Raw genomic sequence first — 57671 nt, 5'->3', positions numbered from 1 at the left:
GCTGCACCATGTGTTGTCGCGCGAGCAGCGCATTGCGCCGCTCATGACGGGACGCATCGACGCCGAGAAGCTGCAGCAATTGCTGGGCACCGCCATCCACGCGGAGGACGTGGACGAATGGTTCCTCTGCGGACCGTTCGAGCTGGTCCAGCTGTGCCGGGATACCCTCGCCGCCCGCGGCGTGGCGCCCGAGCACGTACGGTTCGAGCTCTTCACCACCGGCCGTCCGGACCGCCCCGAGGGCAACGCCGGCCGGCCCGTTGTGGAGGACGAGTCGAAGGACACGTTCAAGATCACCTTCAAGCTGGATGGATTGACCGGCGACGTCGCTAGCCCCACCCACGCACGGGAATCGATCCTCAACGCGGCATTGCGGGTCCGCCCGGACGTTCCGTTCGCGTGCGCCGGTGGCGTCTGCGGCACTTGCCGCGCCAAACTGGTCACGGGGACGGTCAGCATGGACGAGAACTACGCCTTGGAGCAGGATGAACTGGACAAGGGCTACGTGCTCACATGCCAGGCCCACCCCACCAGTGAATCCGTCACGGTCGATTTCGACGTCTAAGGAATAAACGAATGATTGAGCTCTCCATCGCCAACGGCATCGCCGAAATCGTCCTCAACGCCCCGGAAAAGCTGAACTCGCTTGACGAGGCGGCGCTCGCGGAACTGGATAAAGCGTACGACGACGCCGCTGCCGCCGCCTCCCGCGGGTTGGTGCGGGCGCTGCTCCTCCGCGGAGAGGGCCGCGCCTTTTGCGCGGGACGCGACATTGCCGGCGTGACCCCGGAGAGCGACGACGCGAAGGCTTACTTGAGCGGGCTCGTGGAGCCGCTGCTCAAGAAGATGGCAGCCTTCCCCGCCCCGACGTTCGCAGCAGCGCACGGCGCGTGCCTCGGCGTCGGGCTCGGTCTGTTGCTCGCGACGGACGTGGTGTACGTGGCGGAGAGCGCGAAGTTCGGTTCGCCGTTCGCCAAGCTGGGGGCGACCTTGGACTCGGGCGGCCACTGGTACTTCACGGAGCGCCTCGGCATGCACCGGACCCTTGACCTCATCTACACGGCCGACCTGATCAGCGGTGCCGAGGCGGTGGCCCAGGGAATGTTCAGCAGGGTCATGCTCGATGAGGACCTGCTGCCTGCTACCCGCACCATCGTGGAGCGGGTGGCGGAGGGTGCCACCGGTGCGTTCGCCGCGAGCAAGGAGCTCGTGGCCCATATCCGCGATCAACGACTTGGCTTGTGGGACGCGATGTCCGAAGAGAACGACGAACAAGCCCGGCTCTGCAAGACCGAGGACTACGCCGAAGGTTTCCGGGCATTCCAGGAGAAGCGGGCACCCGTCTTCAAGGGGTAGGGAGATAGCGTCGTCGGGTCGGCGGTGCCGCCGGGCATTAGCGGAATTACGTCAAACAATTGGGTCTTTTTGATTGGCGTGTGCGGGCTTATCTTGGGACCTACAGAGCGGCCAGCCCGGTCGATGAAGTGACCCGGGCGCTGAAGTGATGAGGATCCGAAGATGACAACGCATGTCGCCGACTGCAGCGTGACCAGCTGTTCCTTTAATGACCACACCAACTGCAATGCCGCAGCCATCACCGTGGGCGGTGCCGAAGACCATGCCAGCTGCGCAACCTTCATCGACACCGGCAGTCATGGCGGGCTACCCAAGGTCCTGGCCGACGTCGGAGCCTGCCAGCGCGCAGAGTGCATCCACAACGACCACCTGATGTGTCAGGCCCCCGAAGTCCATGTCGGCCCCGGCAAGGATAACGCCGACTGCCTCACGTACTCGCACCGGTAATCAACGCACCGGCTATCGGTCGGCCATTGGTTCATTCACTGTTCATTTTTGGGTGGGGGGGCTGCTTGGGTGAGGCCGAGGCGGGGGTAGAGCACGCGTAATCCTTCACGGAGGCCTCCGTTGAGGGCCCCGATCGCGTGGCCGGCGTTGGGTATCTCAACGTAGGTCGCGGTCATGCCGGCTGATTTGGCGGCGTCGTTAACTTTCCTTGCCGCGTCGACGTAGACCGGGTCGTCGTTGGCGACGGTGAAGACTGCGACAGTGTCTGTGTAGCGGTGTCCGTGGAGGATGTTGATGGGTTTTTGCGCGTCGTAGGCTGACTGGTTTCCTCCGAAAAGATTGCGGAGGGTGGTGTCGGGGTGTTCGGCGCCGGGGTATTCTTCGCCGGAAATGTCCAAGACGTTTCCCCAGAGCTGCGGGTATTTGGACGCGAAGGAAATCGCGCACTGGCCTCCGTGGGAGTACCCGGCGATCGTTCGGTAGCGGCGGTCATTGATCACCTTGAGGTGGCTGTTCGCCCAGGCGAGGACGTCCTTGCTGATGAACGTTTCGACGTTTCCGTAGACCGGGGTGTCCAGGCAGAGGCTGTCGATTAGGGGGTCTCCGAGCTGGTCCGCGACGATGACGATCGGGGCCAGGCCCCGGTGGCGGGCGGCGTACTTGTCCAACACCGCCGCAGCGAATTGTGGGTCCGGGTTCCCGGGTTGCCCCATCATGAGAACAACCAGGGGCAGGGCAGGCGGTTCCGGAACCAGAGCGGCTGGAGGAAGGTAGATCCCGGCGGGGCGTGAGGGAAATCCCGAGGCCGGATTGGGGATCTCCTGGGTTCCGATGGTCCCGGTTGCGGGCATCCCGGGCGGCGGCGTCCAGTAGGCGCCGACGTCGGTGGGACCGGTACTGTGCGGGTGCGGTGTCTCCGGGGCAGGGGGCCGGGGTTGGAGTTTCATCGGTTTGATCAGCGAAATTCCGGCCAATGATGCCACGGTGGGGTGGAACCCGTAGAGGGCGTTAACACCCAGGCCGGCCGCCAGCAGGAAGACCAGGGACGCGCCTATGGCGGCAACTTTTCGCCAGAGCCCGGAGTTCCAGCAGTTAGCTCCGGCCAGGCCGACAGCCGCGGACAGGGCCAGGACCCAGGCCCTGGTCTGCCACACCAAGGGTGTGCCAAATGTGTTGAACACATCCTCCACCAGCCATAAGCCGAGAGCCCCGCAGAGGACCCCGGCGGCGGCCGCGCCGGGCGCGACGACGGCCCAGTGGCGTACGCGGCGCCAGCAAAGGAAGAACAGCCCGGTGCACGCAAGCATGAAAACAAAGACAAGGACCGGGCCGTCGACGATCCTCAAGGCCAATACAAACTCCGGCATGCCCGGGCACTTCCCTTCCGTCACCGCTATTTAAAACATGCAACTTAGATTTCGCGGCCGGTTCGTTTCAAATGCCGTGCGATACGGCGACGCTCAGGTCCCCGGCGTCTGTCGTGTGGACGATGCCGTCGACACGGTAGACCTCCCTGAGCATGTTTCGCGTGATGACCTCGGCAGGTGCGCCAGCTGAGCGGACGACTCCTCGGTCGAGGACAACCACTTGATCGGCGATGCGTGCGGCGAGGCCGAGGTCGTGGATGACGGTGAGCACAGCTACGGCTTGGTCGCAGGCTATTTCGCGTACGATGCGGAGGACTTCGAGCTGGTTGCGCAGATCGAGACTGCTGGTCGGCTCATCGAGCAGCAGCACGTCGGGTCTGCGGATGACTGCTTGGGCGAGGGCGACCATCTGGCGTTGCCCTCCGGAGAGGTCGGACAATCGTCTGGTTGCGAGGTTCTCGAGGCCGAGGCGCGCGAGCACCATGGCGATATCCAGGTCGTCCTGGGTGCGGTGCGGCCCGCCGCCGAGTCGGTGTGCGAGTTCGACGGCACCGAACACGGTGATCGAGCTGCGTGGCGGAGGGTCTTGGGGCAGGTAGAGAATCCGATCCCTGAGACTTCTGTGAGAGCTGACGTCCTCGGAGAACCGTACATGACCGGTCGTCTTGTGGAAGCCGGCGATGCAGCGCAGCAGGGTTGACTTTCCGGCGGCGTTTGGGCCGATGACGGCGGTGATTTTCCCGCTTTGGAGGGGCGGCAGGGTGATATCGCGCAAAACCGGTTCGCGGCGGTAGTTGAAGGAGAGCTTTTCGACGTGCAGGGTGGCTATGCCCATAGTGTTCGCCGCCTGGAAAGGATGAGGCTGAGGAATACCGGGACGCCAATGATCGAGGTGATGATGCCGACGGGCAGGATCACGCCGGGAATGATGAGCTTGGCCACGAGCGAAGAGCCGCACAGCACGATCGAGCCGGTGAGGACCGATGTGGCGAGGAAGTAGCGGTGGCTTTCGCCCACGAGCATGCGGGCTACATGCGGGCCGACCATCCCGATGAAAGCGATGCTCCCGGCGATCGATACTGCGGTCGCGGCGACGACGGAGAGTCCGGCGAGGACGAAGATCCGCAGCCGCACCACGGGGACGCCGAGCGCCCGGGCGCGTTCGTCTCCAAGGCGCATGGCTGTCAGCTGGGGAGATAGCCGCATGAGGGCGGGGATGGCGATCATGATAACGGCCGCCAGGAGCCCTACTTGGGGCCAGCGGGCCCGGCCGAGGCTGCCGAGGGTCCAGAAGACCACCTGTTGGAGCTGGGCTTCGGAGGCGATGTATTGCATGAGTGCCAGCAAGGAGCTGAAGAGGAACACCATCGCGATGCCGAGTAGAACGATGGTCTCGGTCTGCGCGCCGCGGGCGGCGTTGACTGCGATGATCACGGCGCTGCTGCCGATGGCGAACACCCATGCCGTTCCGGCGGTGCCCAACAGCTCTCCGAACGGGAGTGCCGAGAAACCGAGGACCAAGCTGAGGGCTGCACCAAAACTCGCGGCCGCGGAGACGCCTAGCGTGTATGGCTCGGCCAGCGGGTTGTTGAGGACGGTCTGCATCTGGGCCCCGGCCAAAGACAACGCGGCCCCGACGAGGACCGCGGTGGCGGTCATCGGCATTCTGAGTTCCCAGACGATCTTGACATCGACCGACGGGGAGGACCCGGGCGCGAAGAGCGTCCGGATTGTTTCCCCGAGCTCCAGTCCGCGACTGCCGATCGCGATGTCGGCGGCAATCATGGCGATCGTGAGAACACTTAGTGCGGCCACGGTCAGGCGCTTGCGGAGAAGTGTTTGACGGTGTGCGCGGACCGCGCCTGAGGCGCGGTCCCGCATCGTCGTGTCCGGGTCAGCCAGTTCGTTCACCAATACGGACTCGGTTACCTGGTGGGTCATCAGGAATTTGTCCAGAAGGTCCCGTTGTACGGCACCGGCAGGAAGCTGCTGTGCAGTTCCTTGATCATCGCTGTGGGATCGACATCGGCGAACAGGTCCGGATGCATCCACTTCGCGAACCACGCGATCGCGAGGTAGTTGTAGGGCGAGTCATAGAAGTGGTGCCACACCGCGTACGCACGGTGGTTTTGAACGGCGGAGATGCTGTCGAAACCGGTCTGCTTGCCGACGATCGCGCTCAGCTGGTCTTTGGCGTGTTCCGGAGACTCCTGGTAACCGAAGGGGATGAAGCTGCCTGGCTTGGCGGGTGTTCCGGGGGCCCAGTTGGCGCCGGTGGCGATGATGACCTGCGGGTTCTTCTTGATGACCGCCTCGGGGGACAGCATTCCTTGCTTGGTTGTAAGGATGTCATCGGCGATGTTCGTCCCGCCGGCGAAGGTCACCAGCTGGCCCAGATTGGACTTGGCGAAGCTTGAGCAGCAATCGAAGTAGCCCGGTGCTCGCCACAGCAGCGTCGGCGTCGCGGGTTGCCCGGACTTTTTGAGTCGCTCACTGACCATGTCCACCACGGACTGGTATTTCTTGGTGAACGCCTCGGCTTCGGCGGTATGCCCGAGGACCTTGCCCATGAGCTGGACGCTCGGGAGGGTGTTCTTGAGCGGATCGACGAAGTAGTCGACCACAACGGTTGGGATCCCGGCTCCCTCGAGAGTCTTGATGACTCCGGCGTCAACGGCAATCTGATAATTCGCTGCGCTGATCACGAAGATATCCGGATTCAGCTTGATCGCGGTTTCAGCCGAGAACGACCCGTCATACACTTGGCCAGTCCTGGGGATCTTGTCTATGTCTGGGAATTGCTTGCGGTACTGCGCAAGCGTGTCAGGGTCGTTCTGCTCGAGGTCTTTGGGCATGCCGACGATACCCGCCAAGGGGTCCTTCTTGTTCAGCAGAGCGGTCGTATAGAGCATGCGGCCACCGTCGAGAAGGACACGCTTGGCAGGCGCGGGAACCGTGACCGTCCGACCGAGGACATCGGTGACCTGTTGCTGCGTGGGCGAACTGCTCGCGGTGGGAGCGCTCCCGCTCTGCCCGGAAGAACAGGCCGTCAAGCTCAGGAGTGCGCCGGCGACAAGCGCTGCCAGCGCCTTCGTCCACACGCGTCGTTTGGGTGTCATATTTAGGTTAGCCTTTCCTTAGCTCCGGGTAGGCTATGAAATACGCAAGCTTTTTGTCAACTAATTCATTAATTCCCCGGCATCAGCGAAAAAGATCAGGTTTGCACAAGTCACTTAGGTAAGGCTAACCTCATCAAGCCGCCGGGCTTCTGTTTACTTCCCCGGTCAAGGCACCCCCCTACGATCCGGAGATTGCTCATGCACATCTTGACCCGCAGTGATCTGGCCGATTTGCACGTCTCACCGCAGGACGTTATCGGCGCTGTTGAAGACGCGTACATCGCCTATGCCGAAGGCCGTTCGCGATGCCCCACGAAGCTCATGCTTCCCCTGCCCGAGGAGAGCCGCGACTCGGTGTCTTATTCGATGCTCGGTTACGACGGGAATCTGGAACAGCTCGGCTTCAAGACCTCGTACCGGCAGGGCTCGACGACCAACGAGAAGTACTACACGACGATCAGCCTGTACGACGACGACACCGGTCTGCCGTTCGCTCTCATGGACTGCCAGCGTGTGGGGGCGTCGCGCACCCCGGCAACGACGGCTCTTATTGCTCGGGCCTGTGCCAAGCCCGGTGCCACATCGGCCCTCATGATCGGCACAGGCGTCCAAGGGGTCAACACGCTGCCCTATCTGCTCACAGCGTTGCCCGAGCTCGAACATCTGCGGCTCTTCGGCACGCATCCGGACGGTATCGCGTTGTCCCTCAAGACCTTCGCTGAGCAGTTCCCGGACCGGGAAATCGAGCTCGTCGAGGACGTCCCCTCAGCGGTCGCGTCCTCCGACATCGTCGTGGCCGCCTCCGGGCGTGCCGCGCACCCGCAGGTCCAAACAAGCTGGCTTGAACCCGGCGGCCTGCTCATCTCGGTCGCGAGCAAGGGCGTCGCGTCCGGCGCCCTCCAAGATGCCGATTACACCCTCGCGACGAACACCGGCCAGCTTGGCGTGACCGGGACCCGGCTCGCGGGCAACAGCGGCAAGGCCCACGTCGACGCCGAACTGCCCGACATCCTGGCCGGGAAGGCCCCAGGCCGCCGTTCCGAAACCGATCGCGTCTTCGCCTTCTCAAGCGGCATGATCATCACAGACATCCCCGTTGCACACACGCTCGCAACCCGGGCGATCGCGGCAGGCCGCGGCCAGGAGGTCAACCTGTGGCGCTGACACAGACCGCGTGCGCGGTTGCGCTGCCTGCGATCCAGTCGAGCTGGGCGCTGGAAGCCCAGGCCGACCCGTTCCTGCTGAAGGACCTCGCGCGGTCCGTGAACGGCCCGTTCCACGTCATCAGTCCCGCGAGTTTCGGCGAAAACCTCGAGGCCTTCCAAGCTGCCCTGCGCGGCGCGGGAGTGGCCGGGCAGACCTACTTTGGCAAAAAGGCCAACAAGGCCGGCGCATGGCTGCCCGAGTGCGTCAAGCACGGGGCCGGGGTCGACGTCGCAAGCTCGCCCGAGCTTGTGAACGCCCTCGCGCACGGTGTACGCGGCGAAGACATTGTGGTGACCGGAGCCGCGAAGGCACACGAGCTGCTGTGGCTCGCCGCCCGGCAACGGTGCATCATCGCCGTCGACAACCTCGATGAACTCGACCGGCTTATCGCCCTCGGCATCCCCGCGCGCATCATGCTGCGCGTCCTGCCCGAAGCGAACCCGGCCAGTCGCTTCGGACTCGATCCGGACCAGCTCCGTCAAGCTCTGGCACGCTGCGTCGAGATGGTCGATACCGTCACGATGTGCGGCTTCTCGTTCCATCTCGACGGGTACCAGGTCGAGCCTCGCGTCGAACTGGCGGCCCGGCTCATCGATGCGTGCCTCGAGGCCCGTGCCCAAGGTCTCGCCGCGACCGCCGTCTCGATCGGCGGCGGCTTCGCCTGCAGCTACTTCGAGGCGGAGGTATGGCAGCAGTTCCAGGACGAGTACACGGACGATTGGTTCCATGCCGGCAAGCAGTTCGCGAAGTTCTACCCCTACCACCAAGGACCCGCCGGAGCCGACATGCTCGCCGCGATCCTCGATCGAGTCGGTTCGCGGTTCGCCGAGACCGGCACTCAGCTGTACCTCGAGCCGGGCCGCGCACTGCTCGACCAGACGGGATTCTCCGTGTTCCCCGTTCACGGGTACAAGGAGCGCGGTGACCATGGAGTGGTCACCGTCGGTGGACTCAGTATGAGTATTTCCGAGCAATGGAAGAACAGCGAGTTCCTGCCCGAGCCGATCCTCTGGCAAGCCGGTTCGACGGACGACGAGTGTCCTGTTGTGGCGTTTGTCGGCGGCGCGAGCTGCATGGAATACGACGTGCTCACCTGGCGTAAGATTTCGTTCCCTCGCACGCCTGTGTACGGAGACCTGCTCATCTATCCGAACACCGCCGGCTACCAAATGGACAAGAACGAGAGCGAATTCCACCAGCTCCCTCTCCCACCCAAGATCATTCTCGAGCGCGCGGACGGCCGTTACCTCTCGCGTACCGACACCCCCTGACACCGACAAAGGAACCCTCACATGGTGGCCACCCTCAGCCGCACCTACCCCCACATATCCCAGTACGCCTCGGACCTCATCGGCAACACCCCTCTGCTCGAGTTCACCCGAACCGGCTCGGGCACGCGACTTCTGCTCAAACTCGAGCAGTTCAATCCCACGGGCTCCGGCAAAGTGCGCATGGCACGACAGATGGTCCTCGACGCCGAGCAATCCGGGAAGCTCAAACCCGGCGGGCACATCGTTGAACCGACATCAGGCAATACGGGTCTCGGCTTGGCACTGGTGGCCCTCGAACGTGGGTACCGCTTCACGGCCGTTGTGGACGGCCACGCGAGCAAGGACAAACTGCGCGCGATGGCGGCCATGGGCGCTGAGCTCGTGTTCGTCGATTCCAAGAACACCACGGGGCCCAGCACGGTGGAGCGCCGTCGCGTCGCCGACGAGATCGCGACCCGTACAGGAGCGTTCCGCCCGGACCAGCACAATAACCTCGGAAACAGCGGGGGCTACACCGGGCTCGCCGGCGAGCTGCTCGACGCCCTGCCTCAAATCGACTACCTCATCGGCGCCGTCGGCACCGGCGGGTCCATGTGTGGCACCGCCAGGGAGCTCCGGCGACGAGGAGCCGCGTTCACAACGATCGGCGTCGAACCCGTCGGATCGATCATCTTCGGCGGCCCAGGAGGCAAATACTGGCAAAGCGGTGCAGGAGCCCCTGAAGGCTTCACCATCGGCTCGAACGTCGACTACTCCATGATCGACGAAGGCGTCAAAGTCAAAGACATCGACGCCTTCACCGCCGCACGAGTCGTCGCAAGGCGCACCGGGCTGCTCGTGGGCGGCTCGGCAGGCTCGTGCGTGAGCGTCGCACTCAAGCGGCTCGCTCTCTTCCCTGCGGGGAGCACCGTCGTCGTCCTCGTCTGCGACTCCGGCGAGAAATACCTCGACACGATCTACAACGACGACTGGCTCTACGATCGGGACCTCCTCTCGGACTTCGCCCACCGGAGGTACTACCGTCTGCTCAACGCCTACTCAGACTCCGTCAGTATCGCCGAAAACGACCGCAGCCTCGGGATGAGCGCCTGATGGCCAGCCTGCTTCACGACTCCCGCACGCGCCTGCGCAACTACCGGGCCGTCGTGGCCCTCTCGATGCCAATCGCCGGTATCCAGCTCGCACAGGTCGCCCTGACCACGGTCGATCTGGCCATGATGGGCCTCATCGGCGTTGTCGCCGTCGCCGCCGGCGGTCTGGCAATACTGCTCTACAATCAATTCCGCACGATGTGCGTGGGCATGGTTACCGGCGTCGGCAACCAGATCGCCGGCGCGCTCGGGCGCAGCGAGAAACGCACAGGAGGCCACGACCTCGACGACCTGGCCCGCGGTGAAATCAGGGACCTCGTGCGATCCGCGTTCCTCGTCGCTACCATCGTTGGGATCGCCGCGGCCGCGGTCCTTATCGGGCTCAGCTTCGTGATGCAGTACTTCGGCCTCGGCGATGACGTCCTCGCCCTCGCGCGGCCCATGATGATCGCTCTCGCGCCCGGGCTCCTTCCAATGCTCTGGCTGAACGTGCTCCGGCAGTTCGCCGTCGGAATGCACCGGCCGGGATCGCTGCTTAAGGTGACGATCGTCTCGATCGGCGTGAACGCCTTCCTCAATGCGGTGTTCATCTACGGCTGGTTCGGCGTCCCCGCTCTCGGAGTCACAGGCGTTGGCCTGTCAACCACATGTGTACAAGTGTTTACCCTCGCCGTTTTCTACTCGCGCGTTCGTCGAGACACTCGACTCAGCGGCTTGCTCGTTCTCGACTGGTGGAATTGCGACCGTCAGAGCGTCGCCCGAATCGCCAAGATGGGCACGCCGATCGCCCTCACCTACGGTAACGAAGCCGCGGTCACTTCCATCGCGACCGTCATGATGGGCGGGTTCGGACCCGTCATGCTTGCGGCCAGCAACGTCGTGAACCAGCTCGCCTACATCGTCTACCAGCTCAATATCGGGCTCTCTCAAGGATCGTCCGTGCTGGTGAGCAAATCCATCGGTCGCGGAGACATAGCCGAGGCCGGCCAGATCGGTCACCGTGCCCTCACGGTCAGCGCGGCGGCCATGACTTTCTTCGGGTTGTTGTACATCGCGGCGCCGGGCCTTGTTCTGGCTCCGTTCCTTCATGCAAGCGATGGCGCCGAGGTTGTGGCCACCGCGACGGGTCTCCTCTGGTTCGCGGTCGCCCACCAATACTTCAAGGGAGGCCAGAACGTCTGCGTGGGCCTCCTTCGGGGCCTCGGCAACACGGGCTCAAGCCTCAAGGCCACCCTGATCGGCTACTGGGCCATCGGGGTACCCGTCATGGTCTTCGCCGCCCACGTGCTGCATTGGCAGGGATACGGAGTGTGGCTCGGGCTCTGCGTGGGATTCGGCGCCACAGCCATCCTCCTGTTCAGGCGATTCGAAGTGGATCTCATCGACAGGAGGTCCAGGTAAACCAGCGGAGAGGTTCTTGGTCATGCAGGCCGCACGACGAAATGCCTCTTCGCTGCTGAAGGACGGGTAACGGGTAGAACGTAGGATGAGGCTTGGAGTTGACCAGGTTTCATCGTGGCCGACGCCATGCCCCGGGCGCACTTAGTCGCCGCGGGGGTTCACCGTTTACAGGAAGTGGGAGTCACAGTGTCCGAGATTTCATTCTCTGGCTCACCTGTACCGCTGGTTGCTGGACGATACCGGATTATTGCCCTGATCGGGCAGGGCGCCACAGCTGTGGTTTACCGTGCGCGCGATGAACAACTTGGCCGTGATGTTGCGCTGAAGCTTTTTCCCGCCCAGCCCCATGAAGCAGTCGACGGTCAGGGCCGGGTCGAGTCGGAAATGCAGCTCCTGGCCACTTTCAACCACCCCGCCTTGGTAACGCTGTACGACGCCGGAACCGATACGACGGTCCCGGACACGCCCCGGACCTTCCTGTCTATGGAACTCATCGACGGGCCAGACCTGCACACCAGGCTTGGCCGCGGTCCCCTGCCCGCCATTGATGTTGCCAGGATCGGGGCGGAGCTTGCGTCAGCTCTGGCCTACCTTCATGGACGAAGGGTAATCCATCGGGACATCAAACCGGCCAACGTCCTTTTGTCCGAGCCCCAGCCAGGCAGCTTTCCTCGCACCAAACTCGCGGATTTCGGGATCGCTCGCCTGCTCGAAGGGCCCCGGCTTACCGCGGCCGGCACCACCGTGGGAACTGCCCCGTATCTCAGTCCGGAACAAGTCACAGGGGCCCTCCTTGGAGTGGAAAGCGATATTTACTCCCTCGGACTGGTCCTGCTTGAGTGCCTTACTGGGACCGTCGAGTACCCTGGGAGCAACGTCGAGTCAGCCATCGCACGGCTGCACCGTTCACCACGGATACCGGACAGCCTTGGCCCGCAGTGGAGCGCCATCCTCGCCGCCATGACAGCAACCGAACCCTCTGACCGCCCCCCGGCGAGCGAGGTCGAAACAGCACTCACCGCCGTCGCCGGCACCGGCGTGCCCGGTGCGCTGCCGCGTATCACTACGGCGATGACGCAGAGAATTCCCGACATGCCGAACTATCTGCCCCGCGCCGGAACCCAACCCGCAGGCACCCGCGTCCTGATCCCCAAGCTCCCGGTCGACAGCGACGAGTACCGCACAGGAACGCCGGCGCCAAGCCCCGCCGCCAAGGGACAATGGCACCGGAAACTGCTTGGCCTGCAGCCTGGGGCCGCGTTGTTCACCGGTGCCGGCCTCGTAGTGGCCATCCTCGTGGTTTTGGTCGTCGTCGTTCTCCATACTCAGGCACCCGCGCCGCCGGTGCCGCAACCGCTGCCAAGTATTTCCGGTGACCTGGGCCAACACATCGAGCAACTGAAGCGAAACATCACACCATGACGAAGAAACAGGCAAGATTCCTCACCAGCGCGACCGCGGCCCTGCTAATCGCCGGGATCCTCACAGGATGCGCGAACACCCCTACCGATCTGCACCCCAGTGCGGCCGCGAAGCTCCAAACCCGCCTCCAGTCACTCGCACGGGCCGCCGCCGACAACAACCTGCCCGCAACAAAGACTGAACTCGACCTGTTCGCCAATGACGTATCCACCGCGGCAGCCAATGGCGAAATCTCACCGACGCGACGCCAGGACATCCAAAAGACCATCGATCTCATCCGCGCGGACCTAGGCGCGATGACCGCGACACCCACACCCACTCCATCACGAACCATCCAGACGCCGTCCCCGCCAGCACCCCAACCGCCAGGCAAAGACAAAGGAAAAAACGAAGACGACTGAAAAACGGTGCCGCAGGGGCATAACCGAAATGACACCGTTTCGAAGATCAGGGGTTAAGGCCCGTGGTAGGTCGAATTTCCCGAACCGGAATTGAAACCGGTTCCACTCCGGGGTCGGACTGGCTTGCTCTGAAACGCTCGCCACTTGGTGTGTTGTCACGAGTTCTTGGACCTATGTGATCGGTGGCTACATATTCCCTGAACTTCGCGCTTACGAACCGGCCCACATACCGTGAGAGGCGGTGGGAGGGAAGCTCGACAAACTTTGAGAACATCCAGGCAACCGCAACCGATACCGGTACCGCGAACAACAGTGCCCGCATCCAGTGATCGCTACCCAGCAAACGGCTGAAGAGCTCAATAATCGGAACGTGAACCAGATAGAGGCTGAACGAGATCTTCCCCAGCCACTGGACGAATCCCAATTCGAGGAAACGGGCCACTGTTCTCGAATATATTGCGCACAGGACAATGAGCACGGCACCCAAAATGCCCACACCCTTGCCAATCGCCAGTGCCAGCGGATCCGTGTTCCCGCCTAAGAGCAATGGCCAGTACGCGCACAGCAAAAGGACCGCGGCAATGAAGCAGCCGAGCCATCCCGCCCGAGTCCAGGCCGAGGCACCCCGTGACCGATAACGTCTGGTCCTGGCGATCACGGGAAAGACGAGAACAGCCCCCGCGAGGAAAGCGGAGAGAAAAATCATGAAGCTGATGTCATTCATTACGCCAACGACCGCGAGAATTACGCACAAACAGATTGTGGCGACGATCCAGCGTCTCATCACGACGGCGATTCCCACGAAGACGGGCAGCAAGAACGAGAAGATGAACTCCCACTGGATAGACCACAACGGGTTGTTTATCCTCGTGGGTCCGCGGACGGCGTCAAAACCACGGACGACTTCCTGCCATTCAAGCAAGGGCACGTCGGATTCTGCGACCCATTTGCTGACGGAGACGGCCGGGTCTGGCGTGACCAATGTTACGCAGAGACCGGCCAGCAGCAGGGACGCGGCCACAGGTATCCAAAGACGAAGGGTCCTCGTGATGTAGTAGGCCGTCCAGTCGAAGGATTTGGCGCGCAAAACGGGTAGGGACACGACAAGGCCGCTCAAGACAAAGAACACCAGGACTGCTTCGCTGCCGGCAGTGAAAATCTTCAAAGGGGTGGCGTTCAACCACCACAGAAGAGTCCCTTGAGCGGGGATCTTGCCTGCCAAGTAGAGGTTGGCATACTCAGGCACGGTTAGGGCGCAATGGTGGATCAGGACAATTACGGCGGCCAGGCCTCGACAACCGTCCAAGGATCGAAGCCGAAGTGGCCGCTGTCTCGAAGCCGGATTAGTCACAAAAGCACCTATTGTTGAGTTCTGGTTGCCGGGGCGTCGGACTCAGCCAATTGGGATGTTTTTCCGATCGCGAAGAAGCATAGCAAGAATAGGCGGCCAACCATGCTTGCCGGACGCCCGGGCCGTTGCTGACCTCGCCACCCCGGCCCGTCTACGCCAGGCGGTGCCCCTATTCGGCCGGGTTGGACGCGGGGGAGTGCTGTTGATTCTTTGTCCGGCGCAGCCGGTACTCACGTCCGGTGATCCACACGATGAAGATGTCGAACGCCGTCAGGAGGACGAGTCCCCACGAGAAGGCGACCACGATCCGATACACCTGGTAGACGATGAACACCAGTAGGAATGCGATCATCCACGGGTAGGCCCAGAGTTGGTCCTTCAGGACGGCCCAGACCAGGACGATTTTGATGAGTCCGTGGAGCAGCAAGTAGATCGCACCGAACAGGGTCCCCGAACCTGAGAGGTTGGAGCTCATGTGCACCAAACTGTTCGCCAGGAAATCGTTCGGATCACGGGCGAGCTCGTGCTGGGTAAGTAACCGGACCAGATCACCGATTTGTTCGGGCTTGATCAGCAAAAGCAGTATGCCGCCGATCAGTTCCAGGACACCGTCCAGGCCCTTCAGGATGAGGCTCACGCGAAATGTCCGGTCGAGCGTGGATGTTTGAGCCGGTTTCGTTCCCATCACACTTCCCTTCAGTTCCTCAAGATACATTCTGTCTTATGTGGAAACTGCGAACGGACGGGCCGAGCGCCGCCAATCCGGCCTGGCTGGCGGCTCCCGGCCGTACCCCGGCGTTATCTGCATCCATGCTTATATTTTTTCATTGCGGCAAAATGAGGTATACATATATAAAGCAAGGTGCCGTTCGTTAGCTGAGGCTCCTTCGCGGAAACATGCCAGCGACCCCCAACGTCGAGAGACGCCCCGGGTCAGGACAGGCCGCTCCGGCATAAGGGGCGGTCCCGATTGGCTCCTGGACACAGTCCGGGTTCACGCCGCGAAGTGCCAAAGGTCTTACGAGGAGGGGCATTGCGGGCCTTTATGCCCGCCCTCCCCGCGGCGCGTCCAACGGCAGCGGGAGGTGACGGTTCCATCATGAACGATGGTGATAATCCCTGTTTCCCGTCCCGTTTTCCGGATCCTGTTCCAGCCTCCTGAGGCCCTGCGCTGATTGCTTCGGTAACAGCCGTGCGTGATCCACTCGGGACTGAACCAGCCGGCACTCGCCGTGCCCCCACGCAAACCCTTATGCAATGACGCCCGCCGCGCCTTCGGTCCGGTGAGGCTTGTCCACGACTTTTTGTGCCCGTTCCGGGCAGAAAGCCGGTACATCATGACCGAGACCAAGACCATGCCAGCTCCCACCGCAGCCCTGGACACCGCCCACATCGGTGACATCGAGGGTGCTTTCGGCACCATCCGTCTCAACGACGAAAAGCAGCGCTCCGGCATCAAAGCGCGCCTGAAGACCTTGCTGGCGATCATCGGACCCGGGCTGATCGTTATGGTCGGCGACAACGACGCCGGCGCGTTCGGCACCTACTCCGAAGCCGGGCAGAACTACGGAACCTCACTGCTATGGACTTTGCTGCTGCTGGTCCCGGTGCTGTACGTAAACCAGGAAATGGTGCTGCGCCTGGGGGTAGTCACCGGCGTGGGACATGCCCGGCTCATCCTCGAGCGGTTCGGCAAGTTCTGGGGCGCGTTCAGCGTCATCGACCTCTTCATCCTCAACGCCTTGACCATCGTCACCGAATTCATCGGGATCAGCCTGGGCCTGGACTACCTGGGCATCCCCAAGATCCCCGGAATTCTCCTGGCCACAGTGGTGATCGTGGCCGCCGCGAGCACTGGTTCCTTCAAGCGTTTCGAGCGTGTCTGCTTGGCGCTCGTGGCCGGGTCGCTGCTGCTGGTGCCGATCATCTTCATGGTCCACCCCGACCTCGGACAAGTCGCCCACGACTTCGTCGTGCCTGGCATGCCCCAGGGCGCGGACCTGTCCACCGTGACGCTGCTGGTCATCGGGATCGTGGGAACCACCGTAGCTCCGTGGCAGCTGTTCTTCCAGCAGTCCTACATCATCGACAAGCGCATCACTCCCCGGTTCCTGAAGTACGAGAAGGCCGATCTCTGGCTGGGAATCGTTATTGTCGTCGTGGGCGCCGCAGCGATCATTTCCTTCACCGCGGCGACCTTTGCCGGCACCCCGGAGTTCGGCAACTTCACGGACGCGGGCGGAGTCGCCGTCGGCCTCGAACAGCACGTCGGAAAGGTTGCCGGCGTCTTGTTCGCGCTGGCACTGATCGATGCCTCGATCATCGGGGCAGCCGCCGTCGGGCTTTCCACCTCCTACGCTCTCGGTGATGTTTTTGGGCTCAAGCACTCCCTGCACCGCAAAGTGTCCGACGCCAAGGGTTTCTACGCGGTGTTCGCCGGTGTCCTGCTCCTCTCGGCCATTGTGGTCCTGATCCCGGGCAGCCCTTTGGGTCTGCTCACGGTGGGCGTCCAGGTGCTGGCCGGGGTGCTTCTTCCCTCGGCCACCGTGTTCCTGCTGCTGCTCTGCAATGACAAGCAGGTGCTGGGTCCGTGGGTGAACGGGCGGTTCATGAACTTCTTCACCTCGGCCGTGATCGCTGTCCTGGTGCTCCTTTCGCTGGTTCTGACCGCCGGGGTGTTGTTCCCTGACATGGGCTCGGGCGCCATCCTGGGGATCCTGATCGGAGGTGGCGCCGTCGCGGCCATCGCGGGAGTGGTGTTCCTTGTCTACCGCCGGATTTATCCCGCTGCGCCGAGCCCCGACGCCGTCGACCGGTCACAGCAGTCCACGTGGCGGATGCCCCCGCTTGCCCTGCTCACCGCGCCGAAACTGTCCACTGGGCGCCGGATCGGACTGACCGTCCTGCGCACGTACCTGCTGATCGCGATGGTCCTGGTCATCGTCCGGGTGGTTCAGCTCGCGCTCGGGGCCTGATCGATTCCCGCGTCAAGCAGGCCATTATCCGGATGGCCGATTACAATCTGCATACCGGCTGGTCGCGCCGCGGAACCAGCCACCACGCCAACAAAGGCGGGGACAGGAGAATTTCATGAATGTTGGGCACCATACACGCTCAGCGTGTCCCCGCCACATGCGCCACCCCCGGCGCAAGTCGGTCATCCTGATTTCGGCCACGGCGGTTGTTGCCGCCGTGGCCCTGGCCGTCGCCGTCGCGATCACCTACGTGGGCGCGACGGCGGTTGTGGCCAACAACAACGTCCACCGCTCGGATGTCCTTAAGGATTTGAAGACGGCGCCCCAGGCGGTGCCGAAACTGACCCAGGACACGAACATCCTGATCATGGGCCTCGATACGAGGGTGGACGAGAAGGGCAAGCCTCTTCCTCCAGAGATGTATGACGCCTTGCATGCGGGCGATGAGAACATCGGCGGCTACAACTCGAACGTCCTGATGCTCATCCACATCCCCGCCGACGGCTCCAAAGCGACCGGAATCTCGATTCCCCGCGATGACTACGTCCAGGTGGACGGCATACCGGGAAGCGGACCGTTCAAGGCCAAAATCAAAGAGGCGTACGGCTATGGTTTTGCGGCGGAGAAGACGGCCTTGACCGAGTCGGGAAAGCCCGACGACGACACCACCTACCAGGCGGCCCGTGACGCCGGGCGCAAGGCCGAAATAGCCACCGTGTCCAAGTTCCTGGGCAGTGTGCACATCGATCACTTCATCGAAGTCACCATGGCTGCCTTTTATCAGACGGCCCAAGCCATCGCACCCATCACCGTGTGCATCAACCGGGCAACACAGGACACCTTCTCCGGTGCCGACTTCAAGGCGGGCATGCAGCAGATCGATGCCAGGCAGGCCATGGCCTTCGTGCGGCAGCGCCGGGACACCTCCGACCCGACCTACCTCTTTTCTGACCTGGACCGCGAACGCCGCCAGCAGGCCTTCATCGCCTCCGTTTCCCACCAGCTCAAGGACGCCGGAACCTTCACCGACCTCGGGAAAATGCAGGGTGTGCTCGATGCGGTGAGCAAGAACATCGTGGTGGATTCGGAGTTGAACCTGATCCAGCTTGCCCAGCAGGCTACGTCCCTGACGGGGGGAAACATCTCCTTCTCAACCCTGCCGATCACAGGCTTCGGCTGGTCCCCGGATGGCGCCTCAATCAACACCGTGGACGTCAAACAGGTCCAGGCCACTGTGAAGGAACTCCTCACCCCGGTCCCGCCGGCTCCCGCGCCGACGACGACGGCGGCCCCCACCACGGCGGCCGCCTCGCCTGCTGCGCCCGCACCCCAAGCGCCACCCGCCTCGGAAGCCCCAGCCCCGCAAGCCCCGGCCACCCCGTCAGCTCCCGCGAGCAACGTCTACGCGGATTCCACCGGAGCCCTCCAGGGCGGTGCCATACCCTGCGTCAAATAGCGCGATGGGCTGAACCGGTCATCTAACTACGGACCCCTGCGCCCTGCACGGCAAGGTTGCCGGCATCGACCGGACCGGCTTCAGCTACGGGTTCCTTTCCGTTGAAAGCACGAAGCATGGCTTCGCGGTCGAATTGCCCTTCCCATTTGGCCACGACGAAGGTGGCAACGCAGTTGCCCAGCAGGTTCACGACGACGCGCATGGAGTCCATGAGGCGGTCGGCTCCCAGGAGGAGTGCGACGCCGGCCACCGGGAAGATCCCCAAGGCGCCGGCCGTCGCGGACAGTGCGAGGAAGGCCGAGCCGGGGACGCCTGCCATGCCCTTTGAGGTGAGCATCAGGATGCCCAGGGCGGCCAGCTGCTGCCCGAGATCCAAGTGGTGGCCGAAGGCCTGTGCAAGGAACAAGAGCGAAATCGACAAGTAGATTGCCGCACCGTCCAGGTTGAAGGAGTAGCCGGTGGGGACCACCAGGCCGGCGGTGGAGCGGGAGCAGCCGGCGTCGGTCAGCTTGGTCATGATCCGCGGCATGACCGACTCAGTGGACGCGGTGCCCAGAGCGAGGAGGAACTCCTCGCGGGTGCACTTGATGAACTGCCATAGCACCGAAGGCGCCGATCGGGGCCAGGCGCATGACCCAGCCCATGATCTTGAAGAAGACCTCCAAAATTGTCTCCAGGACATTCATGACGGGGGCACACCGGTCCTTGCCGGTCACCACTATTGCGGCGCCGAAGAAGACAGAGAAGAACAGGACCTGGAGGAGGTTTTTGCTGGCGAAGGCACCGATCACGCTCGTCGGGATGATGCCCAGGATGAATTGCCCGGCGTCGCTGGGCGGAGCGGTGCCCGTCTTTGCTTTCAGGGCGTCCTGGCTCAGGGTGTTCGGATCTATGTTCAGCCCGGCGCCCGGTTGTTTCAAGCCGTGGTCCTGCGGATCGCCTCTCCGATAGGCTCGGCGGATGAGCGAAAATACGCCGAGACTCGCCGGTTATCTGGACAAGCAGCAGCCCGGACTCTATGAAGCACTGTCCAGCTACGCGGCGCAGGTCACCGCGGAAGCGGACCGGACCGGAATCCCGCGCCGCACCCTGGAGTTGTTGAACTACCGGGCGTCCCAGATCAACGGCTGCGCCTTCTGCCTGGATCTGCATCACCGCCGTGCCATCGGGTACGGCGAGACTGAGCAGCGGCTATCGCTGCTGGCCGTGCATGGCGAGGTAGCGCTCTTCGACGAGGCCGAGCAGGTGGCGCTTGAGCTGGCTGAACAGATCACGCGAATGAGCACTGCCCGTCCCACGCCGGAGCTGTTCTCCCGCGCGCGGAAGGTTTACACCGAGGAGCAGATCAGCGTGCTGTGCATGGCGTGCATCGGCATCAACGCCTTCAACCGCCTGTCCATCCTGAGCGAGCACCCGGTGCGCAAGGTTCGAACCTAGGACGCCAAGGACAGCCGGGCGTGACGGAGGATCCTTAGGATCGCCGGAGCCAGCTCGTCTTCCATGCGAAGGTACGCCTCGGCGCCTTGCTTGTAAGGGTCTGCGACGTCGTTGTCGGAGGCTTGCGCAGCAAGAACGAGATGGCGCACGGACGACGCCCGCGCCGGCAGTTCCCGCCATAGTTGAGCGAAGTCGGTGTCCGACGGCGATGCGTTGCCACGTGCTTCCAGGGCGGTCACCATTCGAGCGAACTCCCGGATGGTAAAGGTCCGCTTGAGCATGGAGGGGTCGAGCTGCAGGACTTCACCACGGTGGTTTGACGCCATGGTCAGGACGAGATCCGATTCCCGCAGGATGTTCTGGTTGAGCTGTCGAGAGGAAAAGTCATCGGGTGTGCCGCCATACCTGCGGATGATATCCGCGGATAATGGCTGGATGGGGTTGCCCACCATGGCCCTTGTGCCTGCGCTACGGACTTCGAATCCGCCGGGGAGAACTTGGTCCAAGCCTGCTTGAAGCAACCGTTCCGCGACGGGGGAGCGGCAGATATTACCGGTGCAAACGGTCAGTATCCGGACCGGGTGGAGCAAAGTCAAAAGTATAGCTCTTTCACTAGCTGTCAGAGAGTCAAAATCACGACTGTCGCGTCAAGGCAAAAGCAGCCATGCTAAGGGATGCCAGTCCCAGAAGGATCAGCAAGACGATCGACCAGCCGTGCTTCGAGAAGGTCGGAATTCGCGCAATCGCGGGCAATTCTGCCCTGAAGCTCAGCCTCTTCGGTGTCCGCCAATGTCTCCCCATGGTAATAAAGTACCGTACGGATAAACAAAGAGGGGTTGTTTCCGGATCACCGGAAACAACCCCTCTTTGTTTAGCGTTTAGGCTGCGGCGACGGTTTCGCTCTTTGCACGACGCCGAACCACCGCTACGGAGACCGTACCTGTTACGAGGGCGCCCGCGCCGACCAAGCCCCACAGAAGCAGGCTGGAGTCGGCGCCGGTGTTTGCAAGTGGCGTGCCGCCCGTGGTGGACAGACCTGCAGTGCTTGCCGCTACAACAACCACGGTCGCTGTCACAGTGTGGCCGGACGTTGCACCAACGGCGGTCAGGACGTAGGTCCCAGCAGAGTTCAGCTGAACGGTGACAGAAAATGCGCCTGCACTGTTTGCAACAGCAGTCAGGCTAAGCGGTGCAAGCGGAAGTGCTCCGGGAACTGCCATGGTGACTGAACCTGCAGAGCCAGGTGCTGCTGCACCCTGCGCCGTGGTGGTCTGGGTCACCGAGATGTTGACGGTTTCACCGGGCGCGAACCCGGTGCCGGAAAAGGTGACATAACCGCCAACACCGACAGTTGCGCTTGAAACGGTGCCCTGCTGGGCCGGTGCCGGGTAATTATCGGCCATTGCTGGAGCCGAAGCGGCAAGTGCGATGGTGCCCGCAATGGCGAGCACCGAAAGAGTTTTCCTCAATTTGTCCCCCTGAGACCTTGGTTCGTACGTGAGATCGGGTACGTAATTCCTTGTGATGGCGCGATTCCACTCACCACGAACCCGTGAACTGAAATCGAAGACCTAGCCCAGAAGGAACTTACCACCCTAAGTCTGCTTACTGCAAATAACTACAGGGTCGTTACTAAATATTTACCGTCCGTTTATCCGGCAGAACCGCAGTTTGCGATCTCCATGGGGAGAAGCACGTTGTCCAGAGATTCGATTGTTGGGGTTACCACCACTTCTGGCTGGCGGTGTTGTTCGATCTTTCCGAAGGTAAATTCGACTGTGCTGCTCTGTCCGGGTGCAAGGCGCACCGTGAGGCTCCCAACCGGTCTGTCGTCGTGCCGCTGTGCGCCGAATGAGACTTCCTTCCCATCTTGTCTGGCTGTTTCGACACCAGACCCGGCCGGTCCGTAGACGATTACGTTGCTCTGGGCGATTCCTGCTGGCACCCCGTACACCCCGCCGCCGGTCACTGTGGCGGGTAACGAGGTCGCCGCATCCAAAGGGGCTGTGTTGGTGGTGGTGACTCTGATGGTGACCTGGGAATGCTCGTCTTTGCTGCAGTTCTCTACGAGTTGGACCGTGCGCTTGACGTAGTAGTCCATTTTCGCGCCCGTCCCGTCATTGAAGTAGACGCCGAATGACGCTCCCATGGTCCTTGGGCCTGAAATCGCCCCTCCCACGCTTGTGGTTCGTAGCACCTCCTGCTCTTCTTTGTGGTCGCTCCAAACATAGAGCCGGTGTTCGTCAGAGCTCCTCATTAGAGCCTGAATGAGCTTGTCCCCGGGGGCCTTGCCTGACGCCAAGGACTGAAAGATCTTTTGAGCTGCAGATTCAAAGTAAGCGTCTTGGATTTCTGTACCCTCAAGTCGCGTGTACACATCAGACAGAAGCGTCCGAACGACGTTGCTGGCATCAAGCGCCGGCGGCAGACCGGCAGCGGAGAGCTTCGGATCGCCAGCCATCGAGATCGGCCCTGACGCCTCAAGTATGTGAGCCAGCACTGTCGGATCCAGAGCGATGACCCCGTCGATTACTGTGTTGTGGCGAACTTCCCACATTTCCTTCGCGGATCGCGCAGCGGTTGGAAAATCAGGTGTGAGGTTCACATCGCTGATGAAAGTTCCCAACCTGTCGGTGTATATAGCACGTTGAGCAGGATCCACATCGACTTGCGGTGTGAAGGCGCCAAGCGACTTTCCGCTCGATTGCGCTGCTAGTTGAACGGTGCCGTTATCGAAGCGCAACACCGCAAGTGCGCCGGGAAGTCCGCCAGTTGCGCGGACCTCGGCACTATTTTGGATTAGTACTAGGTAGTTTCTCGCCGCCTTTGCCCCCAACATCGTAGGGAGGACTTTCGACGTGTCCGCCGCTATATTCAATGGTGATCGGAAACCATCCAAGACTCTTTGTGCGCTGGTGATCGGGGCGGAAATTTCCGGCAATAGGCTAGTGCGGTCTAGCTCAGAAATCCGAGTGTAAGCGCGTTGGATCGCGTTGGCCGAAGACACGATATCTGAAGACGAATCTCTCAGCCGCGCGACGTTGATCTTGCCATCAACTGGTGTCAAGTTCCCGCTGGCCCAAGAATCTGCCAGGCGGAGGATCGGTTCGCCGGCGCCAGCCAGCACGTCATTTCCTACCAGAACAAGCTCAGTGGCCGCAGTGAAATTCGGGCCGATAAGTGGAAGACCACTTGCGGCCCTCCACAGGGGATCGTTCGCAGCCAGCCGAGCAGCCCCAAAGTGGGTCTCCAGGGCGGTCAACGTTTCGCGTGCTGACTTTTGGTCTTTCGTGAGCAACTGGTTCTTAAGCGCCGGTAACAGTTGTTCGGCTGAGGCGAGCTCCGTCTTTATCTCGTATGCCCTGTGCGTTAGCCAGACGCCGGCAAATATCAAGGCAGCCAAGGTAGCAACAATGGTCCACGTCAGGAGGGGAGCTCTGCGGCGCCCACGATCGCGACCACGCTTCAGCTGTGGCTTCTTGCTTGACTCCGGCTGGGTTGGATTGGTGCAAGATGTATAAATTTCGCGGACCTCCGGTAGTGCGGGATCAGACATGACGTGCCTCGATGCGTGAATGTCCAAGTGAATCCACGGTGCGTAGTAGTACTAGAAGTAGGGGACACCGGCCGTCGTGTTGCATCCCAGCGAAGGCCTTGCGCTCCGCCGGCGTCGACCAATCAGAGTCATGGGGGCCGATTCGACAGCGCGTTGGAGACGTAGTAGAAGCCTCTGGGAAGGTCTTTGAGAGCTTCTCGGGAACTGCGCCGCGATCGCTCGAGCGGCTTGTCGGTCCCACCATCGGACTCCCTCTGGACTCGATTGACGAACCTAGCTCTCAGTATCGTACCCTTTATCCTTGAAACCACGGTTGATCAGCCAAGGGACCCTGCCAGGTAAAGAAGGATTCGACTGCGGCGGTTGTCCACGGGGCGCCAATCTGCCCTCCGCCACCGTCATCCGATGGCGGCTCGGGGCTTGGACGAGGTTCCGGCTCGCGAATGGCGCTCCGCGATCAGTAAGGAAAATGCAGCGAGCGACGTCACACCGTCAGGTGGTGGGCCGGCGGCCCGGCCTTCTTGGACTTGCCGCGTTTCTTTCCAAAGACTGACCACCAGGCGTGGTCCTCGGACCCGCCACGCGGTCCGCTTAGAATCTGCTCACCCGAGATGCCGGCTTCTTTGACCAGGAACCGGTACCAGAATTCTGGGTCATCCCAGTGGGCATCGAACAAGCTCTGGCCCGGTATGCCTGCTCATACTTGGCATCGTTGCCGGGGTGGCTGGCCAGGGTTAGCAAGGTTGGCGGCCGATCTTCAGCTCCGGGAACGTCGCCACAACGGGGATACCGTCAGCGGCAAGCTCTCTGACGAATGGGAACCTCAATTTCCCGGCAGAGCAGCTTGTGGGCCAGCTGGGCGATGTTCGGGCCGCCCGGCCCGCGAGAACTCGGTTTCGGTCCAAGTAGGCGAGATCTAGGTCGTCTCCGCGGTAGAACGCGGGGAACCACACACACTATCTCTCAGAAGGGGGAGAACCCTCTGGGGACTGCCCCCGGTTTTGTTGACTCCTTTATCAAGCGAGCTTGTGCTCATGGAAGGATGTTGACCATGCCCACACCGTATGGGGCGGAGTTCCGCCAGGATGTTATTGATGTGGCCCACAAGGGCGAGGCGCCGCTGGCGCAGATCGCGAAAGATTTCGGGCTCTCGGTCACGACGCTTAAGCGGTGGGTTGCGGTCCCCGAACGCAAGGAGTCAGGGCGGGCATGGACCGTGGGAGCAGAGTCGGCTGAGATGCCGGAACTGAAGAGGCTGAACCGCTTGTTGGAGCAGGACCATGATGGTTTGGAGTTGGCGGAAGATGGAGCGGCAGACGTAGCGTTTGAGCTTGCGGCGGATCTCGCGGTTTGATTTTCCTGTAGCCGGGCTGCGCGTGACGTAGTCCTTCGTGGCGATGTCGAAGCTCGTGCGGGTTGGACTATGACGTCCAAGGCGCGGTTGACTTGGCGGTCGCCGGTTCGGTTGAGCCGGTGTCTGGTGGTGTTGCCGGAGGATGCAGGGCGGGGCGCAACACCACCGAGGGCGGCGAAGGCTGCCTCTGAGCGGATCCGGCCGTGGTGGGAGTACGCGCAGATGATGATGGCCGCGGTCACCGGGCCGACTCCGGGAGTCGTTTGCAGTCCGGGAGCCAGTTCGTCGGTGGGTTGGGCCAAGCCCTTGTGGTTTTCGGCGAGCTGGCCCGCGAAGTCTTTGAAGGCACGTGCCTGTCAAGACACCGCACAAGCGGGTCGGATATACCCTGAGTCACGCACCGTCCTTCGGGACCAGCCGGCCAGCCAGGCTCGGGCCGGCTACTGACCATTACAGATCTCCCGCTGGTCACGGGATCTTGCCGCCGACGGTGTTCCCGTGGCAGTGACCTGCAGGGTGGTGGGATTCAGCACGCAAGACTATTACCGGTGGAAGACCAACTCGGTGACGGAACGGGATCGGCTCGATGCGCACCTGGTCAACGCCGCACTTGACATCCCCGCAGACGACCCAGCGTTCGGATACCGGTTCATCGCCGACGACCTCCCCGAGAAGGGCATCGTGGCTGGCGAGAACAGGGTCCAGCGCTTATGCAGGGACCACGGGCATCTGCTCGGTGTTCTCCAAGAAATTGGGCCTGGACCGGAAGCCGGGGCCACCGGACCACGTCGACCTGGCGGAGCGGGTTTCACCGGGACGGCCCCAAACGAGCTGTGGCTGACGGACATCACCGAACACCAACTGCCGAAGGGAAACTCTACATCTGCGCGGCGAAGGAAGTCTTCTCCCGCAGGATCGTCGGGTACTCGATGGACGCCAGGATGAAGTCCTCGCGGGCCCTCACTTCGCTGGAGAACGCGGTGCGGTCACGCCGCCCGGCAGGGACAGTGGTCATTCGGATCGCGGATCCCAAGCCGTATTCAACCGGCCCCGCCGCTTCGTTGAATTACTCTGGCACCACGGGCTCACAGGATCCATGGGCAGGGTTGTGGCATGCGCCGACAACGCCTCCATGGAGTCGTTCTTCTTGCTGCTGCAGAAGAACGTCCCGGACCGTCAGAGATGGCTCACCAGACCGGACCTCCGGCTAGCCCCATTACGTCCTGGATCGAGCGGACCTACCACCGCCGGCGACGGCGAAGACGGCTGGGCAAACTCACGCCGATCGAACATGAAACAGTTCGCGCTCACAGCGGCCTTTGACCCAGAGCCAACGATAGCCGGGGCAGTCCCTTCAAGTCCCTGGCCGGTGAAACACAGAGAATCCCGGTGCCTACCGGCGGCGCTTGCAGGTCAAGAATCAACGGTGCCAACTGGACACATGGACTGAAGGTGCGCAAATCTGCAAGAACTGGCAGACCGTGACTGCCGCACGCCGCCAACAACTTGGTTGGCACCCCGACCCGGCAACAAGCATCCGGAAGCAGCACACCGGCATACTTGTTCGCGGGGCACGGACTCACCGCCAGTTTGACACCAACAACCGACTACGGATTGGCATCCGGAACGGCTACGATGCTATCGAGCGCGTGAACTTTACGTTGATTTTGACGCCCGTCCGAAGGGGCGTTCCGGAGTATCTCCAAAGCGTGTTCTAATAAAAACGGAGCGCCTAGAGCCTCTATAGTTTTATTCGTGACGGAGCTGCTTCTGCAGCGGAAAAGTGCTGGGGATCCTATGGAGCTGAAAGACTACTTACGCGTCATGCGGCAACGATGGATCTCCATCGTTGCCGCAGCCTTGATAGGGTTAGCGCTGGGGGCCGGGTACACTTTTCTGCAGACACCGCAGTACGAAGCTAAGAGCCAGCTTTTCGTTTCGGTAAAAGCGGGTGCATCAGCGACAGACCTGTCCCAAGGCAATGCCTTCGCTGAGAAGCGTGTCACGTCGTATTTGAGCTTGGCGACAAGTCCAAGGGTGCTTCAAGCAGTTGCCGGAGAGCTCAATCTGAGCGGAGGAGCGCAAGCCCTGTCAGGCCGGGTCGTGGCCACCACCCCCGCGCAAACCGTGCTAATTGACATAAGGGCCACAGACCCTAATGGGCAACAAGCGGCCAGGATCGCCAATTCGGCCGCGAAACAACTCATCACGGCCGTCAACGAGGTCGAAGACGTTAGCATTGTCCGTCTGAGCGTGTTCGAACAAGCAACTCCACCGGGAAGCCCGTCCTCGCCAAGAGTGCCTTTGAATCTCGCCCTCGGAGGGCTGTTTGGACTTCTGGTCGGAGCTGGATCTGCCTTGCTACGCGACGTAGTCGACACCAGGATCCGAAATCAGACCGATGTTGAACGGACTGTTGAGGCGGGCATTCTCGGAACGTTCGCGAATGATCCCGGCGTCGATAAGGAACCGTTGGTCACTCAGAGGGATCGATTCAGTCACAGAGCTGAAAGCTTCCGCCAACTCAGGACGCACCTCCACTTCACCAACATCTCTGGGGGCGCGCAGACGGTCGTCGTGTCGTCTGCAATCCCGGGGGAGGGCAAGACGTCAACGGCGATAAACCTTGCGATCATGCTTGCCGAAGGCGGAACTCGTGTGCTCTTGGTAGACGCGGACCTGAGACGCCCTCGGGTTGCCCGATACCTTGGTATTGAAGGCTCAGTTGGTTTGACCGGCGTGCTCTCGCATGCAGTAGCTCCTGAAGACGCCATCCAAGAGTGGGGCCGTGGCGGAGGACTCCACGTACTTGCGTCCGGACGTCAGGCACCTAACCCGAGTGAACTTCTAGGATCTCCGACAATGGAAAAGCTCATTGCTCGTTTTCAGACTGATTACGAGGTAGTGGTGATTGATGCGCCACCATTACTGCCTGTCACAGATCCGGCGGTACTAGGCGCAATGGCCAGTGGCGTCGTCCTTGTGGTTAGTGCCGATGGCCGGACCAAGCGAGCTGACGTAACACAGGCCGTGGCAAACCTGCAGTCGGTAAATGCTCGTTTGCTGGGCGTCGTAATCAACCGGGTAGAGAAGGTTGCGAAGGGCTATTCGTACTATGACTACCGCCCAGAGTTCGAGGAATCTGGGAAGCGTGGGAGAAATAAAAAAAATAAAGCATGAAACCGCTTGATCCCAATACTGAGCAATCAGTCACGGGGAGGAATCGGGCGTCTTACACTTTCGAAGATTCAAATTCCTGCTGGGGGAACTCACCAAATGATCCGCGACGATTTCCGGTTAAAGCCATCTCTGATGTTTCGTTGGCCAGAGTATCTTATGGATGCTGGCGTTTGGGCCGTTGCCCTTCCGATATCCACGTTGATCCGCGTGGATTTCGATGCTACGCGGATTTCACCGGCTGCAGTCAGCGGCGCAGTAGTTCTGGCCGCACTTCTACAAGCAGCCTCCGGTTGGGTCCTGGGCCTGTACCGGTTCCGTCACCCGTATGGTTCCCGCCATGATGCGCTCAGCCTCATGCTGGTGGTATCGAGCGTCGGTGCGACATTGACAATCGGCCGGCTCTTCGTCCCGGCCTCTGATGATTTCCCCCGCAGTGCACCGATTATAGGATTCCTCGTCGCTTTTGTGTTGATGGCAGGAGTTCGTCTCTTACATCGAGCGCTTAGAGAGCGGGATCTCCGTCCGGCGGAATCTGCTGCTCCGACTCTGGTGTATGGGGCCGGTGATCTTGGACAGCACGTTGTCCAGCAGATGAATAAAGATAGATATTCTCCGTTCCGACCGGTAGGCGTTATTGACGACAACCCGCGCCTTCGTGACTTCCGGTTGGAAGGGGTTCCTGTTCTAGGGAGCCGCGCCGAGTTGACGCGGATAGCACGAGGAACGGGCGCAGAGGTCTTGATCTTTGCAGTAGCTCGTGCCGATGCCGAGCTACTGCGAGAAGTTTCTGACGCTGCGGATGCTGCAGGTCTTCGGCTTCTTGTTCTGCCGTCGCTGGCAGATATCCTTGAGGGCCGCGCCCAACTTGGCGACTTGCGGGACGTGTCCATCGATGACATTATCGGTCGCCACCCGGTCGACACTGAGATGGACTCAATTGCCCACTACGTGACAGGCAAGCGAATACTTGTCACGGGCGCCGGCGGATCAATTGGTTCCGAGTTGTGCCGCCAGTTATGGCGGTATTCACCGGCCGAGGTACTCATGCTGGACAGAGACGAGTCTGGGCTCCATGGGACTCAGATGTCTGTTTTCGGACATGGGCTTCTGGACACAAAGGATGTAATTCTCGCGGACATCAGGGACAAGGATGTTCTGTCGGCTATCTTGACTCAAAGGCGACCCGAAGTAGTTTTTCACGCTGCCGCGCTGAAGCACTTGCCCATGCTTGAGCAGTACCCTGAGGAAGCTTGGAAGACCAACGTACTGGGAACTCTCAACGTTCTTGAGTCGTGCAGGACTGCCGGGGTCCACACCCTCGTAAATATCTCCACGGACAAGGCTGCGGACCCGACAAGCTTCCTAGGCAGGTCAAAGAGAATAGCTGAGCAACTCACGGCTTGGATGGCTCAGGAGACCGGAATGCGCTATCTGTCAGTGCGATTCGGCAACGTCATAGGCAGTAGAGGGTCGATGCTGCCTACTTTTCTCGCACAGATTGAGGCCGGCGGCCCCATCACTGTGACCGATCCAGAGGTTACGCGTTACTTCATGAGTATTCCCGAGGCGTGCCAATTGGTTGTTCAGGCCGGCGCGATAGGCAGGCCAGGCGAAGTGCTTATCTTGGACATGGGTCAGCCTGTCCGCATTCTCGATGTAGCTGAGCGAATGATAGCGATGTCGGGCAAGCAAATCGATATCACATTTACAGGGCTGAGGCATGGCGAAAAACTGCACGAAGCTCTGATCGATGTGGGTGAAAAAGACGAACGTCCTTTCCATCCAAGCATCTCCCATACGTCCATCGGAGGAATCGATCCTAGTGAACTTCCTAATGCTTATGAAATTTTCACGAATCGATCTGCTCAGGATTCTTTGACGTGATTGCCAACGTAGTCATATGTTCGGGCGTACTCTTCGCGCTTATCCTCCCGAGATGGATGTACCCGGTGCTTACTCGGCTTGGGATTGTGGACTTGCCAAATGCTCGTTCTTCGCATGAAGTTCCAACGATTCGAGGAATGGGCCTAGCTCTTGCCATAGCTGCAAGCCTTACTGGGCTGATTTTGGCGTTATTCGTTAGTGGCGCCGGGTCGGAATATGTTCTTGCCTTGACTCTGCTATCGTCTGCTGCCGCCACCCTTGGTTTCGTCGAAGATTGGCGAGGAGTAGGGACCAGAAAGCGTGCTTGTATACAGATTTTGATTGCCGCAGGTTTCGGTATTCTGGTCATATCAGCATATGGAACCAACTGGATCTGGATCCCTGTTATTGCGATTTCCGTCGCCGCCTATATCAATATCGCGAATTTCATGGACGGTATCAACGGGATATCAGGACTCCATGGGGGAGTCGCCGGGACTTTTTATGCCGTTCTCGGTGCGGGTACAGACAGGCCCTGGATGATACAACTGGGGATAATCGCAGCGGGTGTGTTCGTCGCGTTCCTTCCCTGGAATTTGTCCAACCGACGTGTATTTTTGGGCGATGCAGGGAGCTACCTCCTCGGCGCCTGGATCGCAGGAACGGCCGTCTTGGCAGTTGCATCTGGACTTAACCCGGTACTGGTCGTGGGCCCCACAGTGATATATCTGGCTGACACTGGCTACACACTCACGCGTAGGATCCAGCGCGGTGAGCGCTGGGCTGAAGCGCATCGGAGTCACATATACCAGCAGCTAACGTCGGAGGCCGGCGGTCACATCAAAGTCGCTCTTTTGGTCGCAGCGCTTTCGGTTGGCACTGCAGCGGCCTCCTTGTTAGTACTTCTTTCGACTTGGATTGCAATAGTTGGATCACTTATTTTAATGCTACTAGCAGTAGTATTTTATCTCATGTTGCCAAACATGCTAAAGCGAAATAAGCGCGAAATGATTGGGGAATCCGCTTGAAGATTTTGGTTACTGGAGCGAATGGATTTGTTGGGACACATATTTGTCAGGAGCTCTTGCGAGATGGCCAGGAGGTCATCGGTGCGGTTCGAAACAAGTTTACCGCCCCTGACCAAACCACGGAGTTTGCGTTTGGAGATTTGGCTGACCCGGTTCAATGGGCTCCTGCTTTGGAGGGCGTAGACACCGTAGTACATTTGGCGGCAAGAGTACATGTAATGCGTGAAACCGTGAGCGACCCTGAAGCGGCATTTCTGCGTACAAACGTCGAAGGAACCATGAATCTAGCAAATGCCGCAGCAGCTGCGGGGGTGCGCCGATTTGTGTTCATGAGCAGCATTAAAGTTAATGGCGAACAAACGTTGGATTTCCCCTTTGATGCATCTGCGATAGCAAATCCTTTGGACCCTTACGGTGTGTCGAAATGGAAGGCTGAGTTAGCGCTTTCTGAGTTAGCTGCGTCTAGCGAGATGGTGGTCATTTCTATCCGGACGCCGCTTGTTTACGGGCCAGGAGTTGGCGGAAACATGGCACGCTTGATACGTCTCGCGTCGGACGGCATTCCGCTGCCGATTGGGCGTATTCGGAACAAGCGGACCATGATTTCTGTTTGGAATCTTGTTGATCTCCTCGTAACGTGTGCCACGCAAAGTGGGCTAACTTCAGGTCTGGTTGTGGCTGGTGACGTGTACAGTCCGTCGACGCCTGAGCTGTATCGCGAATTGGTCGCAGCGATCGGTGCCCAGCCGCGAATCCTGAGTAGTCCAGTAGTGCTCTTGTCCGCACTGGGCAAGCTAACAGGGAAATCGCGCGAAGTATCCAGGCTTTGTGATTCTCTGGAGGTGAGGACCAGCTCCACCATTGAAGGGTTCGACTGGGAGGCCCCGCTGACATTCCAAGAAGGTATTAGGAGATTCGGTTCTCGATGGAGCAGGGAAGGAGCAGAATGAAGATTCTCATTGTTACTCAGTACTATGATCCAGAACCGATTTACATCCCAGGGACCGTGGCGCGGGGTCTGGCGGAGCGTGGTCACGAGGTTACCGTCATTACAGGCTACCCAAACTATCCGCACGGCCGAATCTATGGAGGGTACCGTCAACGGCTCCGTGGAAGCGAATATGATGGCCCTGTTAAAGTCGTCCGAACTCCTTTGCTGATCAGCCATTCCAAGAATCCGATAGGAAGGCTTGCCAATTACCTGTCTTTCGCGCTCTCGGCGATGGCTGCCAGTTGGAGCGTGCGCGGCGCCGATGTCGTGTATGTCTACGCCACTCAGATGACCCCAGCAATTGGACCCTCCATGATCAGGGCCTTTGGAGGCTCGCCCTACGTTATGCATGTTCAGGACTTGTGGCCTGAATCCGTGACGGGTTCATCTATGGTGGGCGGCGGCAGAACTTCGCGCTTCATTGCTGCCATCCTTGAACCTTGGTTACGGTTTCTCTACAAGCAAGCGACGGCCACTGTCGCCATCGCTCCGACTATGGCAAGCATGCTCGTTGAACGAGGTGTGCCATCGTCACGTATCAAGATGCTCTTCAACTGGGCAAATGAGAAAGTGTCGGATTTGGATCCGCCGAACGAGCAGGTGGAAAGGCCTCTAAAGTCTGACCAGGTGCTGATTGTCTACGCCGGGAACTTGGGGGACCATCAAGATCTCGAAACCGTCATTCGCGCGGCAAAGTCCGTCGAGACCGAGGAAAATTTACGGTTTGAAGTCTACGGTTCGGGTATGGCGAGGGGTCGCTTGGAAAAATTGGCGTCTGAGCTAGGCGTTTTGAACCTGACGTTTTGTGGTTCCGTCAGTGCGACCGAAATGAGAAGTGTTTACGAAAAGGCAGACTTCCAGCTCGTTACGCTCAAGGACCGAGAAATCTTCAGGGGGACCATTCCCTCAAAGCTGCAGGCTGCTCTTTTCAATGGCTCGGCGATCATGTCGAATATCGCCGGAGACGTTGCCCAGATTTGCGCGAGTGAACAGCTTGGGTTTACCTGTGAGCCTGGATCGGTTGATGCGATGGCTGATATGTTTCGCGCAGGTGGGCGGACCGCCGTTGCGGCCAGGAGGCAGATGGCTGCAAATGGCCGGGAGTTCTACAGGAGCACAATGTCTCTAGATCAAGGGATGGACGCATTGGAAAAGATCCTTCTCGAAGCTGCGACAACAGGGAAAAGTAAATGATGACCACTCAGCCCTATGAGGGTAAAAAAGTCCTAATTACAGGCGGGACCGGTTCCTTTGGGCATACCGTGGCTAAAAAGCTGCTGGACACCGGAGTAGAGCAAATACGCATTTTGAGTCGAGACGAAGCGAAACAGGACGCGATGCGACACGAAGTTCCTGACTCGCGCCTGAAGTTTTACGTTGGTGACGTTCGAGATTTCGACAGCGTAGATCGTGCGACTAAGAACGTGGACTATGTTTTTCATGCTGCCGCACTTAAGCAAGTTCCTTCCTGCGAGTTCTTTCCAATGGAGGCGGTAAAAACCAACATTACGGGTAGTGAAAATGTTGTCCGAGCAGCGGAGAAAAACGGCATTAGGTCCTTGGTGTGTCTGAGCACCGACAAAGCCGTTTATCCTGTCAATGCGATGGGCATGAGCAAGGCCATGATGGAAAAAGTCGCGCAGTCGCATGGGCTAAACAACCCGGGAGCAGAGACAATCGTATCGTGTGTACGCTATGGCAACGTCATGTACTCGCGCGGGTCGGTGATTCCACTGTTCATTAATCAACTCAAAGCTGGCAAACCACTGACAATCACTAACCCGCAAATGACCCGCTTTATGATGTCGCTTGCCGACTCCGTGAGTCTCGTCGAGTTCGCATTTGAGCATGCTCGCCAAGGTGATTTATTTGTCAAGAAGGCTCCCTCGTCCACGATCGCTGACTTGGCGCAGGCAGTCGCCAACCTCTTTGAGTCGGATACCGATATCCAAGTTATTGGCACTCGGCATGCTGAAAAGTTGTCCGAAGCCTTGGCCACTCGTGAGGAGTTGACCCGTGCACAGGATTTGGGGGATTACTTCAAGGTCCCGGCCGACAACCGCCACCTAAATTACAGTCTCTTCTTCGAATCTGGTGACGTCAACCAGGCAAATTATGCGGACTATGATTCACACACGGTGGAAAGAATGAGCGTGGGTCAGGTCGAAGACCTCCTTCTCAGTCTGCCGGAGGTCCGCCGAGAGCTTGTTCTGGCCGGGAAAACTGACCGGATAGGCGCGACGCTGTGAAAGTAGCGCTCACAGGGGCCGGCGGTTTCCTCGGATTTCACACCAGAGCACTGGTTCAAAGTTTGGGGGGCAATAGCCTCGCTGTTGGTCTCGGGGAACGTTTCGACGCGGACGAAGCCCGGAATAGCGTTGATGGAAGCGATCGGCTGGTCCACCTCGCTGGGGTAAATCGAGGAACCGATTCCGAGATCCTAGATGGGAATATGAACTTCGCTACGCAACTAGCACAAGTACTTCGGTCTGTGGCATCGCCTCCAGCTGAAGTGGTTTATGCCAATTCTATTCAGGCTGGGAATGATTCCGTATACGGTTATGCCAAGGCCCGTTCCGGCGATATTTTGAGAACCGCATGTGAATCGGTCGGTGCACGATTCACTGATATTATGTTGCCGAATTTGTTCGGCGAGCACGGCCGACCCCTTTATAACTCTGTTGTGGCGACGTTTTGCCATAAGCTCCATGCCGGAGCGCTTCCTGAAGTGAGGGATGATAAGCAACTTGTCCTGCTTCACGCGCAGACTGCTGCTGAAGTGCTCTTGGGTATCGTCACGGTAAACCAAATGGAGTCATTGGCCACTCGACGTTGGGTTTCGGAAATACTCGCCCAATTGGAACAAATAGCAGAGACCTACCGGCACGGCGATGTTCCGGTCGTAACAACTGATTTTGACCGCGATCTATTTAACACGTATCGCTCGTTTCGTACTAACAAGCCGGAAGATCTGCCTTTTGCTCTGGACCGTCGGGCGGATTCTCGCGGGAGTTTCTTCGAGGTCTGTCGCTCCCAAGGCGGAGCAAGCCAAACGAGCTTCTCGACGACGCTGCCTGGTATCACCAGAGGACAGCACTACCACCGACGGAAGATTGAGAGATTCGTGGTTCTCTCCGGTACAGCGGAGATAGCTATGCGGCGACTCTTCTCTCAGGAAGTATTGAGATTCCAGGTCAACGGTTCGGCTCCAGTAGCGATCGACATGCCGACGCTGTGGACGCACAGTATCACCAACACCGGTGACTCTGGTTTGTACACGATGTTTTGGACCAATGATATTTTCGATCCAGCCAATCCCGATACGTTCGCAGAGGAAGTGTAAGCGATGACTCCCAAGCTCAAAGTCGCCACGGTGGTTGGCACCAGACCTGAAATCATTCGCCTCGCAGCAACTATTAAGCGTCTGGATAGATATATGGATCATGTGCTTATTCACACTGGTCAGAACTATGACTACGAATTAAATGAAGTTTTTTTTGAAGACCTAGAGCTTCGTAAACCGGACCATTTCTTAGCCGCGGATGTGTCGTCTCTCGGGGCGGTGCTGGGTTCAATTCTCATAAAAATGGAAGAAGTCCTCCTCGTGGAAAAACCGGATGCTCTGCTCGTTCTGGGGGACACCAATAGCTGCATCTCTGCCGTAATTGCTCGTCGCATGAAAATTCCGGTCTTCCATATGGAAGCCGGGAACCGCTGCTTCGACGAAAATGTGCCCGAGGAGATTAATCGGCGTTTAGTAGATCACGTTTCTGACTATAACCTGGTCTATACCGAACATGCTCGGAGGAATTTGCTGGCCGAGGGTATCCATCCTTCTCGTATCCTGCTTACCGGCTCGCCAATGAGGGAAGTCCTCAAAGCCAATACGGTTTCTATTGATACCAGTGACATTCTGGAGCGCCAAGGACTTAAGCCTGGCAAATACGTACTGGTGAGCTTGCACCGCGAAGAGAATGTCGACAGTCCAGAGCGACTGGGATCGGTCCTTGAAGCGTTAAATGCGGTTGGGTCGTTTCACGATGTTCCTGTGTTGTTATCTACGCATCCGCGGACCCGCAAAAGACTAGAAGACCAGCCCGAGGAGCTCAAAGCGGGCGTGATATTGCACCCACCCTTCGGATTCAACGACTATATCAAGCTTCAGAAAGAAGCGCTTATTGTGCTCTCGGACAGTGGAACAATCAGCGAGGAGTCGTCAATTCTGGGCTTTCCCGCTGTAACGCTTCGTGATTTCATCGAACGACCGGAGTCGCTGGACTCGGGTAGTATTGTGACCTCCGGCCTGCAGAAGGATAGCATATTGGATGCCATTGATATGACCTTGGAGCAGGTAGGTATATCAGGTTTTGCCCAAGCGCCGACTGACTACCAGATCGAGGACACTTCCCGCCGTGTCGTGAACTTCATTCGATCGGCTGCCCACAGCCACGCCCAGCGGTCCGGAATTCGCATGAACTCTCGAGACCGCGACGGTGCGTGACTCGATGGCGGCACATGGGGTTGAATTGAAGAGGGTGGGTGAGGCGGAAAACCCGCGCATTCATCCGCTGGCCGATGTTAAGAGCGACCAAATCGGCGAAGGAACTAATATCTGGCAATTCGTGGTGATTTTCGAGGGTGCCAAAATCGGTGCGGATTGTAATATTTGCGCCCATGTTCTTGTCGAGTCAGACGTCGTAATCGGCGACAGAGTTACGGTCAAGAGCGGTGTTCAACTGTGGGACGGACTCCGAGTAGACGAAGATGTCTTTATTGGACCAAACGCGACCTTTGCGAATGATATATTTCCTCGTTCAAAAAACCATGAAAACGCGCTGTTGGTGACCAGGGTTTATCGCGGCGCTTCGATCGGTGCCGGTGCCGTAATTTTACCCGGGGTTGAGATTGGGCCGTATTCGATGATTGGGGCGGGTTCTGTCGTGACCAGGTCGGTACCAGCCAATGCCGTGGTAGTCGGGAACCCTGCCAGAATCATAGGGAATGTTTCTGGTCGTGTGCGGTCAAATGTAGATGGTACGCCAACATAGGCTAGTACGTCGCGTGGGTGACTTTAACGAAGAAGGAATGATGAATATGCATGCACTGTGCACATGTCGGCATTTAGAGCTAAGTGCACATGTCGGCATTTAGAGCTAAGGCAGTTTGTATCCAAAGCAATTCGATTCCGCTAGGGTGGTCTTGAGATGAAAGTTCCATTTCTCGATTTGAGGGCTTCATACCTCGAATTAAAGGCAGAGCTAGACGAGACAATAGTCAGAGTTCTCGATTCCGGCTGGTACGTCTTGGGTGAGGAGGTAGACAAATTTGAGGCCAACTATGCCGCTTACAGTGAAGCTGCTCATTGTGTCGGTGTGGGGAACGGACTCGAGGCAATCCGTCTGGCCTTGCTGGCCATGGGGCTCGGGCCCGGTGATGAAGTGATAGTACCTTCTAACACGTATATTGCCACATGGCTGGCTGTGAGCCAGTGTGGTGCAACCCCAGTGCCGGTCGAGCCGGCAACGGGGACCTTCAATATCGATCCGTCTAAGATAGAGGAAGCGATAACCTCTAAAACTCGCGCTGTTATTCCGGTTCATTTGTACGGCCAGCCAGCTGACCTAGACCCTATTATTGCGGTAGCTCGCAGATATGGCATATTTGTTCTTGAGGATGGCGCCCAAGCGCACGGTGCTCGATACAAGGGGCGACGTATCGGCGCACACGGGGATGCCGTGGCATGGAGCTTTTACCCTGGGAAGAACCTAGGAGCATTTGGTGATGCCGGCGCAGTTACCACCGATGATCCTGATCTTGCTCGGCGGATTAGAGTTCTGCGCAACTATGGGTCCGAAAGGAAGTATGTAAACGAAGTCCGTGGATTCAACAGCCGTTTGGACCCGATTCAGGCTGCAGCGCTTGGTGTGAAGTTGAAGTACCTTGATAGATGGAATCAGGCTCGCCGAGCAATAGCACAACAATATCTCAGCGGCTTGGCTAGTTCTAGCCTCGTCTTGCCCAAAGTGGATACAAATGCGGAGCCAGTATGGCACGTTTTTGCGGTTCAATCCGAGGACAGAAACGTCTTCCAAGTCGAACTTGCAAAGTCTGGTATCGGAACCCTGATCCATTATCCTATTGCTCCTCACTTGCAGGAAGCCTACCTTGACTTAGGTCACGGGAAGGGGTCTTTTCCGTTGTCCGAAAAAATTCACGACAGCGTCTTTAGCCTACCGATGTATCCGCAGATGGACTCCGAGCAGGTGGATGCGGTCATCGCAGCTTGTGTTGCCGTAAAGCATCGCTCAGCATGAGCCTCCTCCGGACCAGTCTGTTAAACGGAATCGTAGTGGCGGTGAGAATTGGGAGCGCGTTGGCTCTGAATAAGATCTTCGCCGTACTTGTCGGGCCGAGTGGTTACGCTGCGATTGGTCAGTTTCAGAATGCGGTTACAGTCGCCATTAGTCTTTCGAGCGCGGGAATTTCTTCTGGCGTTACTAGGGAGACTGCAGCCTTTGCAGACAACCCGCGGAAACAGATTGGGATCTGGAGAACTGCCTTCACTATCGCCACCATTTTGTCGGCCGTTATCGGTGCGGCGATTGGGCTCTTCAGCTCAAGCTTGGCATCGTGGTTGCTCGATAGCCCAGACTCCAGTTACGTGTTCATATGCCTTGCCTTCTTATTGCCTGCAATTATTTCGAACAATATTCTCTTGGCGATAATAAACGGCAAGAAAGATGTTTCTCTGTATGTCAAGGCCAATATACTCGGTAGTGTTGTTGTACTTATCTTGGCTGCAACTCTGACACTGGCTTTTGGACTTAACGGCGGGCTGACAGCTTTCGCTGTGAGCCCGGCTGTTGCGCTCGTCGGGACAGTCTTTATGCTGAGGAAGAAGGCCTGGTTCAAGTATTCCAGTCTGTTCGGCAAGTCAGATCGAAACGCGAGAACCCAGCTTTTGCGGTTCGGCATGATGGGCCTGGCTGGCGCAGTTTCTATGCCGCTGGCCTCTATTCTAATTCGGCAGCACATCACTGAGACGTTAGGGCTGGAAGCCGCCGGATATTGGCAGGCGGTTTGGCGCATCAGCGAGGTCTACCTGATGCTAATTACCACAACTCTTTCGCTTTACTTCTTGCCAAGGCTTGGTGAGATTAGTTTGGCTGGCGAGCTGAAGGCTGAAATTAGACGCCTCTACGTTTTCGTGATTCCCGTCGTTGTCGGTAGCGCTCTTTTGATCTTTCTGCTTAGAGATTTTATCATTCATATTCTTTTCACTCAGGACTTTCTACCGATCCGTGATCTCTTCTTTTGGCAGCTAGTCGGCGATGCACTCAAAATAGGTTCGTGGGTCCTTGGCTATGTCTTACTTGGCCGTACAATGGTAAAGGCGTATGTTTTTGCCGAGCTCATTTTCAGTGCGTCGTTTTTTGGCCTAGTTGTTTGGCTAGTCGGCCCTTTCGGACTTCAAGGAGTTGCGGTCGCCTACACGGTAAACTATTTCTTCTACTGGATATACGTGGCAGTCATGACCCGGAGGGAAATTCATCGCATGGCCCTTGTGAAGCCGGCAGTTGCGAGGAGCGGTGCAGCGGAATGAGTATACCTCTCGTGAGCATATTGGTGATTTCATATAATCAGCAGGACCTTATTTTTGAAACTGTGGAGTCGTGTCTTGGACAGACATATAAGAACATTCAAATCGTTGTCAGTGATGATGGATCATCAGATAGGACCCCCGAAATCCTGCGCGAGTTGAAAGAGCGTTATCCTGAGCGGATAAAGCTTGTTCTGAATCCTAAAAATTCCGGCATTACAGCCAACTGCAACATCGGACTGGCTGCTTGTGACGGAGAGTTTGTAGCACTCATGGGTGGGGATGATCTGCTTCTCCCTCAAAAAGTTGAGCTTCAGGTTCACGCATTTATGGATGATCCTGAGCTCGTGCTCTCTTATCATCCTTGCGACGTCTCCGTTGATAATCGTGTAGTCGATAAGGTGGGGCACCGTGACAAGGACCTGGTCTCCGGATTGATCGACATGATTGGGAAATTCGAAGCGCAGCTTCCCGGTCCCGCCACCATGGTTCGCGCATCGGCAGTTCCCGAGGACGGTTTCGACTCTAGCATTCCAACGGCGAGCGATTGGCTTTTCTTTATTGATGTGAGTTCTCGCGGGCGCGTTTCTCGGCTCAATGAGACATTAGCTATATATCGCCAGCACGGGGGCAATGTTGGGCATCGGTATTTCGACTATTCAGGTGACTTCATTCGTACGATCGAAATTGCAGGACGACGCTACGGTCACATTGACGGTGTAGCTTCTGCGGCGAAGCGTGGTGCGCGCCGATTTCTTCTAGGGATAATTTATAGGTCGATTTCGCAGGGGGAATTGAAAAGGGCGCGCGTGTACACTGCGCAACTTCCTCAGTATGCGAGCTGGATGCTCGGCGTCGGGATATATTTGATTACCTATATTCCCGGTGCCGGCGGGATGTTTCGGTTGGCAAAGTCATTTCTCAAGCGTTACGTGTGATGAAGTGCTGAAACTATCTTCCGCCAGGACCTCGAGGAAACCGAAGGAGTCAGACTAATGTCTAACCGTACTAAGTTTGCCCTTGTTTTTCTCATTGTCAATTTACATCTTGTTCGCAATCTGTCACTAGTTATCTACTTGTCCGTATATGTTCCGATGGTACTTGTGATTTTAGTCGCGTTTGTCACTAAGATCTATCACCGCGAGCGCGCCGGAATTGGAAGCATGTTCTTCGTCTGGATCGGTTTCTCGTTCAGCGCGCTTTTCGTTTCCCTCCTCGTGATAAGTCCTGCAGGTGCCTTCACTGGTTTCACTCGATTTCTCTTTGCTGCTCCGATTTTTATGGCCCTAGTTTTGTATACTGAGACAGCTGATGAATTTCGGTCACATATTTCGACGTTTGTCTATTTTTTTGCCGTTGCCAGTCTTTCTTTACCGCTCCAGTTCGCCGTGGGGCCAATCTCTTGGTTTGCGGAAGCGTCTCAGCGGGCTGGATTAGAAAGATATTCTTCTTTGGTGGGTAGTCTTACGTCGATCGGTGTAATTGTCGGGTCCTATTTGGTTCTGGTGCAAGGCGCGAAGTCTAGGGCAAAGTTCTTATTGATAGTTGGAATGGTGCTACCGGCTGTTGTTTCCTTGAACAAGGCTGCAATGGTTAACATAGCCATTGCGATTTTGGGCTTAATTCTCCTTAACTGGCGCTCACTATCTCGAGTTTTTCTGGCGGCCACGGTTTCGGTAGCTGTCTTTCTTCTATCATATTCAATGCTTCCAGTGGTGCAAGAGCGGATTGATGCTTCTTTGCAAAGTTTCGGGTTGCAGACAAACTCGAGTGCCATTATCAGGGATGATGTCAATGTGGAGACGAGTGCTATGGAGCGAATTGTTGACCTTCCGTTGGCTAATTTTCGAGCTTTAGGCGACTTGCATAGCCCCCTGTCTTACTTGTTGGGGGGAGGCTTCGGAATGGGTAATACGGCTCTGGTTCCAGTTGGCGACGTGCTGGCTCCGATGGCGCACAATCAATATGCTGAAGTCGTTTCGGTTTTCGGCTTAATTGGTGGTGTTGTTCTCGTTCTCATAATTGCTCGTATCCAAGTTGCACTTGTCCAGAGATGGAAAGCGCGCCTGTCGCCGTCGTTTGGCCCTCTGGCGGTTGCTTTTTTTATTTTTGTTATTAATTCTGTTTTTGCGAACGGCACCCTCTATCAGCCGTCCGCCGCGTCGGTTTTTTTTCTTGCAATGTTCGCCGCGTCTTCTAGGATTTTTTCACGAAAACCAGAAAATTCCGGATCGCGCAGTGCAGTAGATCTTCGATGATGCAAGAATGCTTTGCTACGCTTTGATTTGAGTCCTTTGGTCACCAAATAGAAAGTTGATTTCTCATGGGAAACCCGGTTATTCATGCAACAGCAATTTGTGAGCCAAGCTCCGTAGGGGCTGATTCTACTGTCGCTGCATTCGCTCGTATATATTCAGGTGCGAGCGTGGGCCGTCGATCGCTAGTTGGGGACCATGCCGTGATTGGCGGCAACGTTCTTCTTAGGGATCGCGTGTCCATTGGGCCTGGCGCAGCTATATTTGGGGATGTTGAGATCCAGGATGACGTGATCCTAGGGCCTAACGTGACTTTCGTTTCAGACAACCGTGAGGCGGAAACTGTTTCTAAGGACGGCAATCTGCGCACTGTCATTGAGGCGGGTGCTACGGTTGGGGGCGGGTCTGTAATTGCCAAAGGTGTTCGCGTGGGGCGCAATGCGGCGGTCTGCGATGGTGCTGTAGTTACTCGAGACGTACCTCCATTTGCGATTGTCTCGGGCAATCCTGCCGCCATAAGCGGCTATTCGGACGCCGCGGGGAGGAGACTGACATCGTCCGAAGCGCAACGCCATCAGAAGGACGCTGTTGAGTCGGAAAGTACGGGCGGGCGAATTGTGCACCTTCGTAAAGCAACGGACCTTCGTGGAAGCCTTGTGGTAGCTGAACTCGGCTCGGATTTACCGTTCGTTCCGCAGCGTTTCTTCATTGTCTATGACGTTCCGTCCTTAGATGTTCGGGGAGAGCATGCGCACCTCGCTTGTGAGCAATTCCTTGTTTGTGTAAAGGGCTCTGTTCACGCCATCGTTGACGACGGATCCGTTCGCGAGGAGTTTCTGCTCGATTCTGCAAATGTTGGCCTGTACATGCCAGCTATGACCTGGGGAACCCAATATGCTTATAGTTCGGATGCAGTGCTGGCCGTTTTTGCATCGCTGCCTTACGATGCTTCGGACTATATTCGCTCCTACGAGGCGTTTCAAAGAGAGGTGAGTCAGCGGTCTAGCTCAAGTCGTCTTTAGCTTAAGTATGACAGGACGCTGTCGACAACCAAGCATCGCCAAGATGATCGATCCCGCCGACGGGCGTGAATTGGAGACATGGGCTCATCGCGGATGGCGGGAATAAGATTTGGTGCCGTATGAGCAGGCTGATCGCGCGTCTGGGAGTGTAGATGACGTCTGAATCTGCCGGTCCGGGCAGTGATGAGCGAAATGCTGGGCCAGGTTATGGAGACCGATGACCGACCCGCAACGGTGTTGGAGACCGTCGGGTGATGGGTCTGTGTGTCCGTTAAAGCTACCGGCCCGGTCGAAGTATGCGCACACGTTCTCAGCCCAGCGTGATGGCTCCGGTCAGGGCGAGTGGAACGCCGGTCGACAAGCCGGTCGACATAGAATGGCTCCGTTGCCCACGGCTGCGCCGGGGAGCCCTTCGGCGGCTACGGTCTTGAACCTGGTGGACCTGTGCCTCGTCACGCCGTGACCCTGTCGGCCAAGCAAGGCCCGTTCGGCAATGCAAGCTTTGAATGCCTGTTTCGAACGGCACTCGGCCATGTCCAAAAAGCCTGCCCGGCGCCGTCGTATGGAGGCTCCTTGTCGTGCTATGCGCCGGCTCTCGCGAGGACGCGGGCGCGGCGACGAACTAGGTAAAGAAGCCCGTTGAACACGCTGTCGAGCCTCGGATGAACAAGCCCAGACGCATGCTCTCTATACCGCTGGTAAAAAGAAATGTGAAGTCTCATCGACACGAGTGAAGCTCGGTAAGGGCGGCGACAAACAACGTCGCCATCGAATACCCAAAAAAAAAGACGGACCGGCCGTCGATTGTCAACAGCCGGATCCCCACCAAGCCCTTATGCTGAAGGCGCCGCCTGCGCGGCGGTGCGAATATTCACTGCCGCTGGCAATGACCACGAACCGTGCAGAGTCTGGTCGCGGCACTCGCGTACTGGATATCCCGCGGCAGCGCGGATTTGGAAACGCGCGGACTTGGAAATAAATGCCCAGCAAGCCGGTATGGTCCTACCGCGTATCCAGATCCTCGAACACCAGGAACGTCTGGGTATCCTGCACCCCGGGCATCGACTGCAACTGGTCGAAAATAACCCTGCGCAGGTGAATGTTGTCTGTGGCGCGGACCAACAGGATGACATCGAAATCGCCGCCAACCAGCGCAATGTGCTGCACCTCCGGAATGAGCCGAAGCTCTTCACGGAGCTCGCGCCAGGAATGTTGCTGGACCTTGAGCGTGACGTAGGCAGATGACTTTAGGCCGGCCTTGATCGGATCCACCAGGGCAGTGAACTTGGTGAGCACCCCTTCACCCGTCAGCCGGGAGATTCTCGTGTACGCGTGCGCCCTGCTGATGTGGACGTTTTCCGCCACCTGGGTCACCGACATCCGGCCGTCCCGCGTCAGCTCGGCAATGATGTCCCTGTCCACTTGGTCAAGCGGGACTTCCGCCTGATCGGCTTCGACCTGCGCCATCGCATCTCCAATTCGTCCACAGTGGGGGCAGCTAGCCAGCTCACATTTGCGATTTGTCTTCCAGATTAGAGGTTTCGAGCAAGCTTTTCCATGATTCCGGCCAGAGCTGGATACGAAAGTTCGGCAGGGAACATACTGGTGACAAATAGTGGATACAGAAGGACGGACCAATGACGATCTCCGCGGACCACGAGGCCCAGGGTCTGGCTGACGCCCGGCCGGACGGCACCGACTCAAACGACCAAGCTTCCGAAGTGCGGCGCAAGTTCGGCATCAGCGTGGAAGACTACATGCTGCCCGCCCGCCACCAGATCCAGATGGTCGATCCTTCCGGCGTCCTCAAACCCGAAGATGAACAAGGCACCGAGCCCGGCCACGAATACCCCATCCCCGGCGATGCCGAACTCATGGCAGCCTACGAACAACTCGTCGTCGGGCGCCGCGTCAATGACCAGAACTCCGCCCTGGTCCGGCAGGGCCGCATGGCCGTCTATCCGTCCAGCCACGGCCAGGAGGCGTGCCAGGTAGCGGCCGCCCTGTGCCTCCGCGACGGTGACTGGCTGTTTCCCACGTACCGAGACGCCGTGGCGGTCATGTCCCGCGGAGTCGACCCGGTGGAGACCATGACTATCTTCCGCGGCGACTGGCACGGCGGTTACGACCCCGCGAAGCACAAGGTCGGCATCCAGTGCACGCCGTTGACCACCCAGCTGCTGCACGCCGTTGGGGTTGCCCATGCCGCCAAGCTGCGCGGCGAGGACACCGTGGTGTTGGCAATGTGCGGCGATGGTGCTACGAGCGAAGGGGACTTCCACGAAGCACTGAACTTCGCCGCGGTCTTCCACCTGCCCGTCATCTTCTTCGTCCAGAACAACAAGTACGCCATCTCGGTGCCGCTGAGCCAACAGTCCGTGGCACCGTCGCTCGCGCACAAGGCTGTCGGTTACGGCATGGCCGGTGAACGCGTTGACGGCAACGACCTGGTCGCGCTGCTGGCAGTGCTGGACCGCGCTGTGAAACTGGCCCGCGAAGGCTCGGGCCCGCTCCTGATCGAAGCCCACACCTACCGCATGCAGGCCCACACCAACGCCGACGACGCCACCCGCTACCGGGCCGATAGCGAAGTGGCCGAGTGGACCGCAAAGGACCCCATCAGCCGCATGACGACGTACCTCAACGGCCGCGGATTGCTCGACGACGACGCTTCCGCCCGCATCGCGGCAAAGGCCGAGGCCGTGGCATCGCAGCTCCGGGAAGGCCTCGGGCAGGACGTTTCGGTAGATCCGCAGAACCTCTTCCGCTACGTTTTCTCCACGCCCACGCCCCAACTGAAGGAGCAGTCGGCCCTGCTCGCCGACGAACTCGCCCGTGAGGCATCCAGCCAGAAGGAGGCCGGCAAATGAGCCCGGAAGTCGCTACATCCTCTGAAGCCGAGCACGCCGCGACAGGCGACGTCAGCTCCGCCACCGCGAGCGCGGCAGCCAGTGCAGCGGCGGTCGCCGAAGCGTCCGGTCCGCAGACCATCACCATGGCGAAGGCGCTCAACACCGCGATGGCCGACGCCATGGAAGCGGATTCCTCCGTTCTGGTGTTCGGCGAAGACGTTGGCCGCCTGGGCGGTGTCTTCCGGATCACTGACGGCCTCATGGCCACGTTCGGAGAACAGCGATGCTTCGACACCCCGCTGGCCGAGTCCGGCATTGTGGGCATGGCCGTGGGCATGGCCATGAACGGAATGCGTCCCGTGATCGAGATGCAGTTCGACGCCTTCGCCTACCCGGCCTTCGAACAGATCGTCAGCCACGTCGCCAAGATGCACAACCGCACCAAAGGCGCCGTCAAGCTGCCCATGGTCATCCGTGTGCCGTACGCGGGAGGTATCGGCGGCGTCGAGCACCACTGCGACTCGTCCGAGTCCTACTACGCCCACACCGCAGGCCTGAAGGTCTTCACACCGGCGACCGTCGCAGACGGATACCGCATGCTCCGCGAAGCGATCGATTCCGACGATCCGGTCATGTTCATGGAACCGAAGAAGCTCTACTGGTCCAAAGACCAGGTGGACCTGGGTGCCATCCGGGCCGAACATGCCGCGAACACCGCGACAGGATCCAGCAGCGAGGGGCGCGCCGCCGTCGCGCGTTCCGGCACTGATGCAACGCTCATCGCCTATGGCCCCTCGGTCCCGACCGCGCTTGCTGCCGCTGCTGCGGCCGCTGAAGAAGGCCGCTCCCTCGAAGTGATCGATGTCCGCTCGATCGTGCCCTTCGACGACGAGACGGTCTGCGCGTCCGTGCGAAAGACCGGCCGTGCTGTTGTGATCGCCGAGGCTCACGGTTTCGCCTCGGTGGCCTCCGAAATTGTGGCCCGGGTCCAGGAGCGCTGCTTCCATTACCTGGCGGCGCCGATCCGCCGGGTGACCGGATTCGACGTCCCGTACCCGGCTCCGAAGCTGGAGCACTACTACTTGCCAAGCGTCGACCGCATCCTCGACGCCGTTGACGACCTTCAATGGGAGAACTGACCATGAGCGCAGAAATGCAGGTGTTCCTGCTTCCGGACCTTGGCGAGGGCCTGACCGAGGCTGAGCTGGTCAATTGGCTTGTGGCTGTGGGCGACGAGATCCGCGTCGATCAGCCGATCGCCGAGGTCGAGACCGCCAAGTCCATGGTGGAGGTCCCATCGCCGTACGCAGGCATCGTCGCAGAGCTGCACGGCGAGGCCGGCCAGACGCTCGACGTCGGCAAGCCGCTGATCTCGGTGGCTCCTGTCGGTGCCTCGCTCGCTAACGAGCCCGAGGTTGCGGCTGAGGCTCAGGAGGAAGAAGCCTCTGCCGCCCCGGCGGACGCCGCTGCCGCCGCTGCTGCTGCCGAAACCTACCGGACGGAGGAGAAAGCCGGTTCCGGCAACGTCCTGATTGGCTACGGCACATCCGGAGGTGGCGAAGCTCGCCGTACCCGTCCGCGTAAGGTGCCTGCCAGTTCCGCCGTTGCTGTGGCCCCGGAGCCGGACTTCGATGAACTCGCATTGTCCCGGACGCGGATTCCCGGGAAGCTCTCCGCCGTGATTTCCCCCTTGGTGCGGAAGATGGCCCGGGACCACGGGGTCTCGCTGGATGAGGTGCCTGGCTCCGGGGAGAGCGGCCTGATTCTTCGCCGCGACGTTGAAGCCGCCATTGGTGGCGCCACCCGCGAGTCGGAGCCCGCTGAGGTGCCGGCCGGGGTCCAGCCCTCCACCGGGGATCAAGACGCGCGGACCGGATTGTCCGTGGCTTCGCGCACCCCGGTCCGCGGAGTCCGGAAGGCTGTGGCAGCGAACATGGCCCGCAGCCGGTCCGAGATCCCTGAGGCAACTGTCTGGGTGGACGTTGACGCCACTGCGCTGCTTGAAATGCGGGCAGAACTCAAGAAGCGTGATCCGCACGGTACTCCCGGCCTGCTCGCGTTCATCGCCCGTTTTGTCACAGCGGGGCTAAAAAAATTCCCGGAGCTGAATACCCGGTTTGTCACGGCTGAGGATACGGCCGGCGGTGAAATGCAGGAGATCATCGCATTCGACGGCATCAACCTGGGCTTCGCCGCACAGACGGACCGCGGACTCGTGGTTCCGTCGGTCCGCAACGCCCACCTGTTGAACGCCCGCGAACTTGATACCGAAATCCGCCGGCTCACCGCAGTCGCTCGTGAGGGCAAGGCAACGCCGGCAGAGTTGGCCAGTGGCACCTTTACCCTGAACAACTACGGCGTGTTCGGCGTGGACGGTTCCGCGGCGATCATCAACTACCCCGAGGTAGCGATGCTTGGCGTGGGCCGTATCATCGACAAGCCCTGGGTGGTGGACGGACAGCTTGCGGTCCGGAAGGTCACCGAACTGACGCTCGCGTTCGATCACCGGGTCTGTGACGGGGAAACGGCTGCCGGTTTCCTGCGGTACGTTGCGGACGCAATCGAGAACCCGGGGACGGTGCTGGCGGATTTGTAACGCCAGGCTGCTGCCGTGACTGCGGCTAGCGCTTCGGGCCTAGCATTCTGGATGGATGGCGACCTTGACGAAAGCCGCAGTTTGGTAGACGTACTGGTACGCCCAGGAATAGGTGGGGTTGGACATTGAGACCAGAGGCAACCCCCGCCGGTCGGCAATCATGTGCAGGTCTCCTGTGTAGCATCGGCCGATGATCACTCTGGACCGAGTCACGTGGAATTGCGCCGTGAGGACGTTGGCGCTCTTCCAACCGTAACGTTGCGAAAGGTCAGTGAGTGCCCGGGCCTCGCCCTGCGTGGTGAAAGGGTCGGGATGAAAGCATATGATCCTGAACGTACGCTGGGCACCGCAAATTTCCGCTGTGAATTTACCGTCCGCTCCCACCGGGCTTGAGACCGCAAGTGTGGGCGCATATCCCTGCTGCATTAATTCTTCAGCGTAGCCGATGCGTCGGTCAGGCGGCCCGAGTACCAACAACACATCTGCGTGCGCCGGATCGTCAGCTGGTGGCACTACGTACAAAAAAATGCCGGCGATAACCCAGGCCATCCCGAGGCCGACTATGACGGCCAGTGACCTTACTAGGAGCGATCTTTTCCCCTTGGGCGGAGAGGCCTCTACTGGGGGAGTGTGAGTAATTGTCATACCGTCCTTTTGCCAACGGCGGATGGGGGCGGCTGCGCTGCACTGGCTCCAAGACTACCGGATCTTCTAACAACCATGGCTGCCTTCGTAAACGGATGGGCAACTTGACGAGCGGCCATGACGAAGGTCAAGTAAATCCCGGAAGACCTGCGGAATCTTTCCGGGGGTCCGCGCGGGGGACTAGACTGCCCGAATGAAAGTGACGCTGCTCAGCGGGGAAGGCGATGGCGGGCCCGACTGCCCACATCAATTCGTTGGTCGCTGCGATGTTTGCAGCGAGACTGACCTAAATTCGAATCCTGACCCGGGCGGCCACAAGCCGGTGAGCCCCGGCCAATAGCCGGCACAGAAGACCGCTAGTGGCCACGCGGCCGAAAGCGAGCAGAGCGCCCCGCCCTCGGCGAGACGCTCCTCTCCGCGTCAAGATTGCCGGTCTCCGACCGAGGTACTAAGACGGAGGCTCTCGATAGGCGTGCACCATCGGGTCCATGCGATCGAGTTCGGCTGCGCGTGCACGTGCGGCCTTCGTACGCCGGTGAAGAATGACTTCATTGATCACGTAGGAAACCAGGACCACCGATGGCAAGAGGATTCGGAGCCAAAGGTCCCAATCTGTCATAAATAGGATCGCAAGGGACAACGTAAAGATCGGCGGATGCGCGCAGCTGTACCATTTCACGGCTGCCTTCTTTTAGAAGCCGCAGTCTGATCCAAGGCCACAGGGTGACCAATCAAAGTAAGGCAGGCGCTAGGCGAGGCAAAAATATGTGGACGTCGCAATTGAAGCTCCCATTCATATAGGCGCCCACTGCGAACCACGGCCTGCACAAGATTTTACAGCCTTATTGAGGAATGCATCAGGATGGCTGGTGCGTGGCTTTTGTGGATGGTCCTGCTGCCCCGGCCCCGCGATTTGCCAGGTAGACGAGTCGTGCTAGCAGAATGAGCCAAATGGCCGGGCCGCCGAACATCACAACGCTCTCCAGCATCGTGAAGTACCCGCTGCCAGTGGTTTCGACACGGTTGCTGGATATCCAAGTCAGCACCCAGGCGTACATTGGTAGAAACACTGTCAGCGCGGAAAAGGCCGCCAGCGTTAGACCAAAGGTTCTAGACTCCTTACTTTGCCAGACGGTCACCCATGCTCCTCTTCCGCTACCAATTGCAGCCATGGACCCAGAAATGCGCGTAGTTCCATGTTGTTCCTCTGTAGTTCTCAAGGTCCCAGCTAGGACTTCCACCGCTGCTGGCAAAGGGTGCGCCGTTGGCGTGACAGGCGAACTGTTGGTAAAGGTTTTCTTGCCTCAGAGTGTTTCCCATCTTGTTGACAGCTTCGGGCCATCCAAATGTGAACGCGTGACCTACAGCAAATGCCACGCCCATCATCGGCGTAGTGTTCAAGTGGGCGACCAAACTCCTGCCGGACCCTGTCCACCAGGTCGAGCTAAAGAGGTCCACACCAAGATATGGATCAGCAACGACCGGATACTTGATGCTCGCAGATGAATGGTGCACAACCTGTCGAATCTTCGAGCCATGGATCTCGTAGTGTGTCTCCACTTTGGCTCCTGTGGCGTCCTTGGCCCATGGTGGGGCTACGGCCGCGACGAAGGAACCCGTGCCGTCGACGATCAATATTCCGCCGCCGTCGACCAACTTCAGATGAATGTCCGAGTCGGATCCAACCTCATAGTCGTAGACCGTCGGAGCGCTGATGGAAGCGATAATCGTGTGCACCGCGACGCTACCTTCTCCTTGAGGGACCGGGACCGTTTTGCTTCCGTTGCCGTTGTCAAAGGACACGAATTCATTTCCAATGTGCTTGGCGCTCGCGTTCCGCTCGGCAAACGGCAGCTTCAGCTGGACCTCGAGCCCCTTCGTAGAAGACTTCATTTTGACTTGTTCAGATGAGTTCCTCGGAAGGGTAACTCGGCTTCGGGCGGAGTCACCATGGCCTCGGGCTCTGGAAACCGCCTCGGGTGCAGCTAGCGAGACGATAAGAAATTCGTCCTCGAGCTTCACGGGTGAATGGCCCGCATTAAGAGCCGAAGAAATCAAAGAACCGGCGGCAATCGCTGCCGCAAATTTGCCAGTCCTCAAAAACAGTTGAATCATGGTTCCCCCCGACAGAATTAAATCTGTTTTAACAATTAATGAGAGACTTCCGCGGTGGCAGCGCTTGTTCATTGGGAGGCTCTCTTGGTCCCGAGCGATCCCGATCTGCCGGAAGTGCCGGCGACCCGGGATCCGGGATGGCGCGGTGATCACCTGCACTTGGGCGACTGCGACGCTGTCAGAACCAAAGCGGCAGGCATGCGCTAGCTGAGGAAAAAATTATGTGGACGTCGCGATTGAAGCTCCTATTCATTTAGGCGCCCCTGCGAACCACGGCCTGGAGACGATTTTACAGGCTTTTGCCTCTATGCGAAGAGCCTTACGAGTAAAACTACTTTAGTTCTCAATTCGGCATACTAAAGTGGCATTAGCGATAGGCTCCAGACTGTAGTCTTCGGGGTTCGCATTGGTCCAGTGGGGCCGCCCTGCCCCCTACTGAAGCTTGAACAGATTGTGCGTCGCCGGCCCTTCCAGCAGCTTGCCTGCCGCCGAGTAGCGCGAGCCGTGCAGGGGGCAGTCCCAGGTCTTCTCGGCGTTGTTCCAGTGCAGGATTCCGCCCAAGTGGGCACACTCCGCCGACACCCTGCACACCACGCCATCCACCTTGCAGATCGCGGCAGGCTTTCCGTGGAATAGCCCCGTAACGCCCGTGCCTTCAGCGGGGTCGGTTTCCTCCGTGATTGCCGGCTTCTCCTTCAAGGCAGCCCTGTCCCGGAAATTCTGCTGCTGTGTTTCCACGTTGAACGAAATTGTCGACGCTGCCCCGCGGGGACCCGTCACCCGGTGGTGGATGGTGCGGGCCCACTCGAGTTTTTCCCCCCGGATATCGGCGGTGATATCCAGGGCCGCCGCAACACTGTTCGTCATGCCCCACTTGTTGTACCCGGTGCCGAAAAAGATCTTTCCGCGTCCCCGGGGGAACCTGCCGAAGAACGGCATGAGGTTACCGGCCTGGTAGTCCTGGGCAGCCCACGTGTGTGTGACCTCGGCACCGGGATAGTGCCCCAGGGCCCAGGCGAGCAACTCGTCGAGGTGCACCTGGGTCGACGGCACCCGGCCAACGGCGTGCCCGAACCCGCCCACCAGAAGCAACTGCCCGCCGTCGGGCATGGGATAGTCCCTCAGCGAGCGGGTAGGAGGCTCGGCGGAAAGGTACATTCCGGGAGGTGGGCTCATGCCGTCCGGCAGGCGCAGCGCGGCGGCGTACGAGCGGTTGGGCCGCAATTTCGCGAAGTACAGCCCCCGGTTCAGGATGGGGGTCCCGGTGGCGAGCACCACATGGCGGGCCCGGACCTCGCCCTTCCTGGTGACCACCGTCAAGGGATCGCCATTGTGGACGTTCATGACGCGGGTACCTTCCACGATGCTCCCGCCGGCAGCCCGAACATCGGCAACCAGCGCATCCAGGACATCCATGGGGTTGAACTGCGCCTGCTTCGGAAGCCGCAAGGAGGCGTCGACGTCGAACGGCAGCCCGGTGTCGCGGGTGGACTTCACGTTGAGCCCGCAAGCCCGGGAAGCGTTGGCCTCGGCCACGAGTTCTTCCGCGCCGGCGGGCGTGGTGGCGAAAGTGTAAGCATCCCGGTACTGGAAAGGCACGCCCCGGCCCTCCATGTACTCGAGCAGCCACTTCTGGCCCGCCCGGTTCGCGTCAACGTAGCCACGGACCACGTTCACCGAATACTGGTTCCGGAGCTTGGACAGCGTGGTGCCCTGCAGCAGGCTCAGCTTGGCCGTGGTGTTGCCTGTGTTGACCGCACCGACATGCCGGGCCTCGAGGACCAGCACGCTGCTCCCGGTCTGGGCCAGCATGAGAGCCGTGGCCAGGCCCGTGATTCCTGCGCCCACCACCACTGTGTCGTAGCTGCTCCCGGGCGTGAATTCATCGGGGGTCGCGGCCGCGGAAGCGTCGCGCGTGTCTAGCCAAAGAGAGGTCATGTCGGTCCCACGTCCCTTCAGCCGGGCGCGGCCCACACCGGAATTAGCGCGGCGGCGGCCCGGTAGTGCCAGCGAACCAGAAGCCCGCAAGAGAAGCAAGAGGGGAGTGCCGCCGTCGCCGGTTGTTTGGTGCAGGGTTCACCCCAAAAACAGCAAGGACAGACCGGCCTGCCGTGGAGCACGGGCGAGTAGGATTGCTTTCACCATGAGCACGCCAGATGCCTCGGAAGCACCCGGCCCGGCGTCGTTGCCGGCCGCACACACCACCACCCGTGACGACGCGGTGGATCGAATCCTGGACGCCGCCTACGAACTGTTCTCACGGCGCGGGATCCGCGCCGTGGGTGTCGATCAGCTCATTGAACGTTCAGGAGTTTCGAAGGCCACTTTCCAGCGCCACTTTCCGTCCAAAGACGATCTTGTTCTTGCCTTCCTCGCCCTTCGCGACCAGATGTGGACCGTGGACATGATCATTTCGGACGCCCGGAGCCGGGGAAACACCGCCGAGGAGCAGCTGCTCGCCATCTTCGACGTATTCGGCGACTGGTTTCAGCGGGAGGACTTCGAAGCGTGCTCGTTCATCAACGTCCTGCTTGAAATGGGCCGCGAACATCCGCTGGGGAAAGCCAGCATCGGCTACCTCGCCAGGATCAGGGGACACATCCAGGAATTGGCGGAGGAAGCAGGCCTGGAGCGCACTGAGGAATTCGCGCGGTCCTGGCACATCCTGATGAAGGGCTCCATCATCTCTGCGACGGAAGGTGACCTCCTGGCGTCAAAGCGCGCCCAGCAGATGGCCGCCTGGCTGATCGAACAGCACAAGGGCCAGAACCGCGCCGTCACCGCCTGAGTCCTGAACCGCGGGATCCTCTTGAGGGGAGATCCGTCAGTTCCGGGTGGTCCGGCCGCGGCCGGCCGGGGACGCGAGATGGCGAGCCTTCCCGCCCCACTTGGCCCATTCGGTGGGCTGGACCGACGGCCGCCCAAGGTGGTATCCCTGTCCAAAGGCGACGCCCAAGTCCTTAAGGGTGGCGAGTTCGTCCTTGGTTTCGATGCGCTGGGCAATCAACGCGGCCCCGATCTCCCGCGCGAACTTGACCTCCGCCTCGACAAGTTCCTGCCGGAGGGAATCCTGGTTGAGACCGGCGGTCAGACTCCGCTCCAGCTTGATCATCTCGGGCTTGAGTTGAAGGACAGGGCTGGCCCCGGCGAAAAAGGAACCCATGTTTTCGATGGACAACCGGACGCCTGCACGCCGCAGCGGAGCCAGCGCAGCGGCGAGTGAAGCCGCCCGCTCCGGGGAAAACTTTCCGGACACCTCAAGGATCACCCGGGAAGGCGCAACAGGAATTTCCTCGAAAAGCACGGGAAGACGCGGATCCAGGCCCACCACATCTGAAAGCTTCAACGCCACGAGAAGGTGCTGCGGCAGCTTGCGCGCGGCTTCCAGCCCCGATTCCAACGCCGCGAATTCAAGATCAGTCCGCAGCCCAGAGTCTTCAGCCTCCGCAAACCAATAATCGGCGGGGTCCCCACTATCGCTGACGAAGCGGGTCAATGCCTCGGCGCCGACCACGGTGGCCGTGGTGAGGTCGAAAACTGGTTGGAAGGCCGTCATCAACATGTGGTCCCGCAGCACAGCTTCGAGGCGCGGGCTGCTTGGGTGCTGGCCCGGCTCGTGCTGGGGAGCGGGCTCGTCCTGCGCCAGCTCACTTTGCGTCTCCTGCTCGTCTTGCTGGTCCGGCTGCTCGGACCTGAGCGACGACAAGTGTGCAAGCAGCGCCTCTTCCGGATGGCCAGGATGGGCGGCAACGTGCTGCCGAAGCCGCTCCCGCACCGCCTCGGTTGCCTGCGACGATTCGGCTAAGACCTCATCGATGATTTCCAGCACTTGAAGGCGCAATGCACGCAACTGCTCGAGGGGCGGTTCAACAGCCTTCTGACCGGCTTGCCCCCCAGCGTCGGTCGATGCAAGAAAAGACGGTTTCCGCATGGATATAAACCATTCCTTTGCTATTAGCTCCGGCTGAGCCCGGGAACTACAACAAGGCAAACACTATAACCGAACCGTCCGGTATAGCGGTATTGGAATGAAACATTTGTTGCCCGCCTAAAGTGCGCCTTCCTTCCCCGTCCTCTTGGCCCTGCGTGGGTAGAATCGAGGCCTGAACACTGCTGGAACGCATCAGACGGAGAAACAATGTCAGCATGGCTCGAAGTCGGCCCTAACAACTACGTGTTGGTGACCGAAGGGTGCCTGCTCAACACGGGCCTCGTCGTCGGCACGGAACGAGCCATGGTCATCGACACTGGCTGCGGACCCCGCCAGGGCCGGCAAATCCTCGCCGCCGTCCGCGAAAAGACCCAGCTGCCCCTCGTCGTCGTGAACACCCACGCCCATTACGACCACTACTTCGGCAACGCCGTTTTTGCCGACGACGGCGTCACGGAGTTTTGGGGGCACGTCAACTGTGCGGCAACAATCGACGACGACGGCGACCACCAGCGCCGCTTCGTCGCCGCCACCGAACCGGAGATGGCCGCGGGCAAGGGCGAGGCCGTCGAACTCGTCATCCCCAACGCGATCGTCAAGGACCAGCCCGTCCTGGTTGACCTCGGCGGAGTCACTGCCACCCTGTTCTACTTGGGCCGCGGCCACACCGACGGCGACCTCCTGGTGGGCACGCCCAGCACCCTTTTCGCCGGTGACCTTCTGGAACAAGGTGCGCACCCCTCGTTCGAGGACTCCTATCCCGAGGAATGGGCGGCCACCCTCCGGCACATCTCGGCCCTGCGCCACCGCTACGAGTTCCTCATCCCGGGCCACGGGGAGCCCTGCAGCGACCAGTTCGTGAAGACCATGGCCAACACCATGTCCACAGCGGTACGGCAAGCAAAGCAGTCGATCCGGGACACGCCGTCGGACGCCACCAAAGCGATCCCGGTGCTTCCCTACGGGCCCGAACAGTCGCGCTGGTTCATTAAGCGGCTCCAGGAGACCCAAGCACACCACTACTAGAACGTGGCGTCGTGAGGCTCCTACCGGCGCAACGGGGGAGTGGTCCGATTGAGCCGCGGTGCACTTGCTGTACCGATGAGCAGGGCGAGTGCGCCAAGCCCCAGCGGCAATCCGCCCAGTGTGGCGAGGCTCCCCACGATGAGTGGTCCGCCCGCGTCGCCAAGTTCCCTGCCGAGTTCGGCTGAGCCCATGGTCCTGCCCATCCGCTCAGGGGGCGTGGTGTCGGCGAGATGAGCGAACGCGAGCGGGGTGGCCGTTCCGATCCCGGCCCCGATCAGCAGGGCGGCGATGAACAACGTGATGGGTCCAGGTATGGCGGCCACGATTCCGATGCCCGCGGCGGTGAGCAGCAGACCGGCCCTCATCCCCGCTGCGTCGCTGATCCCTTGCAGGTCGCGCCGGGTACCGACCCATGGCGAGGCGATGGCCGAAGCGATAGCCAGCACGCTCACTGCGGCCGTCCCGGCGACCGGATCGAGTCCGTGCCGGGTGGCCAGGGCCGGGAGGAAGCCGATGGCCGCACCCAGGGCGCCGGTGGACGCTGCCAGGACCGCCGTGGGCACGAGGAAACGCCGTTCGGTGACCTGCCTGGCGAGGTCGAGGACGGTGTACCTGACGCGGGGAACCGGCTCGAACCGCGGCAGGCTCACAGCCACCCATATGGCGGTGGCCGTTGCCAAGGCCGACAGGGCCGCAAAGAGCAATGCGAAGCCCCCCACCTGGATCAGTCCGGCTCCCAGGAGCGGGCCGATGATGTAGCCAAGGCTTTTCCACGATCCGTAGCGGCCAAAGAATTTCCCGGCGTTCTTGCCCCCGGCCAGGCGGGCCACCGTGGCCGATGAGGCGGGCGAGAACGCCGACGCGGCTGCTCCCTGGCCCAAGCGGGCCAGGCCAAGCAGGAGCGGGTCCGCGCCCCACAGCCCAACGAGCGAGAAGGCAGCGAACGCCAGGAGGCCTCCGACGATGACCGGTTTGGGTCCGATCCGGTCACTAAGGACACCGAAGACGGGTTTGAGAAAAACTTCGGCCAGATCGTAAACGGCCAGCAGGATGCCCAGATTCAGCAGGCTAAGGCCAATGCTTCCGCTCTGCGCTCCCATGCCGGCGGCAATGCTGTGGGCACCGAAAGCGGTTACGAATCCCGCTGCGTAGAGAGGAATGGCGGGCCGGTGGATTGTCCCGGCCGGGCTGGTCTTGCTCACTGGTGCACCTCCGGGCGGACTCTGTTCACTGGCCACAGCCTACTCGTTTCCGCTACTTGCCTGGTCCGGGCACGTGCCGGTTCACCACTCGGGAACTGCTTGATTGAATCTTTGAGCAATCTTCGGGAAAAGCTTGCAGGAACCTTGCGGCTTCC

The 57671-nt window shown here is 59.7% G+C and carries 46 protein-coding genes, 4 pseudogenes and 1 riboswitch (1 of these 51 running past the window's edge); of the genes and pseudogenes, 33 read left to right on the top strand and 17 right to left on the bottom strand.

Annotation, left to right across the window (positions count from 1 at the left end):
* The 3 genes from paaE to L0B83_RS14150 form a co-directional block, all read left to right on the top strand.
* A protein-coding gene (gene paaE / locus L0B83_RS14160; protein ID WP_234759096.1) for a 1,2-phenylacetyl-CoA epoxidase subunit PaaE crosses the window boundary here: on the top strand, positions 1-565 show its 3' portion. It extends 671 nt beyond the left edge of the window; the window shows 565 of its 1236 coding nt (coding positions 672-1236); its start codon lies beyond the left edge, outside the window; the stop codon is at positions 563-565.
* Positions 566-576: 11 nt separating this feature from the next.
* The gene (locus L0B83_RS14155) at positions 577-1356 is read left to right on the top strand and encodes an enoyl-CoA hydratase/isomerase family protein (protein ID WP_234759095.1); all 780 of its coding nucleotides are present in this window, start codon (positions 577-579) and stop codon (positions 1354-1356) included.
* A 162-nt stretch (positions 1357-1518) separates the two neighbouring features.
* A complete protein-coding gene (locus L0B83_RS14150) occupies positions 1519-1803 on the top strand; it encodes a DUF1540 domain-containing protein (protein WP_234759094.1) in 285 nt (94 codons plus the stop codon).
* Positions 1804-1838: 35 nt separating this feature from the next.
* Here L0B83_RS14150 and L0B83_RS14145 read toward each other — a convergent pair whose 3' ends face one another.
* From L0B83_RS14145 to L0B83_RS14130, 4 genes are all read right to left on the bottom strand, one after another.
* Positions 1839-3170 (bottom strand): alpha/beta hydrolase, encoded by a 1332-nt coding sequence (locus L0B83_RS14145; protein ID WP_234759093.1) that lies wholly within the window; start codon positions 3168-3170, stop codon positions 1839-1841.
* Between the two features lie 67 nt (positions 3171-3237).
* The gene (locus L0B83_RS14140; RefSeq protein ID WP_234759092.1) at positions 3238-4005 is read right to left on the bottom strand and encodes an ABC transporter ATP-binding protein; all 768 of its coding nucleotides are present in this window, start codon (positions 4003-4005) and stop codon (positions 3238-3240) included.
* Complete coding sequence (locus L0B83_RS14135; protein WP_234759091.1) at positions 3996-5111, bottom strand: FecCD family ABC transporter permease; 1116 nt, start codon at positions 5109-5111, stop codon at positions 3996-3998. Before L0B83_RS14135 ends, L0B83_RS14140 begins: the two co-directional genes overlap by 10 nt.
* Positions 5111-6289: an ABC transporter substrate-binding protein gene (locus tag L0B83_RS14130; RefSeq protein WP_234759090.1), complete on the bottom strand. Its 1179-nt coding sequence runs from the start codon at positions 6287-6289 to the stop codon at positions 5111-5113. The genes L0B83_RS14135 and L0B83_RS14130 overlap by 1 nt, the downstream gene beginning before the upstream one ends.
* A gap of 198 nt (positions 6290-6487) precedes the next feature.
* On the opposite strand from L0B83_RS14130, the gene L0B83_RS14125 reads away from it, so the two are divergent.
* The 6 genes from L0B83_RS14125 to L0B83_RS14100 all read left to right on the top strand — a co-directional run bounded on the left by L0B83_RS14125 (position 6488) and on the right by L0B83_RS14100 (position 13081).
* Complete coding sequence (locus L0B83_RS14125) at positions 6488-7453, top strand: ornithine cyclodeaminase family protein (RefSeq protein WP_234759089.1); 966 nt, start codon at positions 6488-6490, stop codon at positions 7451-7453.
* A complete protein-coding gene (locus L0B83_RS14120) occupies positions 7444-8766 on the top strand; it encodes an alanine racemase (protein ID WP_234759088.1) in 1323 nt (440 codons plus the stop codon). The genes L0B83_RS14125 and L0B83_RS14120 overlap by 10 nt, the downstream gene beginning before the upstream one ends.
* 21 nt (positions 8767-8787) lie before the next feature.
* A complete protein-coding gene (locus L0B83_RS14115) occupies positions 8788-9858 on the top strand; it encodes a PLP-dependent cysteine synthase family protein (protein ID WP_234759087.1) in 1071 nt (356 codons plus the stop codon).
* The gene (locus tag L0B83_RS14110; protein WP_234759086.1) at positions 9858-11258 is read left to right on the top strand and encodes an MATE family efflux transporter; all 1401 of its coding nucleotides are present in this window, start codon (positions 9858-9860) and stop codon (positions 11256-11258) included. Before L0B83_RS14115 ends, L0B83_RS14110 begins: the two co-directional genes overlap by 1 nt.
* Positions 11259-11444: 186 nt before the next feature.
* Positions 11445-12680: a serine/threonine-protein kinase gene (locus tag L0B83_RS14105; RefSeq protein WP_234759085.1), complete on the top strand. Its 1236-nt coding sequence runs from the start codon at positions 11445-11447 to the stop codon at positions 12678-12680.
* Entirely contained in the window at positions 12677-13081 is a 405-nt protein-coding gene (locus L0B83_RS14100; RefSeq protein WP_234759084.1) for a hypothetical protein, read from the top strand. Before L0B83_RS14105 ends, L0B83_RS14100 begins: the two co-directional genes overlap by 4 nt.
* 46 nt (positions 13082-13127) lie before the next feature.
* Here L0B83_RS14100 and L0B83_RS14095 read toward each other — a convergent pair whose 3' ends face one another.
* The gene (locus tag L0B83_RS14095) at positions 13128-14432 is read right to left on the bottom strand and encodes an acyltransferase family protein (RefSeq protein ID WP_234759083.1); all 1305 of its coding nucleotides are present in this window, start codon (positions 14430-14432) and stop codon (positions 13128-13130) included.
* Positions 14433-14601: 169 nt separating this feature from the next.
* A complete protein-coding gene (locus L0B83_RS14090) occupies positions 14602-15069 on the bottom strand; it encodes a DUF2127 domain-containing protein (protein WP_234759082.1) in 468 nt (155 codons plus the stop codon).
* Between the two features lie 224 nt (positions 15070-15293).
* Positions 15294-15467: riboswitch (M-box (ykoK) riboswitch) on the top strand.
* A 302-nt stretch (positions 15468-15769) separates the two neighbouring features.
* Here L0B83_RS14090 and L0B83_RS14085 point away from each other — a divergent pair.
* Together L0B83_RS14085 and L0B83_RS14080 are read left to right on the top strand one after the other, a co-directional pair.
* On the top strand, positions 15770-17407 hold the full coding sequence (locus L0B83_RS14085; protein WP_234759081.1) for an Nramp family divalent metal transporter: 1638 nt from the start codon (positions 15770-15772) through the stop codon (positions 17405-17407).
* Between the two features lie 115 nt (positions 17408-17522).
* Complete coding sequence (locus L0B83_RS14080; RefSeq protein ID WP_234759080.1) at positions 17523-18863, top strand: LCP family protein; 1341 nt, start codon at positions 17523-17525, stop codon at positions 18861-18863.
* Between the two features lie 22 nt (positions 18864-18885).
* Here L0B83_RS14080 and L0B83_RS14075 read toward each other — a convergent pair.
* Positions 18886-19777, bottom strand: a pseudogene (locus L0B83_RS14075) (cation:dicarboxylate symporter family transporter); the annotation flags it as partial.
* Positions 19778-19823: 46 nt separating this feature from the next.
* On the opposite strand from L0B83_RS14075, the gene L0B83_RS14070 reads away from it, so the two are divergent.
* The gene (locus tag L0B83_RS14070) at positions 19824-20300 is read left to right on the top strand and encodes a carboxymuconolactone decarboxylase family protein (protein ID WP_234759079.1); all 477 of its coding nucleotides are present in this window, start codon (positions 19824-19826) and stop codon (positions 20298-20300) included.
* Here the strand turns inward: L0B83_RS14070 and L0B83_RS14065 are convergent.
* From L0B83_RS14065 to L0B83_RS14055, 3 genes are all read right to left on the bottom strand, one after another.
* Entirely contained in the window at positions 20297-20896 is a 600-nt protein-coding gene (locus L0B83_RS14065; protein WP_234759078.1) for an arsenate reductase/protein-tyrosine-phosphatase family protein, read from the bottom strand. The genes L0B83_RS14070 and L0B83_RS14065 overlap by 4 nt on opposite strands.
* Before the next feature lie 282 nt (positions 20897-21178).
* A complete protein-coding gene (locus L0B83_RS14060; RefSeq protein ID WP_234759077.1) occupies positions 21179-21769 on the bottom strand; it encodes a peptidase in 591 nt (196 codons plus the stop codon).
* A 182-nt stretch (positions 21770-21951) separates the two neighbouring features.
* Entirely contained in the window at positions 21952-23856 is a 1905-nt protein-coding gene (locus L0B83_RS14055) for a DUF4012 domain-containing protein (RefSeq protein ID WP_234759076.1), read from the bottom strand.
* 1051 nt (positions 23857-24907) lie between these two features.
* Here L0B83_RS14055 and L0B83_RS14050 point away from each other — a divergent pair.
* A pseudogene (locus L0B83_RS14050) lies at positions 24908-25204 on the top strand (IS3 family transposase); the annotation flags it as partial.
* Between the two features lie 71 nt (positions 25205-25275).
* On the opposite strand, the pseudogene L0B83_RS20075 reads toward L0B83_RS14050, so the two are convergent.
* A pseudogene (locus tag L0B83_RS20075) lies at positions 25276-25512 on the bottom strand (transposase); the annotation flags it as partial.
* A gap of 172 nt (positions 25513-25684) precedes the next feature.
* Between L0B83_RS20075 and L0B83_RS14045 the strand changes: the two are divergent.
* The 15 genes and pseudogenes from L0B83_RS14045 to L0B83_RS13970 all read left to right on the top strand — a co-directional run.
* Positions 25685-26533 (top strand): annotated as a pseudogene (locus tag L0B83_RS14045) (IS3 family transposase); the annotation flags it as partial.
* Between the two features lie 432 nt (positions 26534-26965).
* Positions 26966-28390, top strand: a complete 1425-nt coding sequence (locus tag L0B83_RS14040) for a tyrosine-protein kinase domain-containing protein (RefSeq protein ID WP_234759075.1) — start codon at positions 26966-26968, stop codon at positions 28388-28390.
* A gap of 96 nt (positions 28391-28486) precedes the next feature.
* Positions 28487-30274: a polysaccharide biosynthesis protein gene (locus tag L0B83_RS14035; protein WP_234759074.1), complete on the top strand. Its 1788-nt coding sequence runs from the start codon at positions 28487-28489 to the stop codon at positions 30272-30274.
* Positions 30271-31281, top strand: a complete 1011-nt coding sequence (locus L0B83_RS14030) for an MraY family glycosyltransferase (protein ID WP_234759073.1) — start codon at positions 30271-30273, stop codon at positions 31279-31281. The genes L0B83_RS14035 and L0B83_RS14030 overlap by 4 nt, the downstream gene beginning before the upstream one ends.
* Complete coding sequence (locus tag L0B83_RS14025; RefSeq protein WP_234759072.1) at positions 31278-32231, top strand: NAD-dependent epimerase/dehydratase family protein; 954 nt, start codon at positions 31278-31280, stop codon at positions 32229-32231. The genes L0B83_RS14030 and L0B83_RS14025 overlap by 4 nt, the downstream gene beginning before the upstream one ends.
* Entirely contained in the window at positions 32228-33466 is a 1239-nt protein-coding gene (locus L0B83_RS14020) for a glycosyltransferase family 4 protein (protein WP_234759071.1), read from the top strand. The genes L0B83_RS14025 and L0B83_RS14020 overlap by 4 nt, the downstream gene beginning before the upstream one ends.
* On the top strand, positions 33466-34521 hold the full coding sequence (locus tag L0B83_RS14015) for an SDR family NAD(P)-dependent oxidoreductase (protein WP_234759116.1): 1056 nt from the start codon (positions 33466-33468) through the stop codon (positions 34519-34521). The genes L0B83_RS14020 and L0B83_RS14015 overlap by 1 nt, the downstream gene beginning before the upstream one ends.
* Positions 34518-35615, top strand: coding sequence for a polysaccharide biosynthesis C-terminal domain-containing protein (locus L0B83_RS14010; protein ID WP_234759070.1), 1098 nt, complete (start codon positions 34518-34520; stop codon positions 35613-35615). The genes L0B83_RS14015 and L0B83_RS14010 overlap by 4 nt, the downstream gene beginning before the upstream one ends.
* Positions 35616-35618: 3 nt before the next feature.
* Positions 35619-36773: a non-hydrolyzing UDP-N-acetylglucosamine 2-epimerase gene (gene wecB / locus L0B83_RS14005; RefSeq protein WP_234759069.1), complete on the top strand. Its 1155-nt coding sequence runs from the start codon at positions 35619-35621 to the stop codon at positions 36771-36773.
* 34 nt (positions 36774-36807) lie between these two features.
* Positions 36808-37320, top strand: a complete 513-nt coding sequence (locus L0B83_RS19910) for an acyltransferase (protein WP_308193998.1) — start codon at positions 36808-36810, stop codon at positions 37318-37320.
* Positions 37321-37476: 156 nt separating this feature from the next.
* On the top strand, positions 37477-38586 hold the full coding sequence (locus L0B83_RS13990; RefSeq protein WP_234759068.1) for a DegT/DnrJ/EryC1/StrS family aminotransferase: 1110 nt from the start codon (positions 37477-37479) through the stop codon (positions 38584-38586).
* Positions 38583-39875, top strand: a complete 1293-nt coding sequence (locus L0B83_RS13985; protein WP_234759067.1) for an O-antigen translocase — start codon at positions 38583-38585, stop codon at positions 39873-39875. The genes L0B83_RS13990 and L0B83_RS13985 overlap by 4 nt, the downstream gene beginning before the upstream one ends.
* A gap of 11 nt (positions 39876-39886) precedes the next feature.
* The gene (locus L0B83_RS13980) at positions 39887-40810 is read left to right on the top strand and encodes a glycosyltransferase family 2 protein (protein WP_234759066.1); all 924 of its coding nucleotides are present in this window, start codon (positions 39887-39889) and stop codon (positions 40808-40810) included.
* A gap of 57 nt (positions 40811-40867) precedes the next feature.
* On the top strand, positions 40868-42130 hold the full coding sequence (locus tag L0B83_RS13975) for an O-antigen ligase family protein (RefSeq protein WP_234759065.1): 1263 nt from the start codon (positions 40868-40870) through the stop codon (positions 42128-42130).
* 305 nt (positions 42131-42435) lie between these two features.
* Positions 42436-43149 (top strand): WxcM-like domain-containing protein, encoded by a 714-nt coding sequence (locus L0B83_RS13970; protein WP_234759064.1) that lies wholly within the window; start codon positions 42436-42438, stop codon positions 43147-43149.
* A gap of 1002 nt (positions 43150-44151) precedes the next feature.
* Here L0B83_RS13970 and L0B83_RS13965 read toward each other — a convergent pair.
* Positions 44152-44616, bottom strand: a complete 465-nt coding sequence (locus L0B83_RS13965) for an Lrp/AsnC family transcriptional regulator (RefSeq protein WP_234759063.1) — start codon at positions 44614-44616, stop codon at positions 44152-44154.
* A gap of 170 nt (positions 44617-44786) precedes the next feature.
* On the opposite strand from L0B83_RS13965, the gene pdhA reads away from it, so the two are divergent.
* Genes pdhA through L0B83_RS13950 form a run of 3 tightly spaced genes read left to right on the top strand, consistent with a single transcriptional unit; the run spans position 44787 to position 48597 of the window.
* Positions 44787-46019 (top strand): pyruvate dehydrogenase (acetyl-transferring) E1 component subunit alpha, encoded by a 1233-nt coding sequence (gene pdhA, locus L0B83_RS13960; protein ID WP_234759062.1) that lies wholly within the window; start codon positions 44787-44789, stop codon positions 46017-46019.
* Positions 46016-47140 (top strand): alpha-ketoacid dehydrogenase subunit beta, encoded by a 1125-nt coding sequence (locus L0B83_RS13955; RefSeq protein ID WP_234759061.1) that lies wholly within the window; start codon positions 46016-46018, stop codon positions 47138-47140. Before pdhA ends, L0B83_RS13955 begins: the two co-directional genes overlap by 4 nt.
* Before the next feature lie 2 nt (positions 47141-47142).
* Positions 47143-48597, top strand: coding sequence for a dihydrolipoamide acetyltransferase family protein (locus L0B83_RS13950; RefSeq protein WP_234759060.1), 1455 nt, complete (start codon positions 47143-47145; stop codon positions 48595-48597).
* A 39-nt stretch (positions 48598-48636) separates the two neighbouring features.
* On the opposite strand, the gene L0B83_RS13945 is transcribed toward L0B83_RS13950, so the two are convergent.
* The 3 genes from L0B83_RS13945 to L0B83_RS13935 form a co-directional block, all read right to left on the bottom strand.
* Positions 48637-49146, bottom strand: a complete 510-nt coding sequence (locus L0B83_RS13945; protein WP_234759059.1) for an ElyC/SanA/YdcF family protein — start codon at positions 49144-49146, stop codon at positions 48637-48639.
* Between the two features lie 1251 nt (positions 49147-50397).
* Entirely contained in the window at positions 50398-51429 is a 1032-nt protein-coding gene (locus tag L0B83_RS13940; protein ID WP_234759058.1) for a DUF2599 domain-containing protein, read from the bottom strand.
* Positions 51430-51789: 360 nt separating this feature from the next.
* A complete protein-coding gene (locus tag L0B83_RS13935; protein WP_234759057.1) occupies positions 51790-53295 on the bottom strand; it encodes an FAD-dependent oxidoreductase in 1506 nt (501 codons plus the stop codon).
* Between the two features lie 205 nt (positions 53296-53500).
* On the opposite strand from L0B83_RS13935, the gene L0B83_RS13930 reads away from it, so the two are divergent.
* Entirely contained in the window at positions 53501-54145 is a 645-nt protein-coding gene (locus tag L0B83_RS13930; protein WP_234759056.1) for a TetR/AcrR family transcriptional regulator, read from the top strand.
* A 36-nt stretch (positions 54146-54181) separates the two neighbouring features.
* Here the strand turns inward: L0B83_RS13930 and L0B83_RS13925 are convergent, their stop codons facing one another.
* Positions 54182-55288: an EAL domain-containing protein gene (locus L0B83_RS13925; RefSeq protein WP_234759055.1), complete on the bottom strand. Its 1107-nt coding sequence runs from the start codon at positions 55286-55288 to the stop codon at positions 54182-54184.
* A gap of 207 nt (positions 55289-55495) precedes the next feature.
* Here L0B83_RS13925 and L0B83_RS13920 point away from each other — a divergent pair, with 207 nt between their 5' ends.
* Positions 55496-56314 (top strand): MBL fold metallo-hydrolase, encoded by an 819-nt coding sequence (locus L0B83_RS13920; protein ID WP_234759054.1) that lies wholly within the window; start codon positions 55496-55498, stop codon positions 56312-56314.
* 20 nt (positions 56315-56334) lie between these two features.
* On the opposite strand, the gene L0B83_RS13915 is transcribed toward L0B83_RS13920, so the two are convergent.
* Positions 56335-57516, bottom strand: a complete 1182-nt coding sequence (locus tag L0B83_RS13915; RefSeq protein WP_234759053.1) for an MFS transporter — start codon at positions 57514-57516, stop codon at positions 56335-56337.
* Positions 57517-57671 lie beyond the last annotated feature (155 nt).

It is taken from the genome of Arthrobacter alkaliphilus, assembly GCF_021483235.1.
Classification (GTDB): Bacteria; Actinomycetota; Actinomycetes; order Actinomycetales; family Micrococcaceae; genus Arthrobacter; species Arthrobacter alkaliphilus.
This window is presented reverse-complemented; position numbering and strand designations above follow the sequence as displayed.

Bases quoted from the DNA above. Each gene is read 5' to 3' on its own strand.
- L0B83_RS14155 (WP_234759095.1), top strand. From the start codon at position 577: ATGATTGAGCTCTCCATCGCCAACGGCATCGCCGAAATCGTCCTCAAC.
- L0B83_RS14150 (WP_234759094.1), top strand. From the start codon at position 1,519: ATGACAACGCATGTCGCCGACTGCAGCGTGACCAGCTGTTCCTTTAAT.
- L0B83_RS14145 (WP_234759093.1), bottom strand. From the start codon at position 3,170: ATGCCGGAGTTTGTATTGGCCTTGAGGATCGTCGACGGCCCGGTCCTT.
- L0B83_RS14140 (WP_234759092.1), bottom strand. From the start codon at position 4,005: ATGGGCATAGCCACCCTGCACGTCGAAAAGCTCTCCTTCAACTACCGC.
- L0B83_RS14135 (WP_234759091.1), bottom strand. From the start codon at position 5,111: ATGACCCACCAGGTAACCGAGTCCGTATTGGTGAACGAACTGGCTGAC.
- L0B83_RS14130 (WP_234759090.1), bottom strand. From the start codon at position 6,289: ATGACACCCAAACGACGCGTGTGGACGAAGGCGCTGGCAGCGCTTGTC.
- L0B83_RS14125 (WP_234759089.1), top strand. From the start codon at position 6,488: ATGCACATCTTGACCCGCAGTGATCTGGCCGATTTGCACGTCTCACCG.
- L0B83_RS14115 (WP_234759087.1), top strand. From the start codon at position 8,788: ATGGTGGCCACCCTCAGCCGCACCTACCCCCACATATCCCAGTACGCC.
- L0B83_RS14110 (WP_234759086.1), top strand. From the start codon at position 9,858: ATGGCCAGCCTGCTTCACGACTCCCGCACGCGCCTGCGCAACTACCGG.
- L0B83_RS14100 (WP_234759084.1), top strand. From the start codon at position 12,677: ATGACGAAGAAACAGGCAAGATTCCTCACCAGCGCGACCGCGGCCCTG.
- L0B83_RS14085 (WP_234759081.1), top strand. From the start codon at position 15,770: ATGACCGAGACCAAGACCATGCCAGCTCCCACCGCAGCCCTGGACACC.
- L0B83_RS14080 (WP_234759080.1), top strand. From the start codon at position 17,523: ATGAATGTTGGGCACCATACACGCTCAGCGTGTCCCCGCCACATGCGC.
- L0B83_RS14070 (WP_234759079.1), top strand. From the start codon at position 19,824: ATGAGCGAAAATACGCCGAGACTCGCCGGTTATCTGGACAAGCAGCAG.
- L0B83_RS14055 (WP_234759076.1), bottom strand. From the start codon at position 23,856: ATGTCTGATCCCGCACTACCGGAGGTCCGCGAAATTTATACATCTTGC.
- L0B83_RS14035 (WP_234759074.1), top strand. From the start codon at position 28,487: ATGATCCGCGACGATTTCCGGTTAAAGCCATCTCTGATGTTTCGTTGG.
- L0B83_RS14020 (WP_234759071.1), top strand. From the start codon at position 32,228: ATGAAGATTCTCATTGTTACTCAGTACTATGATCCAGAACCGATTTAC.
- L0B83_RS14015 (WP_234759116.1), top strand. From the start codon at position 33,466: ATGACCACTCAGCCCTATGAGGGTAAAAAAGTCCTAATTACAGGCGGG.
- wecB (WP_234759069.1), top strand. From the start codon at position 35,619: ATGACTCCCAAGCTCAAAGTCGCCACGGTGGTTGGCACCAGACCTGAA.
- L0B83_RS13990 (WP_234759068.1), top strand. From the start codon at position 37,477: ATGAAAGTTCCATTTCTCGATTTGAGGGCTTCATACCTCGAATTAAAG.
- L0B83_RS13985 (WP_234759067.1), top strand. From the start codon at position 38,583: ATGAGCCTCCTCCGGACCAGTCTGTTAAACGGAATCGTAGTGGCGGTG.
- L0B83_RS13975 (WP_234759065.1), top strand. From the start codon at position 40,868: ATGTCTAACCGTACTAAGTTTGCCCTTGTTTTTCTCATTGTCAATTTA.
- L0B83_RS13965 (WP_234759063.1), bottom strand. From the start codon at position 44,616: ATGGCGCAGGTCGAAGCCGATCAGGCGGAAGTCCCGCTTGACCAAGTG.
- pdhA (WP_234759062.1), top strand. From the start codon at position 44,787: ATGACGATCTCCGCGGACCACGAGGCCCAGGGTCTGGCTGACGCCCGG.
- L0B83_RS13955 (WP_234759061.1), top strand. From the start codon at position 46,016: ATGAGCCCGGAAGTCGCTACATCCTCTGAAGCCGAGCACGCCGCGACA.
- L0B83_RS13950 (WP_234759060.1), top strand. From the start codon at position 47,143: ATGAGCGCAGAAATGCAGGTGTTCCTGCTTCCGGACCTTGGCGAGGGC.
- L0B83_RS13945 (WP_234759059.1), bottom strand. From the start codon at position 49,146: ATGGCCTGGGTTATCGCCGGCATTTTTTTGTACGTAGTGCCACCAGCT.
- L0B83_RS13940 (WP_234759058.1), bottom strand. From the start codon at position 51,429: ATGAACAAGCGCTGCCACCGCGGAAGTCTCTCATTAATTGTTAAAACA.
- L0B83_RS13935 (WP_234759057.1), bottom strand. From the start codon at position 53,295: ATGACCTCTCTTTGGCTAGACACGCGCGACGCTTCCGCGGCCGCGACC.
- L0B83_RS13930 (WP_234759056.1), top strand. From the start codon at position 53,501: ATGAGCACGCCAGATGCCTCGGAAGCACCCGGCCCGGCGTCGTTGCCG.
- L0B83_RS13925 (WP_234759055.1), bottom strand. From the start codon at position 55,288: ATGCGGAAACCGTCTTTTCTTGCATCGACCGACGCTGGGGGGCAAGCC.
- L0B83_RS13920 (WP_234759054.1), top strand. From the start codon at position 55,496: ATGTCAGCATGGCTCGAAGTCGGCCCTAACAACTACGTGTTGGTGACC.